This is a genomic window from Agrococcus sediminis (assembly GCF_007923295.1).
GTDB classification, from domain to species: Bacteria; Actinomycetota; Actinomycetes; order Actinomycetales; family Microbacteriaceae; genus Agrococcus; species Agrococcus sediminis.
Window position 1 is genome coordinate 1 of sequence record NZ_VOIR01000016.1, and the last position, 55599, is coordinate 55599.

Consider the following 55599-nt stretch of genomic DNA (forward strand, 5'->3'; position numbering starts at 1 on the left):
CCAACACCATCGACCCGGCACGCAGCTACTGGCGCAACACGAGAAGAGCCCCCGGCCGATGGCCAGGGGCTCTCTCTTCGTGACACATGTCGCGACTCAGGTGAGACCTATGTCGCGACTCATCACATGGTGGATCTGGGGGGACTCGAACCCCCGACCCCCTGCATGCCATGCAGGTGCGCTACCAGCTGCGCCACAGACCCTCACGCTGCTCTCGGAGCAACCCGATTACTCTACAACACGTTGTGACGGGATGTCACATCGGCGGGCGTATGCTCATCGCTCGTGCAGGCGATCCGCCGGCCCCGCTCGGGGCTGATCCAGCTCTGGGAGCGACAACACCCCGCCAGACGCATCTTCGCCGGGTTCATCGCGCTCAACTTGACGGGCTGGGGCCTGCTGATGCTGCCCATCTCGAAGGAGGGCGACGGCGGCGCGAACTGGATCGAGGCGCTCTTCACCGCCGTCTCCGCCGCGTGCGTGACCGGCCTCACCGTCGTCGACACCGAGCTCTACTGGACGCCGTTCGGCCAGGGCGTGATCCTCGTGCTCATCCAGCTCGGCGGCCTCGGCGTGATGGTCTTCGCGAGCCTCATCGGCATCTTCGTCGTGCGCCGGCTCACGCTCGGCTCGCGCCTCACGACCGCGCAGGAGGCGCACGCCGAGGGCATCGGCCAGCTGCGCCGCCTCATCGTGAGCATCGCCACCATCGCCGTCGTGGTCGAGTGCGCGGTCGCGATCGTGCTCTGGCTGCGCTTCTGGCTCGGCCGCGGCGAGGAGCCGCTCCACGCCCTGTGGCTCGGCGTCTTCCACGCCGTCTCGAGCTTCAACAACGCCGGCTTCGCGCTCTTCAGCGACAACCTCATGGGCTTCGTCGACGACCCGTGGATCCTGCTGCCCCTCGCGACCGCGACCATCATCGGCGGCCTCGGCTTCCCGGTGATCATGCAGATCCTGAAGCACGCGCCCCACCCGCGCCGCTTCTCGATGCACACCTGGCTCGTGCTCACCGGCACGGCGCTGCTGCTCACCGTCGGCACCGTCGCCATCGCGGCCCTCGAGTGGAACAACCCCGGCTCGCTCGGCGCCCACCCGACCGGCACGCGCATCCTCGATGCCTTCTTCCACTCGGTGCAGACGCGCACGGCCGGCTTCAACGCGCTCGACATCGGCGCGTTCGAGCCCGAGACGCTGCTCGTGATGGATGTGCTGATGTTCATCGGCGGAGGCCCGGCGGGCACCGCGGGCGGCATCAAGATCACGACGTTCGGCGTGCTCGCCGCGATCATCATCGCCGAGGTACGCGGCGACCCCACCGTCACCGTCTTCGGCAAGCGCCTCTCGCGCGCCGTGCACCGCGAGGCGACCACGGTCGCGCTGCTGTCGGTCGGCCTCTGCTACGCCGCCACCGTCGCGATCATGCTGCTCACCGACATCGACCACGACCGCGTGCTCTTCGAGGTGATCTCGGCGTTCGCGACCGTCGGCCTCTCGACCGGCATCACCGCAGCCGTCGGCACCCCGAGCCAGCTGATCCTCATCCTCCTCATGTTCCTCGGCCGCGTCGGCCCCATCACCGTCGCGACCGCCATCGCCCTCCGCCCCCGCAGGCTCGCGTACGAGCTGCCCAAGGAAAGGCCCATCATTGGCTAGGCTCCGCAACCCCTTCGACGCGTCGACGATCGGCTCCGCCACGTCGGTCGCCGTCATCGGCCTCGGCCGCTTCGGCACCGCCCTCGCGCTCGAGCTCATGGCGCACGGCACCGAGGTGCTCGGCATCGACGGCGACGAGCAGGTCGTGCAGGCGCTGAACGGCGAGCTCACCGCCGTCGTCGCCGGCGACGCCACCCGCCCCGAGCTCATCGAGCAGCTGGGCCTGGCCGACTTCGACCGCGTCGTCGTCGCGATCGGCACCGATGTGACCGCCAACATCCTCACCACGAGCCAGCTGCTGCGCGTGGGCGTCAAGGAGGTGTGGGCGAAGGCGCTCGACGAGCGGCACGCGCTGATCCTGCACCAGCTGGGGGTGCACCACGTCGTGCGGCCCGAGGCCGACATGGGCCGCCGCGTCGCGCACATGGTGCGGGGCGCGCTCGAGGACTTCATCGAGATCGACGCCGGCTACGCGGCCGTGCGGCTCGAGGCGCCCCTCGACCTGCTGGCGGTGCCGCTGCGCGAGCTCGGCCTGCAGGTCAAGCACGGCATCGGCATCGGCGCCGTGCGACGCGACGGCGCCTGGGTGATTGCCAACCCCGAGACACGGCTCGAGCGCGGCGACATCCTGCTCGTGCACGGCACGACCGCCAAGGTCGAGGCCTTCGCCGCGTCGGCCGCGAAGCGCCGCGAGCCGTAGGCCTCACGCCCGGGCGGGGGCCTCCAGCGGCGCGTCCTCGGGGGCCGCGGATGCGCCGGGCACCACGAGCGCGGCGATGCCGGTGGTCACGGGGATCGCGAGCACGAGCCCGATGGAGCCGACGAGCGTGCGCACGACCTCCTCGACCACCTCGCCGGTCGTCAGCTGCACGTCGACCGGCGCATCCGTCATCCACATCACCATGAGCAGCGGCAGCGCCGCCCCGACGTAGGCGAAGGCGATCGTGTAGACGGTCGAGGCGATGTGGTCGCGGCCGATGCGCATCGCGCGCGCGAAGAGCTCGCCGCGGCTCGCGCCCGGCGCGACCGCGCGCAGCTCCCACACCGCCGACGCCTGCGTGATCGTGACGTCGTTGAGCACGCCCATGCCGGCGAGCACGAGGCCGCAGAGGAACACGTCCGACAGGTCGGCGCTCGTCTGCGTGAAGAGGATCTGCGACTCCTCGGCGCTCGTGCCCATGATGCGCGACGACGACGTCGCGAGCCACGCGATGCCGGCGGTGAGCAGCAGGCCGATGAGGGTGCCGAGGAGCGCCGTGGTCGTGCGGGTGCTGAAGCCGTGCGCGAGGTAGAGCACGATGCACATGACGACGGATGCGCTCACGAGCGCGACCGGCAGGGCCGGCTCCCCCGCGAGCAGAGCGGGCAGCGTGAACGCGCCGATCGCCGCGAACGCACCGACGAGCCCGACGATCGCCGCTACGCCGCGCCAGCGCGCGACCGCCACGACGACGCCGACGAAGGCGAGGGCGAGCAGCGCGAGCGGGATCTCGCGCGCGAAGTCGACGAAGACGTACGTCGAGCCGAAGCCCGCAGCCTCGGGGATGTCGAACACGCGCATCCGGTCGCCGTCGCCGATCTCGCCCATCGCCTCGGGCGGCACCGCCACCTGCACGGCGGTGCCGTCGTCGAGGCGCGCGGGCACGAGGGCGGTCGCCTCGTCGGGCACGCCCTCGGAGGTGGCGTGCAGCGAGCCGGCGCCCTCGCCGAAGTACGGCATCCGGTCGGGCAGCGCGTCGGCGCTCGGCCACAGCACGAACAGGCCCACGATCGTCGCGAGCAGCATCGGCACGAGCGCCGCCCACAGCGCCACGCGGGAGCGCACGCTCACCCGCAGGTCGTCGCCGTGCTCGTGGCTGTGCGCGGTCGGGCGGGCGATGACGCCGGAGCCCAGCTCGTCGTCGCCGAAGCTCACCTCGCGCGGCCGCCACGGGTCGCGCTCCGAGTGCCGCGCCTCCAGCGCCCGGTTCCGATGACGCCCCACAGCGCTCCCCCTTCGATGCGCGGGCAGGCTACCAGCGGGCGCGCCCCCCACTCGGGGAGGCGGGCCGCGGCGCTCGCCGCCCGAATCGCGCCTACCGCGCGCCGCCGTCGCCGCCGGCCGCTTCCGTCCGTGCGACGACGCTGCGGGCGTGCCGCAGGATCGGCTCGTCGACCATCCGCCCCTCGAACGAGAAGACGCCCGGCGTCGCCTCGGCGGCCGCGAGGATGCGCCGCGCCTCGTCGAGCTGCGCCTCGGTGGGCGCGAACGCCCGCCGGTACGGCTCGACGTGGCTCGGGTGGATCGCGGCCTTCGCGCCGAAGCCCGACGCGGCGGCGTCGACCGCTTCCGCGTGCGCGCCGGCGACATCGGCGATGTCGGTGCGGATCGCGTCGATCGCGGTCACCCCGAAGGCGCCGGCCGCGACCAGCACGCGGCTGCGGGCGTGCAGCGCGACATCGCGGTAGGCGCCCGCCTCGTCGCGGCTCGACGTGCCGCCGAGCGAGGCGACGAGATCCTCGGCGCCCCACATGAGGCCGACGACCGCCGTGTGCGCGGCGAGCTGCTCGACCGCGAGCACGCCCATCGCGGTCTCGACGAGCGCCACGACGCGCGCGCCCGGCACCTCCTCGACGACGCGGTCGACCTGCTGGGGCCCCTCGGCCTTCGCGAGCATCACGGTGCGGAACGGCGACGCGGCGACGGCCGCGAGGTCGTCGTCGAAGCCGGCCGCGGTTGCGTCCTGCACGCGCACGATCGTGCGCGCGGGGTCGAGGTCGGCGGCCTGCACCGCCCGGCGGGCCTCGGCCTTGGACTCGGGACCCACCGCGTCCTCGAGGTCGAGGATCACCGCATCCGCCCGCGCCGCGGCCTTGCCGAAGCGGTCGGGGCGGTCGCCGGGGCAGAACAGCAGCGCGGGGCCCATGCCGAGCGCCCCGCTCACGCCGAGGCCTCCCCCGGCGCCTCGGCCGACGCATCCTGCCGGCCCTGCATGAGCACCTTGCGCACCGCGCGGGCGACGACCTCGCCGTGCTGGTTGCGCGCCTGGTGCTCGAAGGTGGCGATGCCCTGGCCGGGCCGCGACTGCGAGGCGCGCTTGTCGAGCACGCGCGTCTCGCAGTAGATGGTGTCGCCGTGGCGCACGGGCGCCGGGAACGTGACCTCGCTGAAGCCGAGGTTGGCGACGATCGTGCCGAGCGTCAGCTGCCCGACCGAGAGGCCGACCATGGTCGCGAGCGTGTGCATCGAGTTCATGAGCGGCTCGCCGAACTCGGTCGTCTCGCTCCACGCGCGGTCGAGGTGCAGCGGCTGCGGGTTCATCGTGAGCGTCGTGAACAGCACGTTGTCGGTCTCGGTCATCGTGCGACCGGGCCGGTGCTCGTAGACGACGCCCTGCTCGAGCTCGTCGAACCAGAGGCCGCGCTGGGTGATGCGGCGCTCGGTGCTCGTCTGCTCGGTGCCGGTCGTCTCGGCACCGCTCGTCTCGGGGCCTGTGGTCTCGGTCATGCGGATGCCTCCTCGGGCGTCACGGTCGCGAGCTCCTGCCCGCGCGCGACCTGCTCCCCGACCCTGGCATGCAGGTGCACGGTGCCGGCGACCGGCGCGCGCAGCACGTGCTCCATCTTCATCGCCTCGACGCTCACGACCGCCTGCCCCTCGGCGACGCGGTCGCCGTCGGCGACGTGCGCGGCGACGACCGTGCCGGGCATCGGGGATGCGAGGCTCGGCTCGGCGTCGGCACGGCCGCGTCGGGTGCGCGGCGGGGTCTCGACGAGCCAGTCGCCCTCCGCCGTGCGCACCCACGTGCCCTCGGCGGTGCGCACGAGCCACGGCTCGACGGGCGTCGCGAGCTCGTCGACGGTGCCGTCGGCGCGGTGCACGGTCGTGCGCTCCCCCAGCGCCTGCACGCGCGCGGTGCCGTCGCCGTCGCGGAACGTCGCCCGCCGGCCGACCGCGCCGCCGATGCGCCAGCCGTCGGGCTGCCAGGCGCCGAGCCGCATCGGCAGCGCCTGCCCGAGGTCGGCGGCCGCCGCGGCGAGCGCGTCGCTCGGGATGCGCGCGGCGGCGATGCGCTCGCCCTCGCGGTCGATGAAGCCGGTGTCGAGCTCGCCCGCCCGCACGCTCGGCTCGTCGAGCAGCGCACGCAGGAAGCCGCGGTTCGTGACGACGCCGAAGATGCTCGTCTCGGCGAGCGCGTCGCGCAGGCGCTCGAGCGCCTGCCCGCGGGTCGCGCCGTGCGCGATGACCTTCGCGATCATCGGGTCGTAGCTCGAGCCGACCTCGCCGCCCTGCTCGACCCCCGCATCCACCCGCACGTCGTCGCCGTACGGCCAGTCGATCGCGAGCACCGTGCCGCCGGTGGGCAGGAAGCCGGCCGACGGATCCTCGGCGTAGATGCGCGCCTCGATCGCGTGGCCCGAGAGCGTCACGTCGTCCTGCGCGATCGCGAGCCGCTCCCCGGCGGCGATGCGCAGCTGCTGCTCGACGAGGTCGACGCCGGTCACCATCTCGGTGACGGGGTGCTCGACCTGGAGGCGCGTGTTCATCTCCATGAAGAACGGCTCGTCGGGCCGGTCGCCCGCGACGATGAACTCGACGGTGCCGGCGCCCACGTAGCCGACCGAGCGGGCCGTCTCGACGGCCGCCTGCCCGATCGCCGCGCGCTGCGCCTCGGTGAGCAGCGGGCTCGGGGCCTCCTCGATCACCTTCTGGTGCCGGCGCTGCAGCGAGCACTCGCGCTCGCCGAGGTGGATGACGGTGCCGTGCGCGTCGGCGAGCACCTGCACCTCGATGTGGCGCGGGCTGGTCACGAACCGCTCGATGAAGAGGGTGTCGTCGCCGAACGACGACGTGGCCTCGCGCCGCGCCGCGGCGAGCGACGAGGGCAGGCCGGCCGCGTCGTCGACGCGGTACATGCCCTTGCCGCCGCCACCGGCGGCGGGCTTGATGAGCACGGGGAACCCGACGCGCTCGGCGCCGGCGATGAGCGCCGCGTCGTCGAGGCCGGGCTCCGCGATGCCGGGCACGGTCGCGACGCCGCGCGACTCGACCGCGTGCCGGGCCGAGATCTTGTCGCCCATCGTCTCGATCGCCGATGCCGGCGGGCCGATGAACACGACCCCCGCATCCGCGCACGCCTGCGCGAACGCCGCGTTCTCCGACAGGAAGCCGTAGCCGGGGTGGATCGCCTGCGCGCCGGACGCGCGCGCCGCCTCGATGATCTTCTCGATCGAGAGGTAGGTGTCGCGCAGCGCCCCCGCGCCGAGCGAGACGACCTCGTCGAAGTGGGCGGGGTGCGGCGACGGGTCGTCGTCGGCGCGCACGGCGACCGAGCGGATGCCGAGGTCGCGCAGGGTGCGCGCGACGCGGATGGCGATCTCGCCGCGGTTGGCGACGAGCACGGTGTCGAACATCTCGGGCATCTCGCCGATCACATCCTGAAGACGCCGAAGCGCGGCTCGGGCAGCGGGACTGCGGTCACGACGTCGAGCGCCATGCCGAGGATCCGGCGCGTGTCGGCGGGGTCGATGACGCCGTCGTCCCACAGCCTCGCGGAGGCGTAGTACGGGTTGCCCTGCCGCTCGTACTGCTCGCGCACCGGGCGCTCGAACTCGCCCTGCGCATCCGCCGACCACTCCTCGCCGCGCGCCTCGATCTGATCGCGCTTGACGGTCGAGAGCACGGATGCGGCCTGCGGCCCGCCCATCACGCTCACGCGGGCGTTGGGCCACAGCCACAGGAACCGGGGGTCGTAGGCGCGGCCGCACATCGAGTACGTGCCGGCGCCGAAGGATCCGCCGACGACGACCGTGAGCTTGGGCACGCGGGTGGTGGCGACGGCGGTGACCATCTTGGCGCCGTGCTTGGCGATGCCGCCGCGCTCGGCCTCGGAGCCCACCATGAAGCCGGTGATGTTCTGCAGGAACACGAGCGGCACGCCCCGCTGGTCGCACAGCTCGATGAAGTGCGCGCCCTTCATCGCCGACTCGGAGAAGAGCACGCCGTTGTTGGCGATGATGCCGACGGTGTGGCCGTGCAGCTCGGCGAAGCCCGTCACGAGCGTGTCGCCGTAGCCGGCCTTGAACTCGTGGAACTCGCTGCGGTCGACGATGCGGGCGATGATCTCGCGCGCGTCGTAGGGCGTCTGCAGATCGGGCGGGATCGCGTCGTAGAGGGTCGACGGGTCGACCGCCGGCGCCTGCTCGTCGTCGAGCGCGCCGAGCGGCGCGTAGGCGAACCAGCCGAACCTCGCCTCCTTCGCGGGCACGGCGCCCGCCTCGGCCGCGCGGTCGCCGGGCGGCAGCGCCGCCACCATGTCGCGCACGATCTCGAGCGCGTGCGCATCGTCGTCGGCGAGGTGGTCGACGACGCCCGAGACCTCGGCGTGCAGCACGCCGCCGCCGAGCGACTCCGCGTCGACGACCTCGCCCGTCGCGGCCTTCACGAGCGGCGGGCCGCCGAGGAAGATCGTGCCCTGGTCGCGCACGATCACCGTCTCGTCGCTCATCGCCGGCACGTACGCGCCGCCGGCGGTCGACGAGCCCATCACGGCCGCGAGCTGCGGGATGCCGAGCGCCGAGAGCTGCGCCTGGTTGAAGAAGATGCGGCCGAAGTGCTCGCGGTCGGGGAACACGTCGTCCTGCATCGGCAGGAACGCGCCGCCCGAGTCGACGAGCGCGATGCACGGCAGGCGGTTCTCGCGCGCGATCTGCTGCGCCCGCAGGTGCTTCTTCACCGTCAGCGGGTAGTAGGTGCCGCCCTTGACGGTCGCGTCGTTCGCGATCACCATCACGGCCCGGCCGTGCACGAGGCCGATGCCCGCGACGACGCCCGCGCTCGGCGCATCCCCCGGCTCGCCCTCCGCAGCGTCGCCGTACACGCCCCACGCCGCGAGCGGCGCGACCTCGAGGAACGGGCTCCCCGGGTCGAGCAGCGCATCGATGCGGTCGCGGGCGAGCAGCTTGCCGCGCTCGACGTGGCGCTGCCGCGACGCCTCGGGGCCGCCGAGCGCCGCGCGGGCGAGGCGCTCGCGCAGCTCGCCGACCAGCTGCTCCATCGCGGCGCGGTTGGCGCGCGCCTCGTCGGAGGACGGGTCGACACGGGTCGTGAGGGCGTGCATGCTCCTACCGTGCCACTCAGCGGGCCAGTGCGAGCGCAGGACGCTCCAGCACCGCCGCGATGTCGGCCAGGAAGCCGGCCGCCTCGCGCCCGTCGAGCACCCGGTGGTCGAACGAGACCGTCACCGTGCACACGTCGCGCAGCACGATCTCGCCGCCGTGCTCCCACGGCATCCGCCGGATCGCGCCGAGCGCGATGATCGCCGACTCCCCGGGGTTCAGGATCGGGATGCCGCCGTCGACGCCGAAGACGCCCACGTTCGAGATGGTGATGTTCGACGAGGTGAGCTCGGCCATCGACAGCGTGCCCTCGCGGGCGCGCGTCGCGCGGTCCTTGATCTGCGCGGTGAGCTCGAGCGCATCCATGGTCTCCGCCTCGTCGATCGAGGCGACCACGAGGCCGCGGTCGGTCGAGACGGCGATGCCGAGGTTGACGTGCGCGAAGCGCTCGAGCTCGTTCGTGTCGGCGTGGAACGACGCGGTCACGTCGGGCCAGCGCTTCGCGGCGAGCAGGATCGCGCGGCTCGCGAGCGCCAGGAACGACGCGTCGCCGGCCTTGGCGAGCGCGAGCGTCTCGGTCACGTCGACCTGGTGGAACGTGGCCGCGTGCGGCACCGTGAGCGCTGACTGCGTCATCGCGGCCGCCGTGTGCTTGCGCAGCCCCGTGACCTTCTCGCGCGTCGAGGCGGGCGCCTGCGCGGGGGCGGCGGATGCGGTGCCGACCGCGTCGAGGTCGGCGCGCGTCACGAGGCCGTCGGGCCCCGTCGGACGCACCGACTGCAGGTCGATGCCCCGCTCCTTCGCGAGCTTCCGCACCGGCGGCATGGCGCGGCGCTTGGCCGTGCCGGGCGCGGCGGCCGTCGCCCGCTCGTCGCGCACGAAGGGCTCGACGTCCCACGTGCGCTTCGCGCGGGTCGGCTTGCCGCCGTGCACGGTGATGTGCCCGACGAGCACCGACACCTTCTCGGGCTGCGCCTCGGGCGCGGGCTCGGCCTCCACCTCGGCCACCGAGTCGTCGGGGCTCGCGACCGGACCGCCCTCGGGCGACGGCGCGGGCGCCTCGCCCGCAGGCGCATCCGGAGCCTGGGCCGGTGCGTCGCCGGCGAGCTCGAAGTCGATGAGCGGCGCGCCCACGTCAACCGTCTCGCCCTCGGCGGCGTGCAGCTTGGCGATGGTGCCCTCGTACGGGCTCGGCAGCTCGACGACCGCCTTGGCCGTCTCGATGTCGGCGAGCACCTGGTTGAGCTCGACCGAGTCGCCCTCGGCGACGCGCCAGGCGACGACCTCGCTCTCGGTGAGGCCCTCGCCGAGGTCGGGCAGCAGGAAGGTCTTCATCGGGCGGCCTCCAGGTCGAGCTCGGAGCGCGAGCTGCGGCGGCCGAGCGTGCGGTCGACCGCGTCGAGCAGGCGGTCGAGGCTCGGCAGGTAGTCGTGCTCGACGGCCGACGGCGGGTAGGGGGTGTCGTAGCCGGTGACGCGCTCGGGCGCCGCCTCGAGGCTCGAGAAGGCGCGCTCGACGACCGAGGTGATGAGCTCGCTGGAGACGGAGACCTCGCCGGGCGACTCGTGGGCGACGACCAGGCGGCCGGTGCGGCGCACGGAGTCGACGACCGTGTCGACGTCGAGCGGCGAGATGGCGCGGAGGTCGATGACCTCGATCTCGATGCCCTCGTCGGCGGCGGCGATCGCGGCGCGGAGCGCCGTCTCGACCGTGGGGCCGTAGGTGGCGATCGTCACGTCGCGGCCGCTCGCGACGACGTTGGCCGTCTCGAGGTCGCGCGTGATCGTGCGGTCGACCTCGCCCTTCATGTAGTACTTGCCCTTGGGCTCGAAGAACAGCACCGGGTCGTCGCTCGCGATCGCGGCGCGCAGCGTCGAGTAGGCCTCCTGCGGCGTCGACGCGGTGACGACGCGCAGGCCCGCGGTGTGCGCGAAGTACGCCTCGGGCGACTCGGAGTGGTGCTCGACCGAGCCGATCGCGCCGCCGAAGGGCACGCGGATCGTGAGCGGCACGTTCACGCGCCCCTTCGAGCGGTAGCGGAGCTTCGCCACCTGGGCGACGATCTGGTCGAACGCCGGGTAGATGAAGCCGTCGAACTGGATCTCGGCGACCACGCGGAACCCGCGGTAGCCCATGCCGATGGCGGTGCCGATGATGGCCGACTCGGCGAGCGGCGTGTCGATCACGCGCTCCTCGCCGAAGCGCGCCTGCAGCCCGTCGGTGACGCGGAAGACGCCCCCGAGCCTGCCGATGTCCTCGCCCATCAGCAGCACCCGGTCGTCGCCCTCGAGCGAGTCGGCGAGCGCGGCGTTGACGGCCTTCGCGAGCGTGAGCGTCTCGGTCATCGCTTCCCCTCGATGCTGGCGGCGAACGCGAGGTGCTCGGCGCGCTGGCGCTCGAGCCGCTTCGTCGGCTGCGCGTAGACGTCGTCGAAGATCTCCTCGGCGAGCGGCGGCTCGGCGTGCTCGGCGGCGGCGCGGAACTCCTTCGCGAGCTCGTCGGCGCGGATCTTCGCCTCGGCGCGCACGGCCTCCATGTTGGCGCCCATGCGCTCGAGCGCGCGCTCGACGCGGTCGATCGGATCCTTCGCGACCCACTCCTCCACCTCGGCCTCGTCGCGGTAGCGCTTCGGGTCGTCGGTCGTGGTGTGCGGGCCGCGGCGGTACGTGACGGCCTCGATGAAGGTGGGGCCGCCGCCGGTGCGGGCGCGCTCGAAGGCGATGCGGGCGGCAGCGTGCATCGCGAGCACGTCGTTGCCGTCGACCCGCATCGACGGGATGCCGAAGCCGGTGGGGCGCAGCGCGAGCGGCGTGCCCGACTGCACGCGCACGGGCTCCGAGATCGCGTACTGGTTGTTCTGGCAGAGGAAGACGACGGGCGCCTGGTAGGCCGCGGCCCACACCATCGCCTCGTTCACGTCGCCCTCGCTCGTCGCGCCGTCGCCGAAGCACGTGAGCGCCACGTCGTCGGAGCGGTCGATCTTGGAGGCCATCGCGAAGCCGGTGGCGTGCAGCGACTGCGCGCCGATGATGATCTGCGAGGGCGCCATGCGCACCTCGTGCGGGTCCCAGCCGCCGTGCGCGTAGGCCTTCCAGATGCGCGCGAACTCGCCCATGTCGACGCCGCGCAGCAGCGCGAAGCCGTGCTCGCGGTAGGAGCCGAAGACCCAGTCGTCGGCGCCGAGCGCGCGGGCGGGGCCGACCTGCGCGGCCTCCTGGCCCAGCAGCGGCGGCCACAGCACGAGGTGGCCCTGGCGCGTGAGGGCGAAGGCCTCGGTGTCGAGCCGGCGCACGCGCACCATGTCGACGTAGAGGTTGGTGAGCGCCGACTCGTCGATGTCGGTGAGGTGCCCGTCGAGCACCTCGTTCGGCAGCCGGGTGCCGTCGAGGTCGAGCACGCGGAGCGGGCAGTCGAGGCCGACCGCGAGCGCGGGGTCGGGGGCTGGCACGGTGATCGACACGATCGAACCTCCTTGTTCGAAGCGCCTCGTGGGCGCCGGTCGGACCCGGCAGGCGGGTGCGCCCGCGGATCGTTGCTCGACGCTATCGCCGCTTCGCACTTCGCGCAATCTGCGACACGACCGCTGCGCAGTCCGCGCATTCCCATGCGCCCACCCCTGCGCTAGATTGCGCAGCATGCGCATCGTCGATGACACCGACCGGAGGATCCTGCTCGAGCTCACGAGGCATCCGCGGATCACCAACGCCGCGATCGCCGAGCAGCTCGGCCTCGCCCGCAACACGGTGCAGAACCGGGTCGCCGCGCTCGAGGCGTCGGATGCGCTGCAGGGCTTCGACCGCCGGTTCCACGCGGCCGCGCTCGGCTACCCGCTCACGGTCTTCATGGCGACGCACGTCGACCAGCCGCGCATCGACCAGGTGGTCGAGCAGCTGCGGCAGATCCCCGAGGTCGTGCAGGCCTTCGGGCTCTCGGGCCAGGCCGACGTGCTCGTGCGCGCCGTCTGCCGCGACGCCGAGGACCTCTACCGCGTGAACAAGCTCGTGCTCGCGTGCGACGGCGTCGAGCGCACCGAGACGTGGCTGTCGATGGGCGAGCTCATCCCCTTCCGCCTCGCGCCGGTGCTCGAGCGCGACCTCGACCGCGGGTAAGGGCCGTCGGCCGGAATGCCGGCGGCGCTCAGGCGTTGGATGCGGTGGAGGTGCACATGACCACGATCGACCTGCTGCCCGACGCCACCGACATGGGGCCCGTCATGCTCAAGACCGCGACGCTGTCGCGGCTCGTGCACTGGTACACCGCCGGCGTCGGCCTGGAGGTCGTCGCCGAGCGCCCGGGCGCCGTCGAGCTGGGCGTCGACGGCCGCACCCTGCTCGTGCTCGAGGAGGCGCCGGACCTCCGCGGACCGAACCCCGCCGACGCGGGGCTGTTCCACACCGCGATCCTCTACCCGACGCACGCGGCACTCGCCGCGGCGGTCGTGCGCATGACGCAGATCCCGGGCATCCAGTTCGCCGGCACCGGCGACCACCACGTCTCCGAGGCGTTCTACTTCGCCGACCCCGACGGCAACGGCGTCGAGCTCTACGTCGACCGGCCGCGCGAGTCGTGGCAGTGGGCCGACGGGCACGTCTACATGACCACCGAGTTCATCGACCCCAACCGCTTCGTGCAGCAGCACCTCGACCGCGGCACCTTGGGCCAGGCGTCGGCCGCCCCCGTGGAGGCGAAGATCGGCCACGTGCACCTGCAGGTCGGCGACGTCGCCACTGCCCGCGCCTTCTACGTCGACGCGCTCGGCTTCGCCGAGACGGCGTCGCTCGGCAACACGGCGCTCTTCGTGAGCGCCGGCGGCTACCACCACCACATGGCCATGAACGTCTGGAACTCGCGCGGCGCGGGCCGCCGTGCCGACACGCTCGGCCTCGGCCGCGTCGAGATCCAGGTGCCGGACGCGGATGCGCTCGGCGCGGCCCGCGAGCGGCTCACGGCGCGCGGCGTGGCCGTCGCCGACGACGGCCGCGCGCTGCGCTTCGACGACCCGTGGGCGAACGTCATCACGCTGGTGCCGGCCGCCGCCTGACGGGGTCGACGCCCGCGCGCCCGTCAGCGGCGGGCGAGGATGCGCTCCGCTCGACGACGCATCGCCTCGTCAACCATCTGCCCATCGGCGAGCGTGGTCACCCCCGCAGCGCTGTCGAGCGCGGCGAGCACCTCCTCCGCCCACGCGACCTCCCCGGCCGACGGCGCGAACGCTCGTCTGATCGGCGCGATCTGCGCGGGGTGCACGGCCGTGCGGCCGCCGAACCCCAGCGCCGCCCCTGACCTCGAGTCCGCTTCCAGCCCCTCGAGGTCTGCGATCGCCGAGTAGACAGACATCAGCGGCGCCGGCAGCCCCGCAGCCCTGACCGCGAGCACGAGGCGGATCCGCAGATGCTCGAGCATCGCGGGGCTGCTCGCCCCCAGGTCGCTGCGCAGGTCGGACTCGCCGAGCGCGACGGACACGACGGCGGGGTGCGCAGCGATCTCCTCCAGTTGTCCGATGCCCGCCGCGTCCTCCACGATCGCGTGCAGCCTCCGCGCGGCGCCGAGGCGGTCCACCACGGCGTCGAGGTCCTCGGGTCCGCGCACCTTCGGCACCCGCAGCTCCACGTCGTGCGCGGCGAGCGACTCGAGATCCTCCAGCCCGCCGATGCGCACCTGGAGCCCGGCAGCGCCCCGCTCCTCGAGGAACGCCACCACCGCCTGCCGCGCGCGCGCCTTCCTGTCGTGCGCCACGGCATCCTCGAGGTCGAGGATCACGATGTCGGCTCCGGAGGCGACGGCCTTCGCGAAGCGGTCGGGGCGATCGCCCGGCACGTACAGCGCGACGGTCACACGATCCCCCGCTCACGGAGCGCTCGCGCCTGCTCGGGCGTGATGCCGAGCTCGGCGAGGACGGCATCCGTGTCCTCTCCGTGGCGGCGCCCCGTGTGGCGCACCTCGCCGGGCGTCGCCGAGAGGCGGAAGAGCACGTTCTGCATCCGGATCTCGCCCAGCTCCGGGTCGTCGATCGGCAGGATCGTGCCGAGCGCCTCGTACTGCGGGTTGGCCATCACACCGGAGATGTCGTCGACCACCCCAAGCGCGGCCTCCACGCGGGCGAACTCCTCGACGACCACAGAGAGCTCGCGGGCGGCGATCCAGCCGCCGACCGCCGCATCGAGCTCGTCGACGTGCTCGACGCGGGTGCGACCCGAGGCGAACCACGGCTCGTCGACGACATCCGGGCGCCCGACCAGCGTCATGACGCGCTCGGCCACCGACTGCGACGACGTCGACACGGCCACCCAGCGGCCGTCCGCGGTGCGGTAGACGTTGCGCGGCGCGTTGTTCACGGATCGGTTGCCGACGCGGGGCTGCACGAGGCCGAGCTGGTCGTAGGCGGTGATCTGCCCGCCGAGCAGCATCAGGATCGGCTCGATGATCGCCATGTCGACCACCTGCCCCTCTCCCGTGCGCTCCGCGTGGCGCAGGGCGATCGCGCACGCGTACGCGGTCGCGAGCGCGGTGATGCCGTCCGCGAGCCCGAACGGCGGCAGGATGGGCGGCCCATCCGGTTCGCCGGTGATCGCAGCGAACCCGCTCATCGCCTCCGCGATCGAGCCGAAGCCCGGCTGGCGCGCCATCGGGCCGGTCTGCCCGAAGGCCGTCACCCGCGCTATGACCAGTGCGGGGTTGGCGGCGAGGAGCCGTTCCGGGGCCAGCCCCCACCGCTCGAGCGTGCCGGGGCGGAAGTTCTCGATCAGCACGTCGGCGCCGCGCGCCAGCTCGAGCAGCAGCGCCGCTCCCTCCGGCTGCGACAGGTCGAGCGTCGCCGTGCGCTTGCCCCTGCCGAGCGTCTTCCACCAGAGGTTGATGCCCTCCTTGGCCGGTCCGTGCCCTCGAGACGCGTCGGGCCGCCTGGGGTGCTCGACCTTGATGACGTCGGCCCCGAAGTCGCCGAGGAACGTCGCGGCGAGCGGACCCGCGAACAGCGTCGACACGTCGAGCACGCGGACGCCATCGAGCGGCCCCGTCACCGCGCGACCTCGTCGTCCCATGCGAGCCGGAAGCCGATCGCCGTGCTCCGATCGATGCCGGTGCGGAGCCACGCGAGCGAGCGCTCAGGCGGCTGGGCTCCTCCGTCGGCGTACCAGTCGGAGCCGGTCATCGCCCGCTCGCTGCCGCCCTTGAGGATCACCCGCCGGGTGATGCCGTCGGTCATCTCGCTCTCCGTCCAGTTCCACACGCGCGGTCCGCGCCGCTCGAGCCGGTCGCCGGCCACCTGCCACTCGTGATCGGTCGGCAGCCGAGCACCCAGCGCGGCCGCGAACGCGCGGGCCTCGTCGAGGTCCACGCCCGTCACCGGGGCCTCCGGCTCGCCGCCGCGCGGCTCGAGCCCCGCGGCAGAGCAGTTCGCGTTCCACTCCGCGACGCTCACCTCGCGGCGCGCGACAGCCACCGCTCCCAGCGCGACGCGCACCTCGACGCGGCGATCGTCGTGGAGGCGGGGCGGCAGCGGCTTCCATTCCTCCACGTAGGGGGCCTCGCCGTAGAGCCCCGTCTCGCGACGTCGCCACAGCACCTCGAGCCGCCGCTCCCCCGCAGGCAGCGCCACGACGTCGGTCGGCGCCGCCGCCGTCGTCGTGGGCACGGGGATGCGGACGGTCTCGCGAGCCGGAAATGTCGCGTCGGTCTCCGGCGCGTCCGCTGCTGCTGCGGCGAGCAGCCCCGGCAGCCAGTCCGGCTCGGCCCCGCGAACAGCCAGGACGCCAGCCGCGCCGCGCGCGGGGATGGTCACTTCGCCGTCGGTCGACGCGCCCCGGGTCAGATCCCACAGCCGCCCCTCGAGCGGGGCGAGGAAGCGACCGGTGACGGGCTCGTCCCCGCGATGCACGAGGGTCACGAGCGTGACGCCGTCGAGCGTCCAGGTGGAGCCGTACACGCCGAGCGCCGCAGCGTCCGATGTGGCGCCTGCGAGCGGCGCCCACGTCCCGCGCTCGAGCAGCTCGTGGCAGGCGCGCTGCATGCGCGAGATCGAGCGCAGCATCGAGCGGTCGCGCGCGTTCCAACCCACCCAGACGCCGAAGACCGCATCCCACACCAGGATGCCCGTGCCGTTCATCCACGCCGTCTGCAGCTCGTCCACGTGGGAGCGGTTCCACCGCCGGACGCCATGCAGCATGTGGCGCCGCTCCACGAGTCGCGCCCGCTGCACACCGGGCGCGTCGGAGTCGGCGAACCACTGGGACCAGGACAGGACGTGGTCGCGCAGCCGCTCGTCGGGAACCCGGGACTCGCCCTCCAGCGCCAGGGGCCGCTCGCCCCCGACTGCGTCGAGGAAGGCGGGGTCGGCCTGCTTCAGCGTGTCCAGGAACACCCCGTCGGCGGCGAGCGCGTCGGCGACAGCGCGCAGCGCCTCGCCGTCCGCGACCACGCGCCCGCGCGCATCCGTCTCGCGGCGGGTACCCGTGTCCCATGGGTTGTAGTCGAGGAAGACGCGCACCCCGGCGGCTCGGAGGTCGGACACCAGGTCAGCCAGTCCCGGCACGTCGCGGTACCAGTCGAACTGATTGCGCTCGTCGATGCCGATGCACGGGTACGCGTGCCAGAGCACCAGCCCGTCCAGCCCGCCGATGTCGGCGTAAGCCGAGAGCAGGCGCGAGGGCGTGAACCGACGCTCGCGCCAGTCCCAGAGCCGCTCGTCCCAGAGCCAGATCTGCGCCGCGACTCGGCAGCGCGAGGCCCAGGGCACGGCGTCGTAGGCCCCGTCATCGTGCTGGAGCCTCGCTCGCGCTTCCGCTGCGAGCGCGTCGATCTCGGCGCGCCACTCGTCCCAGCGCGCCGGGTCGTCGGGCGCGGCGAGGATCTTGGCGACGTCGAAGTCGGCGTCGGCCAGTCGCACGCCGTCGCGCGGCAGCGGCACGTGCGTCGGCAGGTCGATGGGCCGGGGCACCAGCGGGTCGAGCGCGTTGGTGGCGGCTTCGTCCGGGTCGCTCGTCATGCTGCCTCCTCCGTCAGCGCGAGCGTGCGCGCGGCGAGCTCGTCGAACGCGATGCCGTCGAAGCCGGCGAGCGTGGTGCGGTAGACGCCGCGGATCGGGGCGGCGAGCTCTTGCGGGACGCCGCCAGCAGCGCCGAGCAGGCTGCCGACGCTGGCACCGACCGAGTCGGTGTCCCAGCCGCCCGCGACCGCGAGGCCGACACCGCGTGCGAAGTCGTCGTGGCCGCGCAGAGCGGCGAATGCGAGCAGCGCCGCGTTGTTCAGCACGTGCACCCAGTGCAGGTGGCCGTAGGCGCGGTGCAGTTCGTCGAGCGCTGCCTCGTCGTCGAGGTCCGACGCCGCGAGGTCACGGCCGAACCGAACGGCATCGGCGAGGCGCGACTGCTCGGGGACGCATTGGAGGCCCGCTGCGACGGCATCGCCGGTCGTCGCACCGGCGACGGCAGCGGCGGCGGCCCCGGCCATGAATGCCGCGCCGTGCACCCCAGCCCTGCGGTGCGTGAGACGCGCGTCGGCGACGGCGAGCCGTGCTGCCGTGCCGAGGTCCCCCGGGTGCGCCCAGCCGTACGCGTCGGTGCGGATCATCGCCCCGATCCAGTCGACGAAGGGGTTGCCCCGCTCCGCGGCGACGGCGGGCTCGTCCCCGGCCAGGAGGTTCCGGTACGCGATCCGCTCGGCGGTGAAGACGCGGCCCGCCGGCAGCTGCTCCAGCCAGAGCTGCGCGACTCCCTCGGTCGTCACGGCGGCTCCTGCCGCACGAGCGCGCTCCTGCGCGACCAGTGCGAGCACCGCGAAGTTCAGGTCGTCGTCCTCCGGCATGCCATCGATCACGCCGTCGAGGCTCGTGGGACGGGATCGCCGGTTCCAGGGCCAGCGCTCGGCCACCTCGCGGTCGAGCCCCTGCTCGGTGAAGTACCCGCGGAGCGGCCAGCGGCCGGTCGACTGCGCGATCGCTCGGATGCCCTCGCGCGGGATCTTCTCCACGGGCTTGCCGATCAGGCAGCCGACCGCGCGGCCCAGCCACGCGCCGCGCAGTCGCTCGCTCAGCCCCGCGCGGACCGCGATCGGTGCGGGATGGAGCCCCATCGCCTCCCAGCGGTCGGGCTCGCGCTCGCGCAGCGCGCTCGGCCGAGGCATCGCCGTGGCGGCATCGGTGATGCGCGCCGCGACCTCGCGGAGCTCTCGGCTCGCCGGCACGGGCGTCGCGCCGTTGACGGGCGCGTCCAGGCTCCCGCCTGCGGCGGTCAGCTCGGCCTCCAGTGCCGAGACGTCGAGCCCGTCGAGCCGGGCGGCCGCGAGTGCGTGCGCTGCGAGGTCCTCTGGCTGCGTCCAGCTCAGTCGCAGCAGCGCTGGTGCGGCACTCACGCGGAGAGCCCGAGGGCAGCGGCGGCCGCCGCCCGCGCGCGGTGCCTCGCGTCGTCCGCCTGCCACACCTCGGCGGCGACGGCCGCCATGGTCGCGCCGGGAGCCCGCAGGTCGAGCCTCGAGGCCTCCCCCACCGCATCGATCCACTCCGCGGGCACGGCCGCGAGGCCGCCCAGCGCGCCGGCGATGGAGCCCGCCATCACGGCGATCGAATCGGAGTCCCGACCGTAGTTCACGGCGCCGAGGACCGCCTCGCGGTAGTCCCCGCGGCATGCCGCCAGCAGCCCGAACGCGATCGGCAGCTCCTCGATCGCCTTGGTCCGGCTGGGGAGCCGTGCGTCCATCGCGGGCTGCCGGTAGGTGTCACCGACGGTGTCGAACGGTCGCACCGCCTCGCGCAGCTGGGCGAGGCCTCCGTCGCGCCAGCCGTCGAGGCCGCGGCCGGCGTCGACCACCGCCTCGAGCGCCGCGCGCGTGCCGTCACGGGCGAGGCCGACCGCCTCGTCCAGCACACCGTCGACGCTCGCCCCCGGAGCCGCCGCTGCTGCCACCGCGGCGGCGAACACCCCGGCCGCCTCGCGCCCGTAGCTGGACTGGTGCGCGCCCGCGATGTCGATCGCCTCGGCGTAGGCCCCCCGGGCATCGCCCGCGTTGACCAGGCCGACGGGCGCCACGTACATGGTGGCCCCGCAGTTCACGACGTTGCCGACTCCGGCCTCCCGCGGGTCGACGTGGCCGTAGTGCAGGCGCGCGACGAGCCACTTTTCGGCGAGGAAGACCCGCTGCAGGGGCAGCGCCTCCGCCTCGAGCTCTGGGATCCACTGCACGTCGCCGATCATGCGCGGCACGAGGTGGTCGGCGATGTCGTGCGCCGTGAGGTGGCGCCGCACCTGTGCATACACGTCGACGAGCAGGTTGGTCATCAGGGTGTCGTCGGTGACGTGGCCGTCGCCCTTGTGGTACGGCGCGATGGGCCGCGCCGTGCGCCAGTCGTCGAGGAAGGGCGGCACGATGCCCTCGATCGTCCCGCCGTAGCGCTGCTGGATGGCCTCAGGGGTGTTGCCCTCGGCTGCGCCGCCGAGCGCGTCGGCGACGGCAGCGCCTGCGAGTGCGGCAGTCGCGACATCGGCGAAGGCTGCGTCGGTCATGGGATCTCCGATCAGGTCGTGCACGGGCATGGGCCTGGCAGGGGGCGGTGCTCCCGCCCCCTGCGCGGCTGTCGTTCGCTACTGGATCGACTCCCAGCCTTCGGTGAGCTGCGCGGTGAGCTCCTCGAGGCTGATCGAGTCCGCCAGGTACTGCTGGAACGCCGGGGTCGCGTACTGGTCCTTCCACTGCGGGTAGTTCACCGCGAGCTGGAACGGCGCGGCCTCCAGGACCTCGCCCGAAGCCAGCATCTCGGCCCAGCCGGTCTGCCCCTCCGTCGCCGTGGCGAGCGCGTCGCGCGCCGCGCCCGTGGCCGGGATCAGGGCGTCGCCCTGCCCCACAGCGGCGAGGTGCTCGGCCTGCATGTAGTAGTCGATGAACGCTGCGGCGCGGTCGACGTGCTCCGAGTCCGCCGAGACCGACAGGGTCTGCGGCGAGGTGCCCTGCGCGGGGCCGGCGCTGCCGGCGAGCGGCGGGAGCACGGTCCACTCGAAGCCCTCCGGCGCCGTGTCGGCGATCTGCTGCGCGAGGTAGGAACCGCCGATGTACATGCCGTAGGTGCCGCCGAGGAAGCCGGGCAGCACGTCGCCGCCCGACTGCGTGAGCGTGACCGGGTCGAGCGACTGGTCCTCGTAGGCCATCGCGTGGACGGTCTGCGGCAGTGCCAGCTCGCCCTCGCCGACGTCGATCGTGGCCTGGCCCTCGGCATCCACCTCGAAGAACGTGCCGTCCTCGCCGAGCGCGAGGTTCATGAACGGCGCCGTCGGGGACTTCAGGCCCCAGCCGAGGCCGTAGGTGCCGTCGCCGGTGAGCTGCTGCGCGATCTCGCGCACCTCGCTCCATGCGAGCGAGTCGCCGGTCGGCACCTCGACGCCTGCCGCCTCGAAGGCAGCGGTGTTGGCGAACGCGACGTACGACTGCATCAACGTCGGGGCCGCGAAGACCTCGTCGCCGGCGGTGACCGTGGTCCAGACGCCCTCTGCGACGTCGCCCCGCAGGTCCTCGCTGAGGTAGGGCGTGAGGTCGGCGAGGTAGCCGTCGTGCGCGAAGCCGGCCATGTCCGAGGCCTCGTTGTGGATGATGTCCGGGGCGTCGCCGCCCTGGAACTGCGTGACCAGCTGGTCGTGCACGTTGTCCCACGACCCCTGCACGAGGTCGATCTGGGTCTCGGGGTGCTCCTCGTTCCAGGAGTCGACGATCTCCTCGGTCGCGGCGATGGTCGCGTCCTGGAAGGCCAGGGACTGGAACGTGAGCGTCACCTCCTCGGTGGGGTCCGTGGTCTCGGTGGCGGTCGGTGCCTGGCCGCCGCCGAAGGCGCAGCCGGTCAGCAGCAGAGCGCCGGCCGCGAGCGTCATCGCGGCGCGGGGTGTGCGGTGCATGGTGTCTCCTCGTTGTGGGATGGGGTTGTCGTGGATGGGAGGTCGGTCAGCCCTTGACCGCGCCGGAGAGCAGGCCGGAGGTGAGGCGGCGCTGGATGAGGGCGAAGAACAGCAGGCTCGGGATGGCTGCGAGCAGCGAAGCGGCCGCGAGCTGGCCGAGCTGCACCTGGCCCTCGGCGCCGACGAACAGCGCCAGCCGCTGCGGGAGCGTCTGGAGGGCTTCGTCCTTGATGAGCACCAGGGCGAAGAAGAACTCGTTCCACGCGCCGATGAACGCGAACAGGCTGGTCGCGACGAGGCCCGGCGCGAGGAGCGGCAGCACGATCGAGATGAGCACGCGCCACTTCGGCGCGCCGTCCATCGCCCCGGCCTCCTCGAGGTCGACGGGGATCGACGCGACGTAGCCCTGCAGCATCCACAGCGCGAACGGCAGCGACCAGACCACGTAGACGACGACCAGTCCCGCGAGGGAGTTCCCGAGGCCGATCGGCTGCAGCATCAGGTACAGCGGGATGATGATGAGGATGAACGGGAAGACCTGCGAGAGCAGGATCCATCCCGTGGCCAGCTTCCGAAGCCGGGTGCGGAAGCGCGCGAGCGCGTAGGCGGCCGGCAGCGAGATCACGACCACGATCAGCGTGGTCACGACCGCCACCAGCAGGCTGTTGCCCGCCGCCTGCACCAGGTTCGCGCGCTCGATCGCGGCTGCGAAGTTGTCGAGGTTCCACTGCGCGGGCAGCAGCTGCGGATCGGGCGACTGCAGCTCGGCCTGCGTCTTGAAGGCCGTGGTGAAGAGGAACACCAGCGGGAACGCGAGGAAGACCATGAACAGCGCGATGGCGACGTACTGGAGCGCTCGCCCGAGCGTGACGCGACGCCTCATGACTCACGCCCCTTCGCCTGCGCACGCAGGTAGAAGAAGAGGAAGAACGTGATCACGATGACGATGACGTTGCCCATCGCGCTCGCGAGCCCGAAGTTGCCGTACCGGAATGCCTCGTTGTAGGCGAACAGCATCGGGAGCATCGTGCCCCAGGCGCCCGCGGTGAGCACGTAGACCAGCGCGAAGGAGTTGAAGTTGTTGATGAAGTCGAGCGTCGTGATCGCGACGATCACGGGTCGGAGCGCCGGCAGCGTCACGGAGATGAACCTCTGCCAGGTGCTCGCACCATCGATCTGCGCCGCCTCGTGCAGCTCGGCGTTCACCCCTTGGAGGCCTGCGAGCAGGGTGATCGTCGTCTGCGGCATGCCCGCCCACACGCCCACGACGATCGCCGCGGGCAGCGCGGTCGAGGCCTGGCCCAGCCAGTTGATGTTGTCCGGCAGCCCCAGCGCGCCCATCCCGCCGTTCACCGCGCCGTAGGTGGGGTGCAGCATCAGCCGCCACATGATCGCGATGATCACCGGAGGCATCGCCCACGGGATCAGCGCGAGCGTGCGAGCGACGCCCTGGCCCCAGAGGTTGGCGTTCAGCAGCAGGGCGAGGCAGAGCGACGCCACGAACTGGATCAGGGTCACCGAGAACGCCCAGATGAGCCCGATGCCGAAGGAGTTCCAGAAGAGCTCGTAGCCGGCGAGGTCGACGTAGTTCTGGACGCCGTTGAACTCGACGACCACGTCGCGGCCCGCTGTCGCGTTCGTGAAGCCGAGCGCGATGCCCTGCAGCAGCGGCCAGACGCTGAAGGCGAGGATCGGCAGCATCGCCGGGAGGAAGAGCAGCCACGCGCCGCGCTCGGCGCCGAACCGCGACCGGCGTCGCAGGCCGCGCTCGGCGACGACGACGTCGACGGCGCTCATCGCGGCTCCATCCCTGTGCTCGACTCCCGCACGACGAGCCTCGGCGCGACGACCGCGCCCGCGATCGCATCCGCGTCACCGCGCAACGAGGCCAACAGCTGCTCCGCGGCCAGCGTCCCTCGGGCCTCGGCGCCGAGGTCGACGCTCGTGAGGCTCGGGATCGCGATCTGCGCCAGCTCCGTGTCGTCCATGCCGACGACCAGGCAATCGCCCGGTACAGCACGGCCGCGCACGGAGAGCGCGCGCAGGGCGGCGAACGCGATCAGATCGTTCGCGCCGACGAGTGCGTCGAAGTCGACGCCGCGATCGAGCAGCTCGTCGACCGCCGGGAGCGCAGCCGCGTGCGTGAAGTCGGCGGCCGCCACGACCAGCGACGCATCCTGCTCCAGTCCGGCGTCCTCGATGGCGCGGCGGTAGCCCTCCAGTCGTTGGCGCCCCGGCGTGGTGTCGACTGGGCCGTTCACGAACGCGATGCGACGGGCGCCCTGGCTGACCAGGTGGTCGATCGCCAGCCGCACGCCGGCTCGCGAGTCGGCGCGCACGGCGCCCTGCGCTGCGCCCTCGGGCAGGGATCCGATCACGACGGTCGGCACCGCCGAGCGCTCGAGCGCCTCGAGCACCTGCTGCTCGGGGCGGAGCGGCACGACGATGAGCCCGTCGATGGTGCTCGGGCCGAACCGGGCGATGGCGGCCGCGACAGCGGCCGGCTCCACCGCCTGGGTGACGAGCAGCTGCCGGTCATCAGCCGCGAGCTCGTGCTGCACGGCGCTGGTCATCCTCGCGTAGACGGGGTTGGCGGCATCCGGCACGATCATGGCGATCTGGCCCGTGCGTCCCGACTGCAGCGCACGCGCAACCGCGTTGGGGCGATACCCGAGCTCAGCGGCGGCGCTGCGCACGCGCTCAGCGGTGCGCGGCGAGGCCCCGTGCCCGTGCAGGGCACGACTGGCCGTGGCGATCGAGACACCGGCGCGGTCGGCGACCGACGCGATCGTGGGTGTGCCCGCCATGCCCCGCTCCGCTCCGAGCTCCGTCGCTCGTCGTACCTCGGATTGGAAACGTTTCCAATCGTGCTGACAGCGACAGTACGCGCCATGTGCGAGGTACGCAACTCCGAGACGACGAGCGCTCGTCTCCGATGCGGGACGAGCGCACCGACCCGCCAGCGTGCGCCAGTCGACGGCGGGAGGCACCACTGATCCGCGCAAGGCGCCACCCGATCGCGGGAGGCGCCACCCGAACGCGCAAGGCGCCACTCGATCGCACAAGGCGCCACTCGATCGCACAAGGCGCCACTCGAGTGCGCAACGCGCCACTCACGGCGGCGGATGCGCGTGGGTGGGCAGGCGGGCGCGCGTTGCGAGCGCGCGGCGCGCTACTCGGCGGCCGGGGCGGCCGCGTCGGGCAGCTGCAGGTCGACGACGCCGGCGTCGCGCCAGAGCCGCTCGAGCTGGTAGTACGTGCGCTCCTCCTCGTGGAAGATGTGCACGACGATGTCGGAGAAGTCGAGCAGCACCCAGCGGCCGTCAGCGCGGCCCTCGCGGCGCACCGGCTTCGCGCCGTCGAGGATGAGGGCATCCTCGATCTCGCGCGCGATGGCGCTCACCTGGCGCTCGTTGCGGCCCGTGGCGATCACGAACACGTCGGTCAGCGGCAGCTGTCCCGAGACGTCGAGGCCCACGATGTCGACGGCGAGCGCCTTGTCGGCGGCACGGGCGGCGGCGCGAGCCAGCTCGATCGCCTTCTGGTCGGCGCTCATCGAGCGCTCCCGGCGTTCAGAGCCAGCCCTGCGTCAGGGCGACCGTCAGGAATGCCCCGACGCCCACCACGAAGGCTCCCGCGCCGACGCCGATCGCGACCGGCCACACGTTGGAGCGCTGCTTCTGCGGCGCGATCTGCACGCGCGCGTTCGCGTACGAGGAGACGGCCTTCGAGGCGCGCACGGGCGCCGTCTCGGGGCTCTGCACCTCGCCGTCGGCGACATCGCCATCCACATCGCTCCCGTCGATCGAGGCGCTCCCGCGGCCGGACGACGCGAAGCCCTCCGGCACGTCGATGGAGCCGGTGACCAGCAGGCCGTCGTCGCCCTCGAGCTGGAACTCGGGGCTGTCGGAGCCGGCCGGCAGCACGAGCGCGTTGGCGGTGATCGACGAGGTCGACGATCCGCCGCCCTCGCCCGCCACGCCCTGCTCGCGCAGGTCGGCGATGTGGTGCTCGGAGGTGTCGGACACGACGTTGACGATCACCGGCAGGCGCATCGCCTGGCCGCGCGTCGGGCCGGTCGGCAGCGCCTCCTCGGCGCCGGCGGCCTCGGCGGCGCGGCGGCGGTCCTCGAGCTCGGCGGGCGTCGACTCGGCGACGCGGCGCGACGAGACGCGCGGCTGCTCGACGATGACCTCGTCGATCTCGAGGCTGTCGACCTCATCGTCGTCGACGGTGTCGAGGCCCTGCACGTCGTCGACCTGCACGCTCGAGCGGCGCGCGGCCGAGGGTGCGGGCACGGATGCGCCGCTCGCCTCGGGTGCGTGCAGCTCGGCCTCGATCACGTCGGCCTCGGCCGCCTCGGCGGGCTCGACGCGATCCATGGCCACGGTCTCGGGCAGCTCGATCGGCGCCTGCTCGACGGGCACCGCCTGCGTGGGCGCCTCGGCGCCCTGCGGCTTGCGGCGACCGAAGAACCGGCCCTGCGGCTTCTGCGGCGGCTCCTGCAGCGCGGGCTGCTCGGCCTCGCGGGCCTCCTCCGGCGCCGCGGGCACGCTCGGCGTCGAGTGCCGGCCCTCGCGGACCGGTGCTTCGCTCACCTGCGCCTGGGCTCCCTCGGCGGGGACGGGCGGGGTGCCGCCGTTGCGTGCGGCCTCGGCAGCGCGCTCGAGCTCTCGAAGCTGGCGCCGGGTGAGCGGCTGCCCTTCGTTCGCATCGGTCATGCTGTCAGTCTCCGGTACAAGTCGTGCTTGCTGATGTATTGAACCACTCCGTCTGGCACGAGATACCAGACCGGGTAGCCGGCGCGGACGCGCGCACGGCAATCGGTCGAGGATATCGCAAGTGCGGGGATCTCCAGCTCGGAGACGCGGTCCGGCGGATATCCGGAGATCGACAGGTGGTGCCCCGGACGCGTGACGGCGACGAAGTGCGCGAGCTGCCAGAGCTCATCCGCGTCCTTCCACCCCACGATCGACGCGAACGCATCCGCGCCCGTGATGAAGAACAGCTCGGCGTCGGGGTGCTGCGCGCGCATGTCGCGCAGCGTGTCGATCGTGTAGGTGGGGCCGTCGCGGTCGATGTCGACGCGGCTGACCTTGAACCGCGGGTTCGACGCGGTCGCCACGACCGTCATGAGGTAGCGGTCCTCGCTCGGCGAGACCTTGCGCTTCTGGTACGGCTCGCCGGTGGGCACGAACACGACCTCGTCGAGCGCGAAGTGGTGGGCCACCTCGCTCGCCGCCACGAGGTGCCCGTGGTGGATCGGGTCGAACGTGCCGCCCATGATGCCCAGGCGGCGACGGCGCTGCGGCACGTCGGCTGCGTCAGGCGTGGTCGGAGCCGTGCACGTCGCCGGGCGCGCGGTGCGCGACGTCGCGGAAGGAGCGCAGCACGATCGCCGAGATGAGGAACACCGCAGCGGTGATGCCGCCGGCGATGTAGGCGCCGAGCTCGCTCTCGGACTCCGCCGCAGCAGCAGCGGCGAGCGTCGTCGCGCTCAGGAATGTCAGCGTCATGGAAGCCTCCGATCGACTCCCACTCTAGCGCGGCTCACGCGCGCACCTGGCCCGTGCCGCGCACGATCCACTTGGTGCTCGTGAGCTCCGGGAGCCCCATCGGGCCGCGCGCGTGCGCCTTCTGCGTCGAGATGCCGACCTCCGCGCCGAAGCCGAACTCGCCGCCGTCGGTGAACCGGGTGGATGCGTTGTGCATGACGACCGCCGAGTCGACCTCCGCGAGGAACCGGTCCGCCGCATCCGCGTCGTCGGTGATGATCGTGTCGGTGTGGTGGGTGCCGAAGGCGTTGACGTGCTCGATCGCCGCGCGCACGTCGTCGACGACGCCGATCGCGACGTCCATCGAGAGGTGCTCGGTCGACCACCCCTGCTCCCCCAGCGGCTCGGGCGCGTCGACGCCGGGCAGCGGGGTGTCGGCGTGGATGGTGACGCCCGCCTCGCGCATGGCGTCGGCGATCGCCGGCACCGCGGTGTCGGCGATGTCGCGGTGCACGAGCACCGTCTCGAGGGAGTTGCAGACGCTCGTGCGCTGCGTCTTGGCGTTCAGCAGGATCTCGAGCGCCATCGGCAGGCTCGCCGCCCGGTCGACGAAGGCGTGCACGACGCCGGCACCCGTCTCGATGACGGGCACGGTCGACTCGGTGACGACCCGCTCGATGAGCGCGGCGCTCCCCCGCGGCACGAGCAGGTCGACGAGGCCGCGGGCCCGCATGAGGCGCCCGGCGCCGTCGCGGCCGAAGCGGTCGATCGTCTGCACGGCCGCGCGCGGGAGGCCCGACGCCTCGATCGCGTCCTGCATCGTCGCGACGAGCACCGCGTTCGTGCGCTCGGCCGCCGAGCCGCCGCGCAGCACGACCGCGTTGCCGGAGCCGAGCGCGATGCAGGCGAGGTCGACCGTGACGTTGGGGCGGGCCTCGTAGATGACGCCGATGACGCCGAACGGCACGCGCACCTCGGTGAGCTCGAGCCCGTTCGGCAGCGTGCGCTCGCGCAGCACCTCGCCGATCGGGTCGGGCAGCGCCGCGAGCTGGCGGGCGGCGGCGGCGAGGGCGGCGATGCGGCCCTCGTCGAGCAGCAGCCGGTCGAGCAGGCCGGAGGCGAGGCCGCCGGCGCGGCCGCGCTCGAGGTCCTCGGCGTTCGCGGCGAGGATCGCGTCGCCCGCGCGCTCGATGGCGTCGGCGATCGCGGTGATCGCGGCGTGGCGCCGCTCGGCGGGCGCGACGCCGAGCTCGCGGGAGGCGCGCTTGGCGTCGGTCAGGAGCCGGTCGAGGTCATCGGGCATGCCTCGATCCTAGGAGCGGGCGGATGCGCGGGGAGCCTCGTGCGGGGGTGGTCTCGACTCGTCGGCCCGGAGGGCCGACGGCTCGACCAGCGGAGGCAGGGCCGACGGCTCGACCAGCGGGGCAGGGGCCGCCGGCTCGACCAGCGGGGGCAGGTGCCGACGGCTCGACCAGCGGGGGCGGCGCCGAAGGGTCGACCAGCGGAAGCAGCGTCAGTGCTCGGGGGCGGGGTTCGGCTCGAACTCGGTGCCGAGCCGCTCGCCCGCGATGAGGCGCTCGAGCAGCGGCGTCGCCGTGACCGTCACGCGCACGCCGGCGTCGGCGGCGAGCCGCGCCGCATCCACCTTCGTCATCGCCCCGCCGGAGCCGATGTGCGAGCCGCTCGCGCCGAGCCGCACGCCCTCCATCGGGTCGCCGTACGCGACGCGGTGGATGGGCTCGGAGCCGGGCTCGTCGGGCGGCGCCGTGCGGAGCGCCTCGATGTCGGAGAGCAGGATGAGCCGGTCGGCGCGCACGAGCCGGGCCACGAGGGCCGCGAGCCGGTCGTTGTCGCCGAAGCGGATCTCGTGCGTCGCGACCGTGTCGTTCTCGTTGACGATCGGCAGCATGCGCAGCTCGAGCAGCCGCTCGAGGGCGTTGCGCGCGTTGACGCGGTGCGAGTCCATGTCCATGTCGGACGCGGTGAGCAGGATCTGCGCCGCGACGAGCTCGTGCCGGGACAGGCTCCGCTGGTAGCGGTTCATGAGCACGTTCTGCCCGACGGCCGCGGCGGCCTGCTGCATGGGCAGGTCGGCGGGGCGCGCGTCGAGGCCGAGGAACGGCATGCCCGTCGAGATCGCGCCCGAGGAGACGAGGATGACCTCGCCCGCCCGGTGCAGGCGCACGAGCCCGTCGACGAGCGGCTCGATCTGGCCCCGGCGGTCGCCCGAGATCGACGACGAGCCGACCTTGACGACGATGCGCTGCGCGACCGAGAGGTCGAGCGAGGTCATGCCTCGTCGTCCCAGCGCTGCACCTCGAACCCCTCGTCGTCGGTCCAGATGCCGGCGTCGCGCTCGCCCTTGAGGTCGTCGCGCGCCGCCTGCTTCGCGTCCATCTGGCGGTGGTACTCGGCGCGGCGCTCGGCCGTCGTGCGGCGGTCGTTGCGGTCGAGCCGCGGATCGGTGCCGCGGTTGCCGACGAGCTCGGCGGCGGATGCGATGGTCGGCTCCCAGTCGAAGACGATGCCGGCGCCGGGGCCGATGACGACGGTCGCGCCCGCGACCGCGCCCGCCTTGAGCAGCGCATCCTCGGTGCCGAGCTTCGCGAGCCGGTCGGCGAGGTAGCCGACGGCCTCGTCGTTGCGGAAGTCGGTCTGCGCGACCCACCGCTCGGGCTTCGCGCCCAGGATGCGGTAGACGGGGCCCTCGTGGGAGCCCTCGACCTTGACGACGAAGCCGGCGTCGTCGATCGCCTTGGGGCGCAGCACGATGCGCTCGGGCGCCGGCTCGGCGCCCTTCGCGGCGCGGTCGGCCTCGACGATCTCGGCGAGCGCGAACGACAGCTCGCGCAGGCCCCGGTGCGCGACCGTGGAGATCTCGAAGACGCGGTAGCCCATGGCCTCGATGTCGGCGCGCACGAACGCGGCGAGCTCGGCGGCCTCGGGCACGTCGATCTTGTTGAGCGCGACGAGCTGCTGGCGCTCGAGCAGCGGCGTCTGCCCCTCGGGCACAGGGTACGCCTCGAGCTCGCGACGGATGACCTGCAGGTCGCTCACCGGGTCGCGGCCGGGCTCGAGCGTGGCGCAGTCGATGACGTGCAGCAGCGCCGAGCAGCGCTCGACGTGGCGCAGGAACTCGAGCCCGAGCCCCTTGCCCTCGCTCGCGCCCTCGATGAGGCCGGGCACGTCGGCGATCGTGTAGCGCGTCTGGCCCGACTCGACGACGCCGAGGTTGGGGTGCAGCGTCGTGAACGGGTAGTCGGCGATCTTCGGCCGCGCGGCCGACATCGCGGCGACGAGGCTCGACTTGCCGGCGCTCGGGAAGCCCACGAGCGCGACGTCGGCGACGGTCTTGAGCTCGAGGGTGATGTCGCCCTCGAAGCCGGGGGTGCCGAGCAGCGCGAAGCCGGGCGCCTTGCGCTTGGTGTTCGACAGCGCGGCGTTGCCGAGCCCGCCCTGGCCTCCGGCCGCGACGACGAGCCGCATGCCCGCCTGTGCGAGGTCGGCGAGCTGCTCGCCGGACGCATCCGTCACCACCGTGCCGACCGGCACGGGCAGCTCGAGGTCGGCGCCGGAGGTGCCCGAGCGGTGGTCGCCCATGCCGGGCTGGCCGTTCTCGCTCGCGCGGTGCGGCGCGCGGTGGTAGCCGAGCAGCGTCGTCACCTGCGGGTCGGCGACCAGCACGATGTCGCCGCCGTCGCCGCCGTTGCCGCCGTCGGGGCCCGCGAGGGGCTTGAACTTCTCGCGCTTCACGGAGACGCAGCCGTGACCGCCGTGACCGGCGCGCAGATGCAGCGTCACCTGATCGACGAACGTCGCCATGGCATGCCTCCTTCGATGCGAGAACGGGGCGGGCCGAAGCCCGCCCCGTTCATCGGGTGTCTGTGTGTCGTCAGCCTGCGGCGACGATGTTGACGACCTTGCGGCCGCCCTTCTGGCCGAACTCCACGGCGCCCGCCTCGAGGGCGAACAGCGTGTCGTCGCCACCGCGGCCGACGTTGGCGCCGGGGTGGAAGTGCGTGCCGCGCTGGCGGACGATGATCTCGCCGGCCTTGACGACCTGGCCGCCGAAGCGCTTCACGCCGAGGCGCTGCGCGTTCGAGTCACGACCGTTGCGGGTGGACGATGCGCCCTTCTTGTGTGCCATGTCTGGAGCCCCTTACTTGATCTCGGTGACCTTGAGGCGCGTGAGCTCCGAGCGGTGGCCCATGCGGCGCTTGTAGCCGGTCTTGTTGCGGTAGTGCTGGATGCGGATCTTGGGGCCGCGCAGGTCGGTCACGACCTCGGCCGTGATCTTCACCTTGGCGAGCGCGTCGACATCGGTCGTCACCTTGTCGCCGTCGACGAGCAGCACGGGGGCCAGCTCGACGTTGCCGTTGTCGTCGCCGGCGATGCGGTCGACGACGAGCACGGTGCCGACCTCGACCTTCTCCTGCCGGCCGCCGGCGCGCACGATTGCGTACACCACGTTGGATCCTCACTGTTGGAACGACTCCCGGCAGGGCCGGGACGAAGCTTGTGGCGCGCGCGAGATCGCGACCTGCACCAGCGGACAACGATACAGGCACGCGGCGCCTGCGGTCAACATGACCGCCCGCGTGGCGCCCGCTACCGTGGGCGGATGGCGATCCTCGTCGACGACCCGCTGTGGCCGAACCACGGCACGCTGTGGGCGCACCTCATCAGCGACGCGTCGCTCGACGAGCTGCACGCCTTCGCCCGGGCCGCCGGCATCCCGTCGCGCGGCTTCGACCACGACCACTACGACGTGCCCGCCGAGCGCATCGACGCGCTCGTCGCGATGGGCGCCGAGCGCGTGCCCCCGAAGGAGCTCGTGCGCCGGCTCATCGCGAGCGGGCTGCGTGTGAAGGAGCGCGACCGGCCGCACTAGCCCGGTCGCGCCCCGTCGCGTCAGCGGTCCGAGTCGTCGGGCTTCGCCGTGATGACGCCCGAGGAGGCGCGGCGCGAGCGCCGTGCGGCCTTGCCGGTGCCGGGCGCCGGCGCGGCGAGCGCGTCGAGCGCGCTGCCGAGCAGCCCGTCGAGGTCGCCCTCGGTGGCCTTCGGCGCGGGCGCCTCGTACACAGGCTCGAGGGGGATGTCGAGGATCGTGACGATCGGCTCGGCGGCGACGGCCTCGACCGCCTCCTTCGAGGGCGCGACGATGCCCGACGGCTGCTCGCCCGACGGCTGCTGCACGGGCTGGTGCGCCGCGGGCTGCTCGCCCGCAGGGTGCTCGCCCGCAGCGTGGTCGCCCTCGTGCGGGCGCCCCTTGCCCGCGGAGGCGATCTGCGACAGCCCCTTGCGGAGGTCGTCGGTGATCGCGTGCGTGCCGCCGGCGCCCTGCTGGTGCTGCTGGTGCTGCTCGGCCTGCTGCTGGTCGGCCTGCTTGCCGCGGCGCCCGCGGCGGCCGCTGCTGCTGCCGTTGCCGCCCGCGTCGGACTGCTGCTGGCGCTGCGGCTTCGAGACGGGCTCGTGGTGCACGATGATGCCGCGGCCGGCGCAGACCTCGCACTGCTCGGAGTAGGACTCGAGGAGCCCGAGGCCGAGCTTCTTGCGCGTCATCTGCACGAGGCCGAGGCTCGTGACCTCTGCCACCTGGTGCTTCGTGCGGTCGCGGCTCAAGCACTCGATGAGGCGCCGCTGCACGAGGTCGCGGTTGGACTCGAGCACCATGTCGATGAAGTCGATCACGATGATGCCGCCGATGTCGCGCAGGCGCAGCTGGCGCACGATCTCCTCGGCCGCCTCGAGGTTGTTCTTGGTGACCGTCTCCTCGAGGTTGCCGCCGGCGCCGACGAAGCGGCCGGTGTTCACGTCGACGACGGTCATCGCCTCGGTGCGGTCGATGACGAGCGAGCCGCCCGAGGGCAGCCACACCTTGCGGTCGAGCGCCTTGTCGATCTGCTCGGCGATGCGGAAGTGGTCGAACGGGTCATCGGTGCCCTCGTAGGCCTCGACGCGGTCGAGCAGGTCGGGCGCGATGGCCTCGAGGTACTCGCGGATCGTGGTGAGCGCCTCGGACCCCTGGATGACGAGCTTGTGGAAGTCCTCGTTGAAGACGTCGCGCACGATCTTGACGAGCAGGTCGGGCTCCGCGTGCAGCCGCTGCGGCGCGGTGCCGGAGGTCTTCTGCTGCTGGATGCGCTCCCACTGGCGGGTGAGGCGCTCGACGTCGCGCGTGAGCTGATCCTCGGTCGCGCCCTCGGCGGCGGTGCGCACGATGACGCCCACGCCCTCCGGCAGCACCTGCTTGAGGATCTTCTTCAGGCGGGCGCGCTCGGTGTCGGGGAGCTTGCGGGAGATGCCGTTCATCGAGCCGCCGGGCACCGACACGAGGTAGCGGCCGGGCAGCGAGATCTGGCTCGTGAGGCGGGCGCCCTTGTGGCCGACCGGATCCTTCGTCACCTGCACGAGCACGGTGTCGCCGGGCTTCAGCGCCAGCTCGATCTTGCGCGGCTGGCCCTCGAGCTCGGCGGCGTCCCAGTCGACCTCGCCCGAGTAGAGCACGGCGTTGCGGCCGCGGCCGATGTCGACGAAGGCGGCCTCCATGCTCGGCAGCACGTTCTGCACGCGGCCGAGGTACACGTTGCCGATCAGGCTCGACTCGGAGGCCTTGGCGACGTAGTGCTCGACGAGCACGCCGTCCTCGAGCACCGCGAGCTGCACGCGGTCGTGCTTCGAGCGCACGATCATCTGGCGCTCGACGGCCTCGCGCCGGGCGAGGAACTCGGTCTCGGTCACCACCGTGCGGCGGCGGCCCGCGTCGCGGCCCTCGCGGCGGCGCTGGCGCTTCGCCTCGAGCCGGGTGGAGCCGCGCACCTTCTGCGGCTCGGTGATGAGGGGCTTCTCCTCCTCGACGTCGCCGCCGCGGCGGCGCGAGCGGGAGCGCGTGCGCGAGTGGCTGCGACGGCCGCCCTGCGGCTCGTCGTCGTCGTCGTCCTCGTCGTCGTCCTCCTCGTCGCGCAGCGACGGGAGGGCGGGCAGCGCCGCGAGGTCGGGCGCGTGGAAGAGCAGGCCGAACGGCCCCGTCGGCACCTCGGGCAGCGCGAGCGCGGCGGCGAGCGGGTCGTCGCCCGCCGAGCCCTGCGCACCGGCGTCGGGCGCGGGGGCCGCGGGATCGGTGAGGCCGGGCTCGTGGCCGGGCTCCTGCTCCCCCGCCGCCACCGGAGCGGCGGCCTCGGCGGCCGGCTCGGCGGCGGGCTCGGCACCCTGGTCGTCGGCCACCGGCACCTGCGCCGGGGCGTCACCCGACGCATCCGTCGCCGCATCGGCCTCGGCCGCCGGCGCCGTCCTGCGCGTGGTCGCCCGCTTGCGCTTGGGCCTCTCCGCCTCGGGCGCCTCGGCCTGCTGCACCTCAGCGGGCGCCTCGGTGGCCTGCTGCGCCTCGGGCGCCTCGGCCGTGCCGGTCTGCTGTGCTGTGCCCTCTGCCTCTGCGGGGAGGGTCGTGTCGTCGTTCACCATCGCTGGCGCGCTCCTGCCGCAACCGGCGCCGCCGGTCGCCATCTCGCTCGCGACCGGGGCGCGCCCCGGCGCGAATCCTTCCTGACACCCCCTCGCGGGGATGGCCCGGGCTAGGCGTGCTGCCCGGAAAACCTGTGTGAGCGCCCGTCGGGCGCGCTGCGGGGAAGTCTACCCCACGAGCGCTGCGGGCTCAGGGCAGCACGACGCGCACCGCGAGGGCGACGAACGCGACCGCCGCGACGAGCGTGCCGACGATCGCCGGCCAGCCGTGCGGCTGCACGCGGCGCCCGATGCGCGCGCCGAGCAGCACGACCGCCGTGAGGTAGAGGCCCGAGACCGCCTCGAGGATCAGCATCATCACGAGCAGGTCGCCGAGCGGCGTCGGCGACGCGGGGTCGATGAACTGCACGAAGAACGACGCGAAGAAGAGGATCGCCTTCGGGTTCAGCAGGCTCGTGACGAGCGCCGTGCGGAAGGGCGCGAGCCGCGGGTGGGCGATGATCGGGTTGGGCGCGGTGAGCGGATGCGTGGGGTTCTCGGTCGCTGCGGGCTCGGCCCGGCGGGCCATGCGGGCGCGGATGCGCGCGACGGCGCTGCGGACGAGCCCGACCGCGAGCCAGCAGAGGTAGAGGGCGCCGGCCCAGGTGAGCGCGGTGAAGACGACCGGGTTGGCCGAGAGCGCCTGCGCCGAGAGCACCGCGAGCACCATGAGCACCGCGTCGCCGAGGAAGACGCCCAGCATCGCGCGGAACCCGGCGCGCGTGCCCGCCCGCAGCGCGCTCGTCGCGACGTAGAGGCTGTTGGCGCCCGGCAGCAGCACGATGACGACCACGCCGGCGGTGAAGGCGGCGATCGTCGCCGCGTCGAGGCTCACGAGCGCGCCCGACTGACAGAATGGTGCGCAGGAGGCTCCATGAACCCGTCACGTCCTGCCCACATCGCTGCGCCTGTCTGGCTGGGCGCGGTCCTCGTCGTGACGGGGCTCGCGGGCCTGCTCGGCGCGTTCTCGCTCTCGGTGGAGCGCATCGAGCTGCTGCTGAACCCCGAGGCGGCGCTCAGCTGCGACCTCAACCCGTTCCTGTCGTGCTCGGGCGCGATGGAGTCGGCGCAGGGGCGCCTGTTCGGCTTCCCGAACCCGTTCCTCGGCCTCATGGCGTTCCCCGCCCCGATCGTCGTGGGCGTGCTGACGCTCGGCCGCGTCGCGATGCCGCGCTGGGTGTGGACGGCCTTCTCGGTCGGCGTGCTCGGCGGCCTGGTGTTCGTGCTGTGGCTCGCGCAGCAGTCGATCTTCGTGCTCGGCTTCGTCTGCCCGTGGTGCTTCCTGGTCTGGATGGCGATGTACGCGATGGCGTTCCCGCTCTGGACGTGGGCCTTCGGCGCCGGCGCGCTCCCCGCGCCCGCGGGGCTGCGGCGCACCGCGGCGCGCTTCTCGTCGTGGGGCTGGGTGCTGTCGCTCGCGCTCGCCGTGATCGTCGTGCTGACGATCATGGTCGTGCTGCCGGGCATCCCCCGGTTCCTGTTCGCCTTCTAGCGGCGGGGCGCCGGCGCGCTCAGCCGAACCAGAGCGCGAGCTCGCGCTCGGCCGACTCCTCGGAGTCGGAGCCGTGCACGAGGTTCTGCTGCACCTTGAGGCCCCAGTCGCGGCCGAGGTCGCCGCGGATCGTGCCGGGCGCGGCCGTCGTCGGGTCGGTCGTGCCGGCGAGCGAGCGGAAGCCCTCGATGACGCGGTCGCCCTCGAGGCGGATCGCGACCGACGGGCCCGAGAGCATGAACTCGACGAGCGGCTCGAAGAACGGCTTGCCCTCGTGCTCGGCGTAGTGCTCCTCGAGGAGCGCGCGCTCGGGCTGCACCATGCGCAGGTCGGCGACGCGGTAGCCCTTGGCCTCGATGCGGGCCAGGATGGCCCCGGTCAGCTGGCGCTGGACGCCGTCGGGCTTGATGAGGACGAGGGTGCTCTGCATGCCTGCCAGCCTACCGACGGCGCACCGCCTCAGCTGCCGGGGGCGCCCCTCGGGTCGAGCCCCGCCGCGCGCCGCTGGCGCTCGATCCCGCGCGCCTTCACGAAGCAGAAGATCCACAGCCCGACGAGGATGAGCGCGACGACGCCCCACACCGGCTCGAACACGGTCAGCGACGCGACGGCCGCCTGCACCGCGAGGCTCACGACCCAGCCCCACGGGTGCCGCAGCAGCGGCATCGTGGCGATGAGCAGCACGCCGACGACCGCGAACGCCGTCGGCGCCGGCCAGTCGCGCGTGACGCCCCAGGAGGCGAGCGCGCCGAAGACGATGCCGGCCGCCTGCAGCCCGTGCACGATGCGCAGCAGCGACTCCATCGCGCCGCGCGCCGGGCGGGCCCGCCGCTCGCGGGGGCTCACCGCTGCTCCTCGTCGGTGACCTCGACGGTGGCCGCCTGCCGCCGCGCATCCGGCCGCACGAGCCAGCCCGCCTCGCGGGCGTGGCCGAGCACGTCGCCGAGCAGGGTGATCGAGCCGGTCACGACGACGGCGCCGCCGCGGTCGGCCGCGCTCTCGCGCGCGGTCTCGACGGCGGTGCCGAGCTCGGGCTCCACGAGCACGCGGTCGGCGCCGAGCACCGCCACGGCCTGCGCCGCGAGGTCGTCGGCGGGCAGGGCGCGCTCCGAGCGCGACTGCGTGACGACCACCTCGTCGACGACCGGCTCGAGCGCCTCGAGCACGCCCGTCACGTCCTTGCCGACGAGCACCCCGAGCACGAGCGTGACCCGCTCGAGGCCGAAGAACGCCCCGAGCGCCGCCCGCAGCGCGGTCGCGCCGTGCGGGTTGTGCGCCGCGTCGAGGATCACGAGCGGCTGCGAGCCGATCACGTCGAGCCTGCCCGGCGAGGTCGCCGCGGCGAAGCCGTCGGCGAGCACCTGCGCGGTCATCGGCTGGCCGCCGCCGCCGAGGAACGCCTCGACCGCGACGAGCGCGAGCGCCGCGTTGGCGCCCTGGTGCGCGCCGAGCAGCGGCACGAGCTGGTCGATGTACTCCGCCGCGAGGCCGCGCACGGTGATGAGCTGGCCGCCGACCGCGACCGCCTGCGCGGAGAGCGCGAAGTCGCGCCCCTCGACGAGCAGCCGGGCACCCACCTCGGCGGCGCGCGCCTCGAGCACCGCGAGCGCCTCGGGCGCCTGCGCGGCGCTCACGACGATCGCGTCGGGCTTGATGATCCCGGCCTTCTCGCGCGCGATCGCCTCGACCGTCGTGCCGAGCCGGTTCGTGTGGTCGAGGGCGATCGGCGTGATCACCGCGACGTCGCCGTCGGCGACGTTCGTGGAGTCCCACGTGCCGCCCATGCCGACCTCGAGCACCGCGACGTCGACCGGCGCATCCGCCATGATCGCGAGCGCGAGCACGGTGAACGCCTCGAAGAACGTGAGCCGGCGCTCGCCCGCCGCCTCGAGCTCGGCGTCGACCATCTCGAGGAACGGCGCGACGTCGTCGTAGCCGCGCGCGAACGCCTCGTCGGAGACGGGCTCGCCGTCGAGCATGATGCGCTCGTTGACCCGCTCGAGGTGCGGGCTCGTCAGCACGCCCGTGCGGAGCCCGTGCGCGCGCAGCAGCGCGTCGGCGATGCGGGCGGTCGAGCCCTTGCCGTTCGTGCCGGTGATGTGGATGACGCGGAAGGCGCGCTGCGGGTCGCCCAGCAGCTCGACCGCGCGCCGCGTCGCCTCGATGCGCGGCTCGACCGCCTGCTCGCCCGCGCGCGCCAGCAGCGCCTCGTAGGCGACCTGCGCCGCCTCGCGGTGCTCGAGCGCCTCGAGGATCCGGTCGTCGATGCTCTCGTCGGCCATGCCCGCGCCGTCCTCCGTCATGCCTGCGTCCTCCGTCATGCCTGCGCCCTCTCGAGCGCGATCGCGAGCGGCGAGCCGTCGCCCACGCGGTGCGCCGTGCGCCCGTCGGCGAGCTCGCCCATCGTGTCGTCGACGCGCTCGAGCTCGAGCTCGAGCGCCAGGGTCTCCCCCATCACGAGCGCACGGTTCGCCTCGAGCGCCGCGACGCCGTGCGCGTCGGAGCCGAGCCGCAGCCGGATGCGGTCGCTCACGTCGAGGCCGGCCTCCTTGCGCGCCTGCTGCACGGCCCGCACGACGTCGCGCGCGAGCCCCTCGGCCTCGAGCTCCGGCGTCGTCGCCGTGTCGAGCACGACGAAGCCGCCGCCGGGCAGGAAGCCCACCGCGGCCGTCTCGTCGGCCACCTCGAGCGCGAGCTCGAACTCGCCCTCGGCGAGCTCGATGCCGCCCGCGACGACGGTCTCGCCGTCGACCGACCAGTCGCCCGCGCGAGCGGCCTGGATGGCGCGCTGCACGTCCTTGCCGAGGCGCGGGCCGGCGGCGCGCGCGTTGACCTGCAGGCGCCGCGAGATGCCGTACCGCTCGAGGGCGTCGGGCCCCGCCTCCTCGAGCACGACCTCCCGCACGTTCAGCTCGTCCTGCAGCACCGCGCGGAACGGCGCCACGTCGACCGCGCCGACCACGGTGAGGGTGGGCAGCGGCAGCCTGACGCGCTTGCGCGCCTGCTTGCGCAGGGCGTTGCCGACGCTCGCGATGGCGCGCACCGCATCCATCTGCGCGACGAGCGCGTCGTCGGCAGGCAGCTGCTCGGCGTCGGGCCAGTCGGCCAGGTGCACCGAGCGTCCGCCGGTGAGGCCCTTCCAGACCTCCTCCGTCACGAGCGGCGAGAGCGGCGCGGCGAGCCGGGTGAGCGTCTCGAGCACCGTGTGCAGCGTGTCGAACGCCTCGCTGCCGGAGCCGTCGGCGGCGACGCCCTGCCAGAAGCGGTCGCGCGAGCGGCGCACGTACCAGTTCGTGAGCACGTCGAGCAGCTCGCGCACCGCGAGCGTCGCGCCCGTCGCGTCGAGCCGCTCGAGGCTGTCGGTCGCGGTGACGACCGTCTCGCGCAGCTTCGCGAGGATGTAGCGGTCGAGCACGTCGGCGGATGCGGTGGACCGCTTCGCGACGTACGGCGCGCCGTCCTGCGCGCGGTTGGCGTAGGTGGCGAAGAAGTACCAGGTCGACCACAGCGGCAGGTGGAACTGGCGGAGCGCCTCGCGGATGCCCTCCTCCGAGACGACGAAGTTGCCGCCCCGCAGGATCGAGCCCTGGAGCAGGTTCCAGCGCACCGCATCCGACCCGTAGGCGTCGAACGACTCGTTGACGTCGGGGTAGTTGCGGCGCGACTTCGAGGCCTTGAAGCCGTCGTCGCCGAGGATGATGCCGTGGCTGATGACGTTCTCGAACGCCGGCCGCCCGAAGAGCGCCACCGAGAGCACGTGCAGCACGTAGAACCAGCCGCGCGTCTGCCCGATGTACTCGACGATGTAGTCGGCGGGGCTGTGGCTGTCGAACCACGCCTCGTTCTCGAACGGGTAGTGCACCTGCGCGAAGGGCATCGAGCCCGAGTCGAACCACACGTCGAGCACATCCGGGATGCGCCGCATGGTGCTGCGCCCCGTCGGGTCGTCGGGGTTCGGGCGCGTCAGCTCGTCGATCGCGGGCCGGTGCAGGTCGGTGGGGCGCACGCCGAAGTCGCGCTCGAGCTCGTCGAGCGAGCCGTACACGTCGACGCGCGGGTGGTTCGGGTCGTCGCTCTTCCACACCGGGATGGGGCTGCCCCAGTAGCGGTTGCGGCTGATCGACCAGTCCCGCGCGCCCTCGAGCCACTTGCCGAACTGCCCGTGCTTGACGTTCTCGGGCACCCAGGTGATCTGCTCGTTGGCGGCGAGCAGGTCGTCCTTGATCTCGGTCACCCGCACGAACCAGCTCGAGACGGCCTTGTAGATGAGCGGGTTCCGGCAGCGCCAGCAGTGCGGGTAGGAGTGCACGTAGGAGGCCTGGCGCAGCACGCGGCCGGCGTCCTTCAGCAGCTTCGACAGCGGCTTGTTCGCGTCGAACACCTGCTGGCCGGCGACCGGCGCGACGACGTCGAGGAACCGGCCGCCGTCGTCGACGGAGAGGATGGTGGGGATGCCCGCGGCGTTCGAGACGCGCTGGTCGTCCTCGCCGTAGGCGGGCGCCTGGTGCACGATGCCGGTGCCCTCGCCGGTCGCGACGTAGTCGTCGACGAGGATCTGGAACGCGTGCTCGGTGCCCCACGCCTCGGCGTCGGCGAAGAAGTCGAACAGCGGCTCGTACCGCACCCCGGCGAGCTCGGCGCCGGGCATCGTGCGGACGATCGCGGCGACGGCGTCCTCGGCCGAGTCGTAGCCGAGGTCCTTGAAGTAGCCGGGCACCGTGGCGGTCGCGAGCAGGAAGGGGCCGTCGCCCGCGCTCGTGCCGTTCGGGCCGGCCGGCACGACGCCGTACTCGACCTCGGGGCCGACCGCGAGCGCGAGGTTCGTCGGCAGGGTCCACGGCGTCGTCGTCCACGCGAGCGCCGCGACGTCCGACAGGCCGAGCGCATCCGCCCGCTCGCCCGAGAACGGGAACGTGACGGTCAGCGTGGTGTCCTGGCGGTCCTGGTAGACGTCGTCGTCCATGCGCAGCTCGTGGTTCGACAGCGGCGTCTCGTCGCGCCAGCAGTACGGCAGCACGCGGTATCCCTCGTACGCGAGGCCCTTGTCGTGCAGCGCCTTGAACGCCCAGATGACGCTCTCCATGTAGGTGATGTCGAGCGTCTTGTAGCCGCCCTCGAAGTCGACCCAGCGCGCCTGGCGGGTGACGTAGTCCTCCCACTCGTCGACGTACTGCAGCACCGACTCCTTCGCCTTCGCGTTGAAGACGTCGACGCCCATCGCCTCGATCTCGGCCTTCTCGGTGATGCCGAGCTGCTGCATCGCCTCGAGCTCGGCCGGCAGGCCGTGCGTGTCCCAGCCGAACACGCGCGGCACGTGCTTGCCGCGCATCGTCTGGAAGCGCGGGAAGACGTCCTTCGCGTAGCCGGTGAGCAGGTGGCCGTAGTGCGGCAGGCCGTTCGCGAAGGGCGGGCCGTCGTAGAACACCCACTCCTGGCAGCCCTCGCGCTGCTCGAGCGAGGCGCGGAACGTGTCGTCGCCCTTCCAGAAGGCGAGGATGCCGCGCTCGAGCGCCGGGAGGTCGGGGCTCGCGACGACGGGCTGGTCGCCGGAGAGCGGGTAGCGGCGGGCTGGCTGGTCGGTCACGCTGGTCTCCTGCATCCTTCGGAACTCGGATGCGGGGACGCTCTCGCGCGGTACCACCCCGCTTGCGGTTCCGTGCCCTTCGGCCGGATCCGCCGCTTCGTGCCCGTCGCCGGGCCTGCGGCTGTGACGGGCCTGCCCCGTTCGGATCTACTGCGCGGCTCGCGCCGCGGTTCTCCCGACCGCTCCCCGGTGATGGCCGGATCAGTGCGTGTGCCTGCGATCCTACCGCGACTCGCCCCGCAGCGTCACGCTGCCGGCGCTCACGTCGACGTCGATCGTGGACGCCGCGCCCGCCTCGTCGGTGACGTCGATCGTCGCGTCGCCCGCCGAGGCGTCCTCGGTGACGTCGTAGGTGCCGTCGGGGATCGCGAGCTCGACGCTCCCGGCGCTCGCCGAGGCGACGATCGCGTCGGGCTGGTCGCCGGTGAGGGCCCCGACGATGCGGCCGGCGCTCACCTGCAGGTCGACGGTGCGCGCATCCGCGAGGTCGAGGCGCGCCTCGCCGGCCGACACGTCGAGGTCGAGCGAGGCGGCGGTGCCCGCGAGCTCTGCCGATCCGGCGCTGAGGTCGACCACCACGGCGCCCCACGAGCCGTCGGCCTCGAGGCTGCCGGCGGCGACCGACGCCTCGAGGTCGAGCTCGTCGCGCTCGAGGGCGGCCGGCAGCGTCAGCACCGCCCGCTCCTCGCCGGCGCGGTCGGCGAACATGATGCCGAAGCCGAACCAGCGCCAGCGCCGGTCGGCGTCGACGACGAGCGCGTCGCCGGTGCGCTCGAGCCGCCACTGCTGCACGGGACCGCCGTCGGTCGTGACGTCGAGGGTCGCCTCATCGACGTCGGCGTAGCGCACCTGGAAGGCGGCCGCCGAGGTGTCGATCCGCAGCGCCGCGACGCCGTCGGCGTCGGCCGTCCAGCTCTGGCTGGTGGCGGCGTGGGCGGCGACGCCGCGCACCACGCCGCCGCCGATCGCGTACACGGCGCCGAGCGAGCCGAGCACGATGAGCAGCACGCTGAGCCAGCGGCCGGGACGGGAGGGGGTCGTGATGGTCATCGGATGCCTCCGGGGGCGTCGGGAGCGCCGCCGCCGGTGCGGGGCGCGTCGAGGTGGGCGAGCACGGCGAGCACGCGGCGGTTGCCGTCCTCGGGCTCGAGCTCGAGCTTCTGGAAGACCGCGGTGATGTGCTTCTCGACACTGCCCGCGGAGACGTAGAGGCGGTCGGCGATCGCCTGGTTGGACGCGCCCTCCGCCATGAGGGCGAGCACCTGGCGCTCGCGAGGGGTGAGGCGCTCGGTGCGCCCGTCGTGGCGGCGCCGGGCGAGCAGCTGGCTCACGACCTCCGGGTCGAGCACCGTGCCGCCGGCGGCGACCTGCTCGACGGCGGCGAGGAAGTCGCGCACGTCGGCGACGCGGTCCTTGAGCAGGTAGCCGAAGCCGGCGGGGCCGCTCGCGATGAGGTCGGCCGCGTAGCGCTCCTCGACGTACTGCGACAGCACGAGCACGCGCGGGCGGTCGCCGCGGCTGCGGATGCCGATCGCGGCGAGGATGCCCTCGTTGGTGCGGGTCGGCGGCATCCGCACGTCGAGGATGGCGAGATCCGGGTCGGCGGCGGCGATCGCGGCCTCGAGCGCGGTGGCGTCGGGGAGCTGCGCGACCACGTCGTGGCCGGCGTCGGTGAGGAGGCGGGCGATGCCCTCGCGGAGCAGCACGCTGTCCTCGCAGATCAGGATGCGCACGGGACGTCCACCTCGATCGCGGTCGGACCCCCGACGGGGCTGGTCAGGGTGAGGGTGCCGCCGACGCCCGCGACGCGGTGCGCGAGGCCGTCGATGCCGCCGCCGGGCTGGCGCTCGGCGCCGCCGATGCCGTCGTCCTCGACGCGCGCCCAGAGCGACGGCGGGGCGTCGGCGGGCTGGCGGGTGCGGATGGCGACGCGGATGCGGCTGGCGCGCGCGTGCTTGTGGGCGTTCGTGAGCGCCTCGGCGATCGCGAAGTAGACCGCGGTCTCGGCGTCGCGCGAGCAGCGGCGCTCGATGCGCGCGTCGACCTCGACGGGGATGGCGCTGCGGGCGGCGAGCGCCGACACCGCCGCGTCGAGTCCCCGGTCGTCGAGCACGGCGACGTGGATGCCGCGGGCCAGCTGCCGCAGCTCGGTGACGGCCGCCTTCGACGACGCATGGGCCTCGTCGATGAGCCGGCGCGCGCCCTCGGGGTCGGTGTCGATGCGGTCGCGGGCCATGCCGAGCTGCATCGCGATCGACACGAGCCTCGGCTGCACCCCGTCATGGAGGTCTCGCTCGATCCGGGTGCGGTCGAGGTCGGCGGCGCGCACGGCGCCGTGGCGGCGCTCGCGCTCGGTGCGCGCCTCCTGCTCGAGCCGCGCCCGGTCGTCGGGCACGAGCAGCCCGAGGGTCACGTTGCGGTGGGCGATGGCGAGGCCGATCGTGCCCGCGACGCCGGCGGCGAGCGCCACGAGGCCCAGCAGCGGCGCCCACTCAACGGGGGCTGCGAGCGAGGTGAGCGGGATGGTCACGGTCTCGGCCTCGCCGAGGCCCGCGAGCGCGAGCGGGACGCCGAGCCCGACGAGCGACAGCAGCGGCAGCGTGAACGCGCCGAACAGGCTCGCGAGGAAGAAGCTGAGCAGCGCCCGCCAGTGCGCGCCGTCGGAGACGATGCGCAGGAGCGTGTGCGGCACCCGCAGCCAGTCGGTGCGGCCGGAGCGCCGCAGCACCGCCGGCGGCACGGGTGCGCCGTAGAGGCCGGCGACGCGCTCGCGCTCGATCCACGCGACCGCGAAGACGGCCAGGATCGCGAGCGCGAGCAGCAGCACGCCGACGAGCACGACGAGCGTCGCGACGCCGGTGCCGGCGAGGATGACGATGCCCGAGAGCGCGGGCAGGCCGACGGCGCCGAGGAGCGCGAGGTGCGCGATGGTCGCGAGCAGGGAGCGGATGCGGTGCATGGCTCCACGCTAGGACCGGGTCGAGCGCGCGGCACGGGGGATGCGCGCCGCACCTGCGGGGGCTATCCCCCGGTGGTCTCCCGCCGCGGGCTCCCGCCGTGGCCTCCCGCCGTCGCCACAGCGCCCGGCGGTACCCTCGGCGCATGATCGACACCCGCACGAGATCCCGAGCGCCGCGCACCGCCGCGGCCGCGCTGCTCGCGGCCGCCGCCCTGCTGCTCGCCGGCTGCGGCAGCGCGCCGGCACCCGCGCCGACCGCCTCGCAGGCGCCGACGGAGTCCGGCGGCGCGGGCGAGCAGTCGCAGGCGCAGCAGTGCGCGCAGGTGATGGCCGACGTGCAGGCGATCGCGACCGACGTCGGCCGGGTCGGCGAGCTGCTCGCCGCGAACCCGCTGCAGGCGCTCGCGCTGCTCGCCGACGTCTCGGGCCGCGTGGGCGACCTGCAGACGAGCGTGAGCGACCCGGCGCTGCTCGAGCGCATCGGCGAGATCCAGGCCGGCTGGGAGGCGCTGCTGGCCGAGGCCGAGTCGTCGCTCGCCGCGGGCGACCCGGCCGGCGTCGAGCGGGTCACGGCGGGAGTGACGGAGCTGCTCGAGCAGGTCTCGTCGCTGCAGGAGTTCTGCGCGGGCACGGCATGAGCGCCCGCACCGCCCGCGGCGCAGGGCGCCCTGCTGGTCGCGCTCGCGCTCCTCACGACCGGCTGCGTGATCCTCCCGCCGCCGCTGCCGACGGCCGCCCCGCCCGTCGTCGCGACGCCGACCGCGACGCCCTCGGCCTCGAGCACCCCTGAGCCCACCCCGACGCCCACCGCGACCGAGGCCGCGCCGAGCGAGCCCGCCCCGAGCGAGCCGCAGCCGACGGCCGAGGAGTGCGCCGCCGCCGACCAGGCGCTCGCGGCGATCGTCGAGCGCGCGACCGAGGTGCTCGACGCCGTGCCGGCGGACAGCAGCCCCGACTGGGCGGCGGCCGACGCCGTCGTCGCCGACCTGCCCGTGATGCGCGACGCGTTCATCGCCGAGACCACGAGCCCGGCGCTCGCCGAGAGCTTCCGGGAGCTCGACCAGCCGATCGCCGACCTCACCGAGGCCGTCGCATCGCGCGACGACCTGAGCGTCACGATCCTCTCCCCCATCGTGGCGCTCGCGGCGCCCTCGGCGCTGCTGCCCTGCGCCGGCGTGCTCTGACGCCGGCGCCGGCCGCCGCTCGTACGCTGGGCGCATGCAGGCTCCCCTCCTCGCGACGCTCGACGGCAGTCTCGTCGACGTCGCGCATCCGATCGTCCGCGCCGACGACCTCGGCGTCGTGCGCGGCGACGGCGTCTTCGACGCCACCCTCGTGCGCCTGGGCGCCGACGCCGCGCCGCACGTGCGCGACCGGCAGTCGCACCTCGACCGGCTCGAGCGCAGCGCGGCCATCCTGCAGCTGCCGGCCCCCGACCGCGCCGGCTTCGAGCGCGCGATCGACGCGCTCGTCGCGGCGTGGGACTTCGCCGCGCACCCCGAGGCGCTGATCCGGCTCGTGCTCACCCGCGGGCCCGAGTCGGGCGGCGACCCGACGGCCTTCGCGCTCATGGCGCCGCTCGCCGCATCCGCGGTCCGCGAGCGCGAGCAGGGCGTCGCGATCACGCTCCTCGGCCGCGGGCACGACGGCGACGAGGTCGCCGCGATGCCGTGGCTGCTGCCGGGCGCGAAGAGCCTGTCGTACTCCATCAACATGGCGGCGAAGCGGCACGCGGTGCAGCACGGCTTCGACGACGTCGTCTTCGTCGCGCCGTCGGGCGCGCTCCTCGAGGGGCCCACGTCGACGCTCGTCATCGACCGCGGCGGCCGGCTGCTGACGCCGAAGCAGGACGGCATCCTCGCCTCCATCACGCTCGAGCAGCTCATGCGCGACGCGCCGCGCGAGCTGCAGGTGGCGTTCGCGTCGCTCACGCCCGACGACCTGCGGGCCGCAGACGGCGCCTGGCTGCTGTCGTCGGGCCGGCTGCTCGCGGCGGTCACGAGCGTCGACGGCGAGCCGCTCCCCCGCTCGCCGCTCGACGCCGAGCTGCGCCGCGTGCTCGACGTCTGAGACGACTGCGGCGTCCGGGGCGGCTGAGCGCCCGCGGGGTCAGCCGAGGCGCTCGACCTGGGCGCGCAGCAGCTGCTCGACCGCCTCGGGCGGCGCCACCTGGTGCACCACCGCGACGAGGAGTGCGCCGTGGGCGTCGGCCTCGACGACGAGGGATGCGACGGGCCCGGTGAGCAGCACCGTGGCGGTGTGCGCGCCGTCGCCCGTGCCGAGCGCGCCGGCCTCGGCGACCTCGCCGTCGCACGCGATGCCGAGGGCGTGGAGCGCGGTCGCGGCGGCGGCGGCCGCCGCTTCGGAGCCGTAGCGCAGCAGCACCACGTTCATCGGGCCGCCGGGCGCGGGCTCGGCCGCGAGCGCCACGAGCGCGGCCTCGGTCGCCGCGCCGTCGACGGCGTCGGCGGCCGCGGCGCAGTCGCCGCCGATGCTGCGCGCGACGCCGAGGTGCGCGATCGCGTCAGCGGGCTCGACCTCGGCGGAGGGCGCGAGCCGCGTCCAGGCGGCCTCCGCCTCGCCGTCCGGGCCGCTCCAGCGCAGCGGAGGCAGCGCCGCGGGGTCGAGGAGCAGGTCGAGCAGTGCGGCGGACTCAGCGGGCTCGGGGCTCGGCGTCGGTCCCGGCCCGGGAGGCGTCGTGGGAGCGGGCGTCGCGACGGGTGCGGCGGAGGGCTCGGGCTCCGGCTCGGGCGCTGCTGGCGGCGAGGCGGTGGGCGCCCCGTCGTAGTGCACGGTCGGCGCGGTCGGCCGCGGCACCCCCTCCGGCTGGCCCACCGGGCCCGCGAGCGGCGGGGAGACGACGGAGGCGTCCTGCGTCGGCAGCGGGGGTGGCGGCGAGACGGTGACGGGCGGCGGCGCCATCGGCCCGCACCCGGCGACCGCCGCGCCCGTGATGAGGGCCGCGGCGGCGGTCAGGATGCGAGACCCGCGCCTCATGGGGGACATGATCCGCCCCGATGGCGGCGAGCGCGAGAGGCGCGGCGTCAGACCGCCGGATCGTTGTGGATCCGTGATGCAGCGGCGATCGGCTCGAGCGCGGCGCGCACGGCCTGCGCCGCGGGCGGGCGGCCCGGCTCGTGGGTCCACGCGACGAGCGCCGCGCACGCGGCGGCGATGATCGCGACCGGCGCCACCGCCGCCGACGTCGACTCCGGCAGCGCGTCGCGCTCGAGCGCGAGCGCGAGCGCGGCGCGGTCGACGAGCGGCTGCAGGTGCGCGGCCGCGCCGTCGCGCAGCGCAGGCTCCGCGCCCATCGCCGCGGCGTCGCGCAGGGCGGGCGGCGGCGTCGTGCCCCACGGCTGCACCGCGTGCGCGATGGCGTCGACGAGCCGGGCCAGCGCGTCCCGCTGCGGCACCGCATCCGCACCGCCCTGCTCGAGCGCGTCGGCGGCACGCGCGATCGCCGCGTCGAGCGCGACCCAGAGAGCGTCGGCCTTCGAGGCGCAGTAGCTGAAGACGGTGCCGCGGGAGACGCCGGCGCGGCGCGCGATGTCGTCGACGCTCACCGCGTCGTAGCCCGCCTCGAGGAACAGCTCGAGGGCGGCCTCGTGGATCGTCGCGGCGTCGGACGCGCGCGGTCGTCCTGGGCCTCGCCTCGATGCCATGGGAATCCTCTCTCGCCGCTAATGTTGCACCCGGTACGACAACGAGCGCCACCCGGGCGCTCCCGAGGAGCCCCCGTGATCACCACCCCCGCGCGCCCGCGCACCAGCACCCGTCGCGTCGCCGCGGCCGCGACCGTCGGCACCGCGCTCGAGTCCTACGACTTCTACACCTATTCGTACTTCGCCGCATTCTTCGCCGGCCCGTTCTTCTTCTCGGCGCTCGGCGAGGCGGGCGCGCTGCTGGCCTCCTTCGCCACCATCGGCATCGCCTTCGTCGTGCGCCCGATCGGCGCGATCGTCTTCGGCCACCTCGGCGACCGCATCGGCCGCCGCTCGACGCTGCTCATCACGATCGCGCTCATGGGCGTCGCGACCGGCCTCGTCGGCCTGCTGCCGACGGGCGAGGACTGGGTGCTCTTCGGCGCCGTCGCGCTCGTCGTGCTGCGCGTCGTGCAGGGCCTCTCGCTCGGCGGCGAGTGGGGCGGCGCCGTGCTGCTCGCCACCGAGCACGCCGACGCCCGCCGCCGGCCGTTCTTCGCGTCGCTGCCGCAGCTCGGCTCCCCCATCGGCTCCGTCGCCGCGGGTGGCCTCATGCTCGCGATGTTCTTCGGCCTGGGGCCCGAGGCCATGGCCGCGTGGGGCTGGCGCATCCCGTTCCTCATCGCCATCCCGCTCATCGCCGTCTCGCTCTACCTGCGCTGGTCGATCGACGAGACGCCGGTCTTCAAGGAGCTCGCCGCGACGGGCCAGCGCGAGAAGAACCCGGTCTGGGCAGCCGTGCGCACCCAGCCCGCGGCGTTCGGCGTCGCGATCCTCGTGGCGCTGCTCGGCATCGGCTCGTACTCGCTCATGAACACGTACACGATGGGCTACGGCGTGACCGCGCTCGGCTTCGACGAGATGCAGCTGCTCACGGCGGCCACCATCGGCGGCCTGCTGCAGTTCGTCACCGTGCCCGCGTTCGGCTGGCTCGCGACGCGCATCGGCTCGGCGCGCGTCGTGGCGCTCGGCGCCATCGGCACGCTGCTCATCGCCTTCCCCATCTACTGGCTGCTCGGCAGCGCGACCTTCGCGGTGCTCGTCGCGCTCATGGTGGTCGGCGGCATCCTGCCGACCGCGTCGTGGGCGGCGCTCGGCGGCACGATGCAGGAGCTGTTCCGCGGCCGCCACGCCTACTCGGCGCTCTCGGTCGCGTACGCGATCGCGGCGGTGCTGTCGGGCTTCATCCCGTCGATCACCGCGTGGCTCGGCACCGCGACCGACAGCGCCTGGTGGCACCCGGGCCTCGTGCTCGCGCTGCTGTCGGCGCTCACGCTCGTCGGTGCGCTCGCGGCCCAGCGGATGCGCCACCTCGGCGACGAGGACGCCGACGCCGCGCAGGCGGTCGTGCGCGAGGAGGCGCCCGCGCCGGTGTGATCGCGCGCGCAGCGCGCGACTGGGCGGCTGCGCCCGAGCGGGCACGGCGCGCCGGCCCCGGTCGGGCGCAGCCGCCCCGCTCGGCGGCGCGGGCGGCTCACGCGAGCGAGCGCGCCACCTCCACGGCGCGCGCCGCGTAGCCGCCGCCGAACAGCAGCGTGTGCACGAGCAGCGGCTGCAGCTGCTGCATCGGCACCCGCTCGCGCCAGCCGTCGGCGAGCGGCGAGGCCTCGTCGTAGGCGGCGAGCACCGTCTCGAGCCTCGGCAGCCCGAAGAGCGCGAGCATCGCGAGGTCGGTCTCGGCGTGCCCGCCCTGCGCGTGCGGGTCGATGAGCACCGCGCCGGTGTCGACGTCGGACCACAGCACGTTCCCGCTCCACAGGTCGCCGTGGATGCGCGCGACGGCGCCCACGCCGGCGGGCTGGGGCGCGTCGAAGGCCCCGGCCGCCATGCGGTCGACCGCCCGCTCCACGACCCGCGCCTCGGACGCATCCAGCCGGCCGCGCTCGACGCACCGCTCGAGCACCGGTCGCACCGCGGTCGCGGCCCACGCCGCGCCCCACGAGCCCGCGACGGGCTCGGCGGCCATCGGCACGCGCGACGAGCCCCACTCGAGCGGCGGCTGCGCCCCGTCCGGCGGGCAGCAGTGCCACGGCGCCCCGGCCGCGTGCAGCGCGGCGAGGCTGCGGCCGAGCGCCTCGGCGCGCGCCGGCGTCGGCGGCGCCTCCGCCACGCGCGCCACGTGCAGCGCGCCGCCGGCGAGGCGCGCCCGCGCGATCCGCGTGCCGCCGGCGGCCTCGGCCTCGGCGAGCCACGCGAGGCCCGCCGCCTCCATGGCGAGCGCGTGCGCCGCGTCGGCGGGAGCGCGCTTCACGACGTCCATCCCGCCACCCTGGCACGCCCTCCTGGCAGGCCGGCCGAGGCGGCGCGCGTAGCGTGGTCGCATGCCCGTCTCGCGCACGCCCGCTCCCCTCTGGCTCTGGATCGTCGCCGCGGCGTGCTTCGCGGGCGCGGCGCTGCTGCAGGAGGACGCCCTGACCCGCACGCTCTTCCTCGTCGCGGCCGGCGCGCTCGCCGTCACGGCGCTCCTGCAGTGGCGGATGCGCCGCGGCCGCTGAGCGGCGGAGTCCGGGACGGGCGGGCCTAGACTGGCCCGAGCAACAACCAGGCATCACGCCGAGACAGCGCTCGGCACCGACGCGATGCCGCGCACATCGAAAGCGAGACGCCATGAGCGCCATGCCCACCACGCCCGGGATCCCGGAGCGCCCCGCCCTCGAAGGCCTCGAGGCCAAGTGGGGCCAGCAGTGGGAGGAGGCCGGCACCTACCGCTTCGACGGCGCCGGGCTCGACCGCGACGCGATCTACTCGATCGACACGCCGCCGCCGACCGCATCCGGCTCCCTGCACGTCGGGCACGTGTTCTCGTACACGCACACCGACCTCATCGCCCGGTTCCAGCGCATGCGCGGCAAGCACGTCTTCTACCCGATGGGCTGGGACGACAACGGCCTCCCCACCGAGCGCCGCGTGCAGAACTACTACGGCGTGCGCGTCGACCCGACGCTCGCCTACGACCCCGACTTCACGCCTCCGCAGGAGGGCGGCGAGGGCAAGAGCTCGAAGGCCGCCGACCAGGTGCCCGTCTCCCGCCGCAACTTCATCGAGCTGTGCGAGCGCCTCACCGAGGAGGACGAGGAGAAGTTCGAGCACCTCTGGCGCACGCTCGGCCTCTCGATCGACTGGTCGCAGACCTACCGCACGATCTCGGACGACGCGCGACGCACCTCGCAGCTCGCGTTCCTGCGCAACCTCGAGCGCGGCGAGGCGTACCAGGCGGATGCGCCGACCCTGTGGGACGTGACGTTCCGCACCGCCGTGGCCCAGGCCGAGCTCGAGGACCGCGACCAGCCCGGCGCCTACCACACGCTGCTCTTCACGAGCGGCGACGGCGACCTGCGGATCGAGACGAGCCGCCCGGAGCTGCTCCCCTCCTGCGTGGCCGTGGTCGCGCATCCGGACGACGAGCGCTACCAGCACCTCTTCGGCACGACGGTGACGACGCCCGTCTTCGGCGTCGAGGTGCCGTTCGTCGCGCACGAGCTCGCGCAGCAGGCCAAGGGCACGGGCGTCGCGATGATCTGCACCTTCGGCGACGTCACCGACGTCACGTGGTGGCGCGAGCTCGACCTGCCGAACCGCTCGGTGATCGGCTTCGATGGCCGGTTCGCCGCCGAGGCGCCCGAGGCGCTGTCGTCGCCCGAGGCGCAGGCGGCGTACGCCGAGATGGCCGGCAAGACGGTCTTCAGCGCGCGGAAGGCGATCGTCGAGCAGCTGCAGGCCTCGGGCCGCATGATCGGCGAGCCGAAGCCCATCCAGCACCCGGTGAAGTTCTACGAGAAGGGCGACAAGCCGCTCGAGATCGTCTCGACCCGGCAGTGGTACATCCGCAACGGCGGCCGCGACGAGCAGCTGCGCGAGCGCCTCGTGGAGCACGGCCGCGAGATCGCCTGGCACCCCGAGCACATGCGCACGCGCTACGAGAACTGGGTGCACGGCCTCAACGGCGACTGGCTCATCTCGCGCCAGCGCTTCTTCGGCGTGCCCATCCCCGTCTGGTACGCGCTCGACGAGGAGGGCCAGACCGACTTCGACCGCGTGCTGCTCCCCCGCCCCGACCAGCTGCCGCTCGACCCGACGAGCGACGTGCCCGACGGCTACGAGGCGTCGCAGCGCGGCGTGCCCGGCGGCTTCCTCGGCGAGGTCGACATCATGGACACGTGGGCGACGTCGTCGCTCACCCCGCAGCTCGCGGGCGGCTGGGCCGACGGCGCCGACCGCTGGCAGCAGCTGACGCCGTTCGACCTGCGCCCGCAGGGCCAGGACATCATCCGCACGTGGCTGTTCTCGACGCTGCTGCGCTCGATGTTCGAGGACGGCCGGGCGCCGTGGAAGCACGCCGCGCTCTCGGGCTGGATCCTCGACCCCGACCGCAAGAAGATGTCGAAGTCGAAGGGCAACGTCGTCACGCCGCTCGGCATGCTCGAGGAGCACGGCTCCGACGGCGTGCGCTACTGGGCCGCCTCGTCGCGCCTCGGCGTCGACGCGACGCTCGACCCGCAGAACCCGAAGATGATCAAGATCGGCCGCCGGCTCGCGATGAAGGTGCTGAACGCCGCGCGCTTCGTGCTGTCGATGGAGGGCGAGCCGGGCGAGGTCACCGAGCGGCTCGACCGCGAGATGCTCGCCGAGCTCGCGACGGTCGTGCGCACCGCGACCCGCGCGTTCGAGGGCTACGACCACGCGAAGGCGCTCGAGGCGACCGAGGCGTTCTTCTGGACCTTCTGCGACGACTACCTCGAGCTCGTGAAGGAGCGCGCCTACTCGGGCGACGCGGCCGGGCGAGGCTCGGCCATCGCGGCGCTGCGCCAGGCGATCGACGTGCAGCTGCGGCTGCTCGCGCCGTTCCTGCCGTTCGCGACCGAGGAGGTGTGGTCGTGGTCGCACGACACCTCGATCCACCTCGCGCCGTGGCCCGAGGCCGCGGAGGTCGGCGACGGCTCCGGCTCGACCGGCATGCTCGCGACGGTGGGCCAGGCGCTCATCGGCATCCGCCGGGCCAAGACGGATGCGAAGGCGAGCCAGAAGACGCCCGTCGCGTCGGCCGTCGTGGCCGTGCCGGCGGCGCTGCGCGAGCACCTCGAGGCGGCGACCGCCGACCTCAAGGCGGTCGGGCGCATCCGCGAGCTGTCGCTCGTGGAGGCCGACGAGCTCGCGGTCGGCGACATCGTGCTCGAGGAGGCCTGATGCAGATCGGCACCCGCTGGGCCGTGGGCGGCGAGCCGCCCCAGTCGGTGCCGATCGCGATGCGCGCGGCGATCGACGACGAGGAGCGCACGCTCGCCGAGCTCGGCGCCGACACCTCGGGCTGGCGCTGGACCCTCACGTGGCTCGAGGGCGCGCCGGTGGTCGAGCTCGACGACGGCACGACCATCCGGCTCGAGGGCGACGACGCGCTCGTGACGCGCGAGGACTGAGCTCCGACGCGTCGCGGGACGACAACAGGGCCCCAGGCGACTGCCTGGGGCCCTTCTCCTTGCACGGAGGTCTGGGGGCGCTACCGCATGGGGCGCGTGAGGATCTGCGCCATCGCGTAGCTGTCGTTGATGACGGCGATGGGCATGGTGACGGGGTGGGCGTCGGGCTTCGGCATGGTGGCTCCTTCGAGGTGGGCTCCCGATCAGTCGATCGGGAAGGCGTTGAACTGGATCTGGATGCGGTGGACGGGTTCGTCGGCGTCGGCCGGCGAGGCAGCGGCAGCGGCAGCGGCAGCGAGCCGCTCGCGGATGAGCCGCTCGACGTCGCGCGTGAGGCGCCGCAGCTCGCTCGCCGGCAGGGTCGCCGAGCGCGACGAGACGCGGGCCGCGTCGAGCGTGGGCTCGTCGTAGCGCTCCTCGCCGCCGGCGATGTAGGCGGCCAGCAGCGCGGCGTCGTGCTGCGTCCACGCGCCGAGCACGGTCGCGGTCGCTGCGCGTCCCTCGGGCGCGTCGGCGAGCTCCTTCGTCCAGACCTCGACCTGGTCGATGGCGCGCCGCCACCAGCGCTCGCGCGCGGTGCCGCGGTCGGCGTCCTCGGCGATGTAGCCCTTCGCCTCGAGCTGGCGCAGGTGGTAGCTCGTCGAGCCGGTCGACTCGCCGAGCGCGGTCGCGAGCGACGAGGCGGTCTGCGGGCCGCGCGTGGTGAGCACGTGCAGGATGCGCACGCGGAGCGGGTGGGCGAGGGCCTTGAGGGAATCGAGGTCGACGGCCGCCGGGGCCTCGCTCTCGCCGCCGGAACCGTCGACGGCGGCGTCGAGCATGCATCCAGCATACTCTTTGCAAAGGTCTCTTTGCAAGCGGTGTCAGACAGGGATCGGGCTCATCCGCGGGCCAGGATCCACCCGTGCAGCATGGCCATCCAGCCGTCGTCGTCGGCGGCCCACGCCGACCACGCGGCCGCGATCGCCTCGCGCTCCGACGCATCCGCGAGCCCGTGCCGCTCGGTGCCGTCGGCGAACGCCGAGTGCAGCGCCCGCTCGGCCCACTGCCCGCCCCAGAACGCGCGGCCCGCGGGCGACTCGAAGCACCAGGTCTCGACATCCGTCTCGACGCTCGCGAAGCCGGCCGCGCGCGCCCACGCCTTGAGCCGCGCGCCCGCGTCGCCGTCGCCGCCGTTCGCGGCCTGCAGCGCGACGACGAGCTCGCGCCAGCGCGCGAGCGGCGGCGTGAGGGGGTGGATGGCCGTGGCCGAGTAGACGACGTCGCGCGCGGCGACGAGGTCGCCCGCCGCGCGCCACGCGGCGAGCGCCGCGACCGGGTCGCCGAGGTGCTGCAGCACCTGGTGGGCGTGCACCACGTCGTAGCGCTCCCCCGGCGGGTCGTAGGCGTCGCCGACGAGGAACTCGACGTTCGACACCCCCGCCTGCGCCGCCGCGGCGCGCGCCGTCTCGACCACCTCGGCGCTCATGTCGATGCCGACGACGTGCCCGCGGTCGCCCACGCGCCGCGCGAGGTCGATGCTGATCGAGCCGGGGCCGCAGCCGACGTCGAGGATGCGCATGCCGGGCTCGACGAGCGGCGACAGGTAGGCGGCGGAGTTCGCGACCGTGCGGGCGGCGTGGGCGGCCACGACGCTCGAGTGGTGACCGTGCGAGTAGACGGCGGAGGCCATGCCCGAGTGTACGTCGGCCCGTCCTCGGGGGCCGGTCGGATGCGCCGCCTAGGGTGGTGCCATGACCAACCCCTTCCTCGCGCCGAGCGCGCTCCCGTACCAGCTGCCGCCGTTCGCCGACATCCGCGACGAGCACTACGAGGAGGCCTTCGAGGC

54 protein-coding genes and 1 tRNA gene (1 of these 55 only partly in view) are annotated in these 55599 nt (G+C 73.7%); 14 read left to right on the top strand and 41 right to left on the bottom strand.

The annotated features are described in order from the left end of the window. Positions 1-127 precede the first annotated feature (127 nt). Positions 128-203 (bottom strand) — tRNA-Ala (locus FQ330_RS10615). An 82-nt stretch (positions 204-285) separates the two neighbouring features. Here FQ330_RS10615 and FQ330_RS10620 point away from each other — a divergent pair. Both FQ330_RS10620 and FQ330_RS10625 read left to right on the top strand, forming a co-directional pair. Continuing rightward, entirely contained in the window at positions 286-1653 is a 1368-nt protein-coding gene (locus FQ330_RS10620) for a TrkH family potassium uptake protein (protein ID WP_225792813.1), read from the top strand. Next, a complete protein-coding gene (locus FQ330_RS10625) occupies positions 1646-2353 on the top strand; it encodes a potassium channel family protein (RefSeq protein ID WP_146357438.1) in 708 nt (235 codons plus the stop codon). Before FQ330_RS10620 ends, FQ330_RS10625 begins: the two co-directional genes overlap by 8 nt. Positions 2354-2356: 3 nt before the next feature. Here the strand turns inward: FQ330_RS10625 and FQ330_RS10630 are convergent, their stop codons facing one another. The 8 genes from FQ330_RS10630 to pdhA all read right to left on the bottom strand — a co-directional run bounded on the left by FQ330_RS10630 (position 2357) and on the right by pdhA (position 12211). Next, entirely contained in the window at positions 2357-3637 is a 1281-nt protein-coding gene (locus FQ330_RS10630) for a YibE/F family protein (protein ID WP_225792814.1), read from the bottom strand. A 91-nt stretch (positions 3638-3728) separates the two neighbouring features. Continuing rightward, positions 3729-4559 (bottom strand): HpcH/HpaI aldolase/citrate lyase family protein, encoded by an 831-nt coding sequence (locus FQ330_RS10635; protein ID WP_146357721.1) that lies wholly within the window; start codon positions 4557-4559, stop codon positions 3729-3731. Between the two features lie 14 nt (positions 4560-4573). Beyond that, entirely contained in the window at positions 4574-5140 is a 567-nt protein-coding gene (locus tag FQ330_RS10640) for a MaoC family dehydratase (protein ID WP_146357440.1), read from the bottom strand. Continuing rightward, positions 5137-7056, bottom strand: a complete 1920-nt coding sequence (locus FQ330_RS10645) for an acetyl/propionyl/methylcrotonyl-CoA carboxylase subunit alpha (protein ID WP_146357442.1) — start codon at positions 7054-7056, stop codon at positions 5137-5139. Before FQ330_RS10645 ends, FQ330_RS10640 begins: the two co-directional genes overlap by 4 nt. Before the next feature lie 8 nt (positions 7057-7064). Next, the gene (locus FQ330_RS10650; protein WP_146357444.1) at positions 7065-8753 is read right to left on the bottom strand and encodes a carboxyl transferase domain-containing protein; all 1689 of its coding nucleotides are present in this window, start codon (positions 8751-8753) and stop codon (positions 7065-7067) included. 16 nt (positions 8754-8769) lie between these two features. Beyond that, a complete protein-coding gene (locus FQ330_RS10655) occupies positions 8770-10086 on the bottom strand; it encodes a dihydrolipoamide acetyltransferase family protein (RefSeq protein ID WP_146357446.1) in 1317 nt (438 codons plus the stop codon). After that, the gene (locus FQ330_RS10660; RefSeq protein WP_146357448.1) at positions 10083-11096 is read right to left on the bottom strand and encodes an alpha-ketoacid dehydrogenase subunit beta; all 1014 of its coding nucleotides are present in this window, start codon (positions 11094-11096) and stop codon (positions 10083-10085) included. The genes FQ330_RS10655 and FQ330_RS10660 overlap by 4 nt, the downstream gene beginning before the upstream one ends. Beyond that, entirely contained in the window at positions 11093-12211 is a 1119-nt protein-coding gene (gene pdhA, locus FQ330_RS10665) for a pyruvate dehydrogenase (acetyl-transferring) E1 component subunit alpha (RefSeq protein ID WP_225792815.1), read from the bottom strand. Before pdhA ends, FQ330_RS10660 begins: the two co-directional genes overlap by 4 nt. A gap of 175 nt (positions 12212-12386) precedes the next feature. Between pdhA and FQ330_RS10670 the strand changes: the two genes are divergently transcribed. Together FQ330_RS10670 and FQ330_RS10675 are read left to right on the top strand one after the other, a co-directional pair. After that, positions 12387-12860, top strand: coding sequence for an Lrp/AsnC family transcriptional regulator (locus FQ330_RS10670; RefSeq protein ID WP_128190672.1), 474 nt, complete (start codon positions 12387-12389; stop codon positions 12858-12860). A gap of 56 nt (positions 12861-12916) precedes the next feature. After that, entirely contained in the window at positions 12917-13792 is an 876-nt protein-coding gene (locus tag FQ330_RS10675; protein ID WP_225792816.1) for a VOC family protein, read from the top strand. A 23-nt stretch (positions 13793-13815) separates the two neighbouring features. On the opposite strand, the gene FQ330_RS10680 is transcribed toward FQ330_RS10675, so the two are convergent. The 18 genes from FQ330_RS10680 to rplU all read right to left on the bottom strand — a co-directional run bounded on the left by FQ330_RS10680 (position 13816) and on the right by rplU (position 31586). Next, positions 13816-14586, bottom strand: a complete 771-nt coding sequence (locus FQ330_RS10680) for an HpcH/HpaI aldolase/citrate lyase family protein (protein ID WP_146357452.1) — start codon at positions 14584-14586, stop codon at positions 13816-13818. Then, a complete protein-coding gene (locus tag FQ330_RS10685) occupies positions 14583-15770 on the bottom strand; it encodes a CaiB/BaiF CoA transferase family protein (protein ID WP_225792817.1) in 1188 nt (395 codons plus the stop codon). Before FQ330_RS10685 ends, FQ330_RS10680 begins: the two co-directional genes overlap by 4 nt. Further along, entirely contained in the window at positions 15767-17734 is a 1968-nt protein-coding gene (locus FQ330_RS10690) for an SUMF1/EgtB/PvdO family nonheme iron enzyme (RefSeq protein ID WP_146357456.1), read from the bottom strand. The genes FQ330_RS10685 and FQ330_RS10690 overlap by 4 nt, the downstream gene beginning before the upstream one ends. Continuing rightward, on the bottom strand, positions 17731-19098 hold the full coding sequence (locus FQ330_RS10695; RefSeq protein WP_225792818.1) for an ADP-ribosylglycohydrolase family protein: 1368 nt from the start codon (positions 19096-19098) through the stop codon (positions 17731-17733). The genes FQ330_RS10690 and FQ330_RS10695 overlap by 4 nt, the downstream gene beginning before the upstream one ends. Next, a complete protein-coding gene (locus FQ330_RS10700; RefSeq protein WP_192575928.1) occupies positions 19095-20246 on the bottom strand; it encodes an ADP-ribosylglycohydrolase family protein in 1152 nt (383 codons plus the stop codon). The genes FQ330_RS10695 and FQ330_RS10700 overlap by 4 nt, the downstream gene beginning before the upstream one ends. 78 nt (positions 20247-20324) lie before the next feature. After that, the gene (locus FQ330_RS10705) at positions 20325-21623 is read right to left on the bottom strand and encodes an ABC transporter substrate-binding protein (protein WP_146357460.1); all 1299 of its coding nucleotides are present in this window, start codon (positions 21621-21623) and stop codon (positions 20325-20327) included. Positions 21624-21669: 46 nt separating this feature from the next. Then, positions 21670-22506 (bottom strand): carbohydrate ABC transporter permease, encoded by an 837-nt coding sequence (locus FQ330_RS10710; protein WP_146357462.1) that lies wholly within the window; start codon positions 22504-22506, stop codon positions 21670-21672. Continuing rightward, positions 22503-23420 carry a carbohydrate ABC transporter permease gene (locus FQ330_RS10715; protein WP_146357464.1) on the bottom strand — a complete coding sequence of 306 codons (918 nt, stop codon included), beginning with the start codon at positions 23418-23420 and terminating at the stop codon, positions 22503-22505. Before FQ330_RS10715 ends, FQ330_RS10710 begins: the two co-directional genes overlap by 4 nt. Beyond that, positions 23417-24430, bottom strand: a complete 1014-nt coding sequence (locus FQ330_RS10720) for a LacI family DNA-binding transcriptional regulator (RefSeq protein ID WP_146357466.1) — start codon at positions 24428-24430, stop codon at positions 23417-23419. Before FQ330_RS10720 ends, FQ330_RS10715 begins: the two co-directional genes overlap by 4 nt. Before the next feature lie 365 nt (positions 24431-24795). Next, positions 24796-25179, bottom strand: a complete 384-nt coding sequence (gene rsfS, locus FQ330_RS10725; protein WP_128189743.1) for a ribosome silencing factor — start codon at positions 25177-25179, stop codon at positions 24796-24798. A 16-nt stretch (positions 25180-25195) separates the two neighbouring features. Then, positions 25196-26344, bottom strand: a complete 1149-nt coding sequence (locus FQ330_RS10730; protein WP_128189742.1) for a hypothetical protein — start codon at positions 26342-26344, stop codon at positions 25196-25198. Further along, positions 26341-26937, bottom strand: coding sequence for a nicotinate-nucleotide adenylyltransferase (nadD, locus tag FQ330_RS10735; protein ID WP_128189741.1), 597 nt, complete (start codon positions 26935-26937; stop codon positions 26341-26343). The genes FQ330_RS10730 and nadD overlap by 4 nt, the downstream gene beginning before the upstream one ends. Before the next feature lie 10 nt (positions 26938-26947). Further along, a complete protein-coding gene (locus FQ330_RS10740) occupies positions 26948-27139 on the bottom strand; it encodes a hypothetical protein (RefSeq protein ID WP_128189740.1) in 192 nt (63 codons plus the stop codon). Between the two features lie 34 nt (positions 27140-27173). Beyond that, positions 27174-28421, bottom strand: a complete 1248-nt coding sequence (locus FQ330_RS10745; RefSeq protein WP_146357468.1) for a glutamate-5-semialdehyde dehydrogenase — start codon at positions 28419-28421, stop codon at positions 27174-27176. 210 nt (positions 28422-28631) lie between these two features. After that, on the bottom strand, positions 28632-29411 hold the full coding sequence (gene proB / locus FQ330_RS10750; protein ID WP_146357470.1) for a glutamate 5-kinase: 780 nt from the start codon (positions 29409-29411) through the stop codon (positions 28632-28634). Beyond that, entirely contained in the window at positions 29408-30940 is a 1533-nt protein-coding gene (gene obgE / locus FQ330_RS10755) for a GTPase ObgE (RefSeq protein ID WP_146357472.1), read from the bottom strand. The genes proB and obgE overlap by 4 nt, the downstream gene beginning before the upstream one ends. A 70-nt stretch (positions 30941-31010) precedes the next feature. After that, positions 31011-31265, bottom strand: coding sequence for a 50S ribosomal protein L27 (rpmA, locus tag FQ330_RS10760; RefSeq protein ID WP_128189736.1), 255 nt, complete (start codon positions 31263-31265; stop codon positions 31011-31013). Between the two features lie 12 nt (positions 31266-31277). Beyond that, positions 31278-31586 (bottom strand): 50S ribosomal protein L21, encoded by a 309-nt coding sequence (gene rplU / locus FQ330_RS10765; RefSeq protein WP_123697699.1) that lies wholly within the window; start codon positions 31584-31586, stop codon positions 31278-31280. A 153-nt stretch (positions 31587-31739) separates the two neighbouring features. On the opposite strand from rplU, the gene FQ330_RS10770 reads away from it, so the two are divergent. Next, on the top strand, positions 31740-32009 hold the full coding sequence (locus FQ330_RS10770) for a DUF4031 domain-containing protein (protein ID WP_128189734.1): 270 nt from the start codon (positions 31740-31742) through the stop codon (positions 32007-32009). A 20-nt stretch (positions 32010-32029) separates the two neighbouring features. On the opposite strand, the gene FQ330_RS10775 is transcribed toward FQ330_RS10770, so the two are convergent. Together FQ330_RS10775 and leuE are read right to left on the bottom strand one after the other, a co-directional pair. After that, positions 32030-34579, bottom strand: coding sequence for an Rne/Rng family ribonuclease (locus tag FQ330_RS10775; protein WP_146357474.1), 2550 nt, complete (start codon positions 34577-34579; stop codon positions 32030-32032). 190 nt (positions 34580-34769) lie between these two features. Then, positions 34770-35453: a leucine efflux protein LeuE gene (leuE, locus tag FQ330_RS10780; protein ID WP_128189732.1), complete on the bottom strand. Its 684-nt coding sequence runs from the start codon at positions 35451-35453 to the stop codon at positions 34770-34772. A gap of 39 nt (positions 35454-35492) precedes the next feature. On the opposite strand from leuE, the gene FQ330_RS10785 reads away from it, so the two are divergent. Then, the gene (locus FQ330_RS10785) at positions 35493-36110 is read left to right on the top strand and encodes a vitamin K epoxide reductase family protein (protein WP_146357477.1); all 618 of its coding nucleotides are present in this window, start codon (positions 35493-35495) and stop codon (positions 36108-36110) included. A 19-nt stretch (positions 36111-36129) separates the two neighbouring features. Here FQ330_RS10785 and ndk read toward each other — a convergent pair whose 3' ends face one another. From ndk to FQ330_RS10820, 7 genes are all read right to left on the bottom strand, one after another. Beyond that, positions 36130-36540, bottom strand: coding sequence for a nucleoside-diphosphate kinase (ndk, locus tag FQ330_RS10790; protein ID WP_128189730.1), 411 nt, complete (start codon positions 36538-36540; stop codon positions 36130-36132). Between the two features lie 29 nt (positions 36541-36569). Further along, complete coding sequence (locus tag FQ330_RS10795) at positions 36570-36956, bottom strand: DUF4233 domain-containing protein (protein WP_128189729.1); 387 nt, start codon at positions 36954-36956, stop codon at positions 36570-36572. Then, complete coding sequence (locus FQ330_RS10800) at positions 36953-38392, bottom strand: bifunctional folylpolyglutamate synthase/dihydrofolate synthase (protein WP_146357727.1); 1440 nt, start codon at positions 38390-38392, stop codon at positions 36953-36955. Before FQ330_RS10800 ends, FQ330_RS10795 begins: the two co-directional genes overlap by 4 nt. 35 nt (positions 38393-38427) lie before the next feature. Further along, positions 38428-41709, bottom strand: a complete 3282-nt coding sequence (ileS, locus tag FQ330_RS10805) for an isoleucine--tRNA ligase (protein ID WP_146357479.1) — start codon at positions 41707-41709, stop codon at positions 38428-38430. Positions 41710-41916: 207 nt separating this feature from the next. Further along, positions 41917-42744, bottom strand: a complete 828-nt coding sequence (locus FQ330_RS10810; RefSeq protein WP_146357481.1) for a DUF4097 family beta strand repeat-containing protein — start codon at positions 42742-42744, stop codon at positions 41917-41919. Then, positions 42741-43427 carry a LuxR C-terminal-related transcriptional regulator gene (locus FQ330_RS10815; protein WP_146357483.1) on the bottom strand — a complete coding sequence of 229 codons (687 nt, stop codon included), beginning with the start codon at positions 43425-43427 and terminating at the stop codon, positions 42741-42743. Before FQ330_RS10815 ends, FQ330_RS10810 begins: the two co-directional genes overlap by 4 nt. Then, complete coding sequence (locus tag FQ330_RS10820; protein WP_146357485.1) at positions 43415-44653, bottom strand: sensor histidine kinase; 1239 nt, start codon at positions 44651-44653, stop codon at positions 43415-43417. The genes FQ330_RS10815 and FQ330_RS10820 overlap by 13 nt, the downstream gene beginning before the upstream one ends. Positions 44654-44796: 143 nt before the next feature. Here FQ330_RS10820 and FQ330_RS10825 point away from each other — a divergent pair, with 143 nt between their 5' ends. From FQ330_RS10825 to FQ330_RS10835, 3 genes are all read left to right on the top strand, one after another. Next, on the top strand, positions 44797-45291 hold the full coding sequence (locus tag FQ330_RS10825; RefSeq protein ID WP_146357487.1) for a hypothetical protein: 495 nt from the start codon (positions 44797-44799) through the stop codon (positions 45289-45291). A 66-nt stretch (positions 45292-45357) separates the two neighbouring features. Continuing rightward, positions 45358-45837 (top strand): hypothetical protein, encoded by a 480-nt coding sequence (locus FQ330_RS10830; protein WP_146357489.1) that lies wholly within the window; start codon positions 45358-45360, stop codon positions 45835-45837. Positions 45838-45871: 34 nt separating this feature from the next. Continuing rightward, the gene (locus FQ330_RS10835) at positions 45872-46723 is read left to right on the top strand and encodes an aminotransferase class IV (RefSeq protein WP_146357491.1); all 852 of its coding nucleotides are present in this window, start codon (positions 45872-45874) and stop codon (positions 46721-46723) included. A gap of 39 nt (positions 46724-46762) precedes the next feature. On the opposite strand, the gene FQ330_RS10840 is transcribed toward FQ330_RS10835, so the two are convergent. Continuing rightward, a complete protein-coding gene (locus FQ330_RS10840) occupies positions 46763-47650 on the bottom strand; it encodes a hypothetical protein (protein WP_146357493.1) in 888 nt (295 codons plus the stop codon). 47 nt (positions 47651-47697) lie between these two features. Then, positions 47698-48318 carry a TetR/AcrR family transcriptional regulator gene (locus tag FQ330_RS10845; protein ID WP_146357495.1) on the bottom strand — a complete coding sequence of 207 codons (621 nt, stop codon included), beginning with the start codon at positions 48316-48318 and terminating at the stop codon, positions 47698-47700. 75 nt (positions 48319-48393) lie between these two features. Between FQ330_RS10845 and FQ330_RS10850 the strand changes: the two genes are divergently transcribed. After that, entirely contained in the window at positions 48394-49734 is a 1341-nt protein-coding gene (locus FQ330_RS10850) for an MFS transporter (RefSeq protein ID WP_225792821.1), read from the top strand. A 97-nt stretch (positions 49735-49831) separates the two neighbouring features. On the opposite strand, the gene FQ330_RS10855 is transcribed toward FQ330_RS10850, so the two are convergent. Next, positions 49832-50617, bottom strand: a complete 786-nt coding sequence (locus tag FQ330_RS10855) for a fructosamine kinase family protein (RefSeq protein WP_146357499.1) — start codon at positions 50615-50617, stop codon at positions 49832-49834. 61 nt (positions 50618-50678) lie between these two features. Between FQ330_RS10855 and FQ330_RS13360 the strand changes: the two genes are divergently transcribed. The 3 genes from FQ330_RS13360 (at position 50679) to FQ330_RS10865 (ending at position 53771) form a co-directional block, all read left to right on the top strand. Further along, entirely contained in the window at positions 50679-50852 is a 174-nt protein-coding gene (locus FQ330_RS13360; protein ID WP_192575929.1) for a hypothetical protein, read from the top strand. Between the two features lie 112 nt (positions 50853-50964). Then, complete coding sequence (valS, locus tag FQ330_RS10860) at positions 50965-53541, top strand: valine--tRNA ligase (RefSeq protein ID WP_225792822.1); 2577 nt, start codon at positions 50965-50967, stop codon at positions 53539-53541. Beyond that, positions 53541-53771 carry a hypothetical protein gene (locus FQ330_RS10865; protein WP_128190574.1) on the top strand — a complete coding sequence of 77 codons (231 nt, stop codon included), beginning with the start codon at positions 53541-53543 and terminating at the stop codon, positions 53769-53771. The genes valS and FQ330_RS10865 overlap by 1 nt, the downstream gene beginning before the upstream one ends. Positions 53772-53974: 203 nt before the next feature. On the opposite strand, the gene FQ330_RS10870 is transcribed toward FQ330_RS10865, so the two are convergent. Continuing rightward, positions 53975-54592 carry a winged helix-turn-helix domain-containing protein gene (locus tag FQ330_RS10870; protein WP_146357501.1) on the bottom strand — a complete coding sequence of 206 codons (618 nt, stop codon included), beginning with the start codon at positions 54590-54592 and terminating at the stop codon, positions 53975-53977. A gap of 59 nt (positions 54593-54651) precedes the next feature. Next, complete coding sequence (locus FQ330_RS10875; protein WP_146357503.1) at positions 54652-55443, bottom strand: class I SAM-dependent methyltransferase; 792 nt, start codon at positions 55441-55443, stop codon at positions 54652-54654. A gap of 61 nt (positions 55444-55504) precedes the next feature. On the opposite strand from FQ330_RS10875, the gene FQ330_RS10880 reads away from it, so the two are divergent. Then, positions 55505-55599, top strand: partial view of a M3 family metallopeptidase gene (locus FQ330_RS10880; RefSeq protein WP_146357505.1) — the beginning only. 1942 nt of this gene lie beyond the right edge of the window; only the first 95 of its 2037 coding nucleotides appear in the window; its start codon is at positions 55505-55507; its stop codon lies beyond the right edge, outside the window.

Excerpts from the sequence above, each read along its gene's own strand:
- FQ330_RS10855 (WP_146357499.1), bottom strand. The coding sequence starts at position 50,617 with ATGGACGTCGTGAAGCGCGCTCCCGCCGACGCGGCGCACGCGCTCGCC.
- FQ330_RS10645 (WP_146357442.1), bottom strand. The coding sequence starts at position 7,056 with ATGCCCGAGATGTTCGACACCGTGCTCGTCGCCAACCGCGGCGAGATC.
- ileS (WP_146357479.1), bottom strand. The coding sequence starts at position 41,709 with ATGCAGGAGACCAGCGTGACCGACCAGCCAGCCCGCCGCTACCCGCTC.
- FQ330_RS10720 (WP_146357466.1), bottom strand. The coding sequence starts at position 24,430 with ATGGCGGGCACACCCACGATCGCGTCGGTCGCCGACCGCGCCGGTGTC.
- rsfS (WP_128189743.1), bottom strand. The coding sequence starts at position 25,179 with ATGAGCGCCGACCAGAAGGCGATCGAGCTGGCTCGCGCCGCCGCCCGT.
- FQ330_RS10715 (WP_146357464.1), bottom strand. The coding sequence starts at position 23,420 with ATGAGCGCCGTCGACGTCGTCGTCGCCGAGCGCGGCCTGCGACGCCGG.
- FQ330_RS10690 (WP_146357456.1), bottom strand. The coding sequence starts at position 17,734 with ATGACGAGCGACCCGGACGAAGCCGCCACCAACGCGCTCGACCCGCTG.
- FQ330_RS10650 (WP_146357444.1), bottom strand. The coding sequence starts at position 8,753 with ATGCACGCCCTCACGACCCGTGTCGACCCGTCCTCCGACGAGGCGCGC.
- FQ330_RS10785 (WP_146357477.1), top strand. The coding sequence starts at position 35,493 with ATGAACCCGTCACGTCCTGCCCACATCGCTGCGCCTGTCTGGCTGGGC.
- FQ330_RS10655 (WP_146357446.1), bottom strand. The coding sequence starts at position 10,086 with ATGAAGACCTTCCTGCTGCCCGACCTCGGCGAGGGCCTCACCGAGAGC.
- FQ330_RS10875 (WP_146357503.1), bottom strand. The coding sequence starts at position 55,443 with ATGGCCTCCGCCGTCTACTCGCACGGTCACCACTCGAGCGTCGTGGCC.
- FQ330_RS10870 (WP_146357501.1), bottom strand. The coding sequence starts at position 54,592 with ATGCTCGACGCCGCCGTCGACGGTTCCGGCGGCGAGAGCGAGGCCCCG.
- FQ330_RS10670 (WP_128190672.1), top strand. The coding sequence starts at position 12,387 with ATGCGCATCGTCGATGACACCGACCGGAGGATCCTGCTCGAGCTCACG.
- valS (WP_225792822.1), top strand. The coding sequence starts at position 50,965 with ATGAGCGCCATGCCCACCACGCCCGGGATCCCGGAGCGCCCCGCCCTC.
- FQ330_RS10825 (WP_146357487.1), top strand. The coding sequence starts at position 44,797 with ATGATCGACACCCGCACGAGATCCCGAGCGCCGCGCACCGCCGCGGCC.
- FQ330_RS10660 (WP_146357448.1), bottom strand. The coding sequence starts at position 11,096 with ATGACCGAGACGCTCACGCTCGCGAAGGCCGTCAACGCCGCGCTCGCC.
- FQ330_RS10775 (WP_146357474.1), bottom strand. The coding sequence starts at position 34,579 with ATGGTGAACGACGACACGACCCTCCCCGCAGAGGCAGAGGGCACAGCA.
- FQ330_RS10845 (WP_146357495.1), bottom strand. The coding sequence starts at position 48,318 with ATGGCATCGAGGCGAGGCCCAGGACGACCGCGCGCGTCCGACGCCGCG.
- FQ330_RS10675 (WP_225792816.1), top strand. The coding sequence starts at position 12,917 with ATGACCACGATCGACCTGCTGCCCGACGCCACCGACATGGGGCCCGTC.
- FQ330_RS10640 (WP_146357440.1), bottom strand. The coding sequence starts at position 5,140 with ATGACCGAGACCACAGGCCCCGAGACGAGCGGTGCCGAGACGACCGGC.
- FQ330_RS10740 (WP_128189740.1), bottom strand. The coding sequence starts at position 27,139 with ATGACGCTGACATTCCTGAGCGCGACGACGCTCGCCGCTGCTGCTGCG.
- FQ330_RS10745 (WP_146357468.1), bottom strand. The coding sequence starts at position 28,421 with ATGCCCGATGACCTCGACCGGCTCCTGACCGACGCCAAGCGCGCCTCC.
- FQ330_RS10730 (WP_128189742.1), bottom strand. The coding sequence starts at position 26,344 with ATGACCGATGCGAACGAAGGGCAGCCGCTCACCCGGCGCCAGCTTCGA.
- FQ330_RS13360 (WP_192575929.1), top strand. The coding sequence starts at position 50,679 with ATGCCCGTCTCGCGCACGCCCGCTCCCCTCTGGCTCTGGATCGTCGCC.
- FQ330_RS10835 (WP_146357491.1), top strand. The coding sequence starts at position 45,872 with ATGCAGGCTCCCCTCCTCGCGACGCTCGACGGCAGTCTCGTCGACGTC.
- FQ330_RS10710 (WP_146357462.1), bottom strand. The coding sequence starts at position 22,506 with ATGAGGCGTCGCGTCACGCTCGGGCGAGCGCTCCAGTACGTCGCCATC.
- FQ330_RS10800 (WP_146357727.1), bottom strand. The coding sequence starts at position 38,392 with ATGGCCGACGAGAGCATCGACGACCGGATCCTCGAGGCGCTCGAGCAC.
- FQ330_RS10770 (WP_128189734.1), top strand. The coding sequence starts at position 31,740 with ATGGCGATCCTCGTCGACGACCCGCTGTGGCCGAACCACGGCACGCTG.
- FQ330_RS10810 (WP_146357481.1), bottom strand. The coding sequence starts at position 42,744 with ATGACCATCACGACCCCCTCCCGTCCCGGCCGCTGGCTCAGCGTGCTG.
- FQ330_RS10840 (WP_146357493.1), bottom strand. The coding sequence starts at position 47,650 with ATGAGGCGCGGGTCTCGCATCCTGACCGCCGCCGCGGCCCTCATCACG.
- FQ330_RS10700 (WP_192575928.1), bottom strand. The coding sequence starts at position 20,246 with ATGACCGACGCAGCCTTCGCCGATGTCGCGACTGCCGCACTCGCAGGC.
- FQ330_RS10705 (WP_146357460.1), bottom strand. The coding sequence starts at position 21,623 with ATGCACCGCACACCCCGCGCCGCGATGACGCTCGCGGCCGGCGCTCTG.
- ndk (WP_128189730.1), bottom strand. The coding sequence starts at position 36,540 with ATGCAGAGCACCCTCGTCCTCATCAAGCCCGACGGCGTCCAGCGCCAG.
- FQ330_RS10820 (WP_146357485.1), bottom strand. The coding sequence starts at position 44,653 with ATGCACCGCATCCGCTCCCTGCTCGCGACCATCGCGCACCTCGCGCTC.
- proB (WP_146357470.1), bottom strand. The coding sequence starts at position 29,411 with ATGACCTCGCTCGACCTCTCGGTCGCGCAGCGCATCGTCGTCAAGGTC.
- FQ330_RS10635 (WP_146357721.1), bottom strand. The coding sequence starts at position 4,559 with ATGGGCCCCGCGCTGCTGTTCTGCCCCGGCGACCGCCCCGACCGCTTC.
- FQ330_RS10865 (WP_128190574.1), top strand. The coding sequence starts at position 53,541 with ATGCAGATCGGCACCCGCTGGGCCGTGGGCGGCGAGCCGCCCCAGTCG.
- obgE (WP_146357472.1), bottom strand. The coding sequence starts at position 30,940 with ATGGCGACGTTCGTCGATCAGGTGACGCTGCATCTGCGCGCCGGTCAC.
- rpmA (WP_128189736.1), bottom strand. The coding sequence starts at position 31,265 with ATGGCACACAAGAAGGGCGCATCGTCCACCCGCAACGGTCGTGACTCG.